The sequence below is a fragment of the Salinivibrio sp. ML323 genome, assembly GCF_001995745.1.
Lineage (GTDB): Bacteria > Pseudomonadota > Gammaproteobacteria > Enterobacterales > Vibrionaceae > Salinivibrio > Salinivibrio kushneri.
The window spans coordinates 1-57,671 of the sequence record NZ_MUES01000008.1 but is presented as its reverse complement, the minus strand read 5'-3'; the positions used below and the strand labels follow the sequence as shown (position 1 = coordinate 57,671).

General features: G+C 49.9%; 55 protein-coding genes, 2 pseudogenes and 1 riboswitch (1 of these 58 running past the window's edge). Of the genes and pseudogenes, 30 read left to right on the top strand and 27 right to left on the bottom strand.

All coding sequences use genetic code 11. The annotated features are described in order from the left end of the window. Window positions 1-64, bottom strand: partial view of a patatin-like phospholipase family protein gene (locus BZG13_RS07785; RefSeq protein WP_069361272.1) — the 5' end (the start) only. 1,211 nt of this gene lie to the left of the window's left edge; the window shows 64 of its 1,275 coding nt (coding positions 1-64); it begins with the start codon at window positions 62-64; its stop codon lies off the left edge, out of view. A gap of 751 nt (window positions 65-815) precedes the next feature. On the opposite strand from BZG13_RS07785, the gene BZG13_RS07780 reads away from it, so the two are divergent. The 5 genes from BZG13_RS07780 (at window position 816) to BZG13_RS07765 (ending at window position 6,100) form a co-directional block, all read left to right on the top strand. Then, the gene (locus BZG13_RS07780) at window positions 816-2,303 is read left to right on the top strand and encodes a sodium-dependent transporter (protein ID WP_077486212.1); all 1,488 of its coding nucleotides are present in this window, start codon (window positions 816-818) and stop codon (window positions 2,301-2,303) included. Then, a complete protein-coding gene (locus tag BZG13_RS15185) occupies window positions 2,300-2,401 on the top strand; it encodes a MetS family NSS transporter small subunit (RefSeq protein ID WP_100297978.1) in 102 nt (33 codons plus the stop codon). Before BZG13_RS07780 ends, BZG13_RS15185 begins: the two co-directional genes overlap by 4 nt. A gap of 276 nt (window positions 2,402-2,677) precedes the next feature. Further along, window positions 2,678-3,397: a response regulator gene (locus tag BZG13_RS07775; protein ID WP_069361274.1), complete on the top strand. Its 720-nt coding sequence runs from the start codon at window positions 2,678-2,680 to the stop codon at window positions 3,395-3,397. Beyond that, complete coding sequence (locus BZG13_RS07770; protein WP_077486211.1) at window positions 3,387-4,835, top strand: ATP-binding protein; 1,449 nt, start codon at window positions 3,387-3,389, stop codon at window positions 4,833-4,835. The genes BZG13_RS07775 and BZG13_RS07770 overlap by 11 nt, the downstream gene beginning before the upstream one ends. Next, complete coding sequence (locus tag BZG13_RS07765) at window positions 4,835-6,100, top strand: ABC transporter substrate-binding protein (RefSeq protein ID WP_241824627.1); 1,266 nt, start codon at window positions 4,835-4,837, stop codon at window positions 6,098-6,100. The genes BZG13_RS07770 and BZG13_RS07765 overlap by 1 nt, the downstream gene beginning before the upstream one ends. 81 nt (window positions 6,101-6,181) lie before the next feature. Here the strand turns inward: BZG13_RS07765 and BZG13_RS07760 are convergent, their stop codons facing one another. After that, window positions 6,182-6,946: a DeoR/GlpR family DNA-binding transcription regulator gene (locus BZG13_RS07760; RefSeq protein WP_077486209.1), complete on the bottom strand. Its 765-nt coding sequence runs from the start codon at window positions 6,944-6,946 to the stop codon at window positions 6,182-6,184. Window positions 6,947-7,007: 61 nt separating this feature from the next. Further along, entirely contained in the window at window positions 7,008-7,742 is a 735-nt protein-coding gene (locus tag BZG13_RS07755) for a glycerophosphodiester phosphodiesterase family protein (protein ID WP_077486208.1), read from the bottom strand. A gap of 279 nt (window positions 7,743-8,021) precedes the next feature. Between BZG13_RS07755 and ugpB the strand changes: the two genes are divergently transcribed. The 7 genes from ugpB (at window position 8,022) to panP (ending at window position 15,665) form a co-directional block, all read left to right on the top strand. Beyond that, window positions 8,022-9,326: a sn-glycerol-3-phosphate ABC transporter substrate-binding protein UgpB gene (ugpB, locus tag BZG13_RS07750; RefSeq protein WP_077486207.1), complete on the top strand. Its 1,305-nt coding sequence runs from the start codon at window positions 8,022-8,024 to the stop codon at window positions 9,324-9,326. 78 nt (window positions 9,327-9,404) lie between these two features. Then, window positions 9,405-10,286, top strand: coding sequence for a sn-glycerol-3-phosphate ABC transporter permease UgpA (ugpA, locus tag BZG13_RS07745; RefSeq protein WP_069361279.1), 882 nt, complete (start codon window positions 9,405-9,407; stop codon window positions 10,284-10,286). Next, window positions 10,286-11,134, top strand: a complete 849-nt coding sequence (gene ugpE, locus BZG13_RS07740) for a sn-glycerol-3-phosphate ABC transporter permease UgpE (protein WP_077486206.1) — start codon at window positions 10,286-10,288, stop codon at window positions 11,132-11,134. Before ugpA ends, ugpE begins: the two co-directional genes overlap by 1 nt. After that, a complete protein-coding gene (locus BZG13_RS07735; protein ID WP_077486205.1) occupies window positions 11,135-12,238 on the top strand; it encodes a sn-glycerol-3-phosphate import ATP-binding protein UgpC in 1,104 nt (367 codons plus the stop codon). 21 nt (window positions 12,239-12,259) lie between these two features. Beyond that, on the top strand, window positions 12,260-13,084 hold the full coding sequence (locus tag BZG13_RS07730; protein WP_077486204.1) for an HAD family hydrolase: 825 nt from the start codon (window positions 12,260-12,262) through the stop codon (window positions 13,082-13,084). A gap of 190 nt (window positions 13,085-13,274) precedes the next feature. Continuing rightward, complete coding sequence (locus BZG13_RS07725; protein ID WP_069361282.1) at window positions 13,275-13,796, top strand: hypothetical protein; 522 nt, start codon at window positions 13,275-13,277, stop codon at window positions 13,794-13,796. Between the two features lie 222 nt (window positions 13,797-14,018). Next, window positions 14,019-15,665, top strand: coding sequence for a pyridoxal-dependent aspartate 1-decarboxylase PanP (gene panP / locus BZG13_RS07720; RefSeq protein WP_077486203.1), 1,647 nt, complete (start codon window positions 14,019-14,021; stop codon window positions 15,663-15,665). 91 nt (window positions 15,666-15,756) lie between these two features. On the opposite strand, the gene BZG13_RS07715 is transcribed toward panP, so the two are convergent. The 5 genes from BZG13_RS07715 to BZG13_RS07695 form a co-directional block, all read right to left on the bottom strand. Then, entirely contained in the window at window positions 15,757-16,200 is a 444-nt protein-coding gene (locus BZG13_RS07715) for a hypothetical protein (RefSeq protein WP_131825394.1), read from the bottom strand. A 141-nt stretch (window positions 16,201-16,341) separates the two neighbouring features. Next, window positions 16,342-16,812 carry a DUF2947 domain-containing protein gene (locus BZG13_RS07710; protein ID WP_077486201.1) on the bottom strand — a complete coding sequence of 157 codons (471 nt, stop codon included), beginning with the start codon at window positions 16,810-16,812 and terminating at the stop codon, window positions 16,342-16,344. A 135-nt stretch (window positions 16,813-16,947) separates the two neighbouring features. Next, complete coding sequence (gene hutZ / locus BZG13_RS07705; RefSeq protein WP_077486200.1) at window positions 16,948-17,517, bottom strand: heme utilization protein HutZ; 570 nt, start codon at window positions 17,515-17,517, stop codon at window positions 16,948-16,950. Window positions 17,518-17,519: 2 nt separating this feature from the next. Then, on the bottom strand, window positions 17,520-18,056 hold the full coding sequence (gene hutX / locus BZG13_RS07700; RefSeq protein ID WP_077486199.1) for a heme utilization cystosolic carrier protein HutX: 537 nt from the start codon (window positions 18,054-18,056) through the stop codon (window positions 17,520-17,522). A 79-nt stretch (window positions 18,057-18,135) separates the two neighbouring features. Beyond that, window positions 18,136-20,199 (bottom strand): TonB-dependent hemoglobin/transferrin/lactoferrin family receptor, encoded by a 2,064-nt coding sequence (locus tag BZG13_RS07695; RefSeq protein ID WP_077486198.1) that lies wholly within the window; start codon window positions 20,197-20,199, stop codon window positions 18,136-18,138. 208 nt (window positions 20,200-20,407) lie between these two features. Between BZG13_RS07695 and BZG13_RS07690 the strand changes: the two genes are divergently transcribed. From BZG13_RS07690 to BZG13_RS07645, 10 genes are all read left to right on the top strand, one after another. Beyond that, a complete protein-coding gene (locus BZG13_RS07690; RefSeq protein WP_241824787.1) occupies window positions 20,408-21,259 on the top strand; it encodes a heme/hemin ABC transporter substrate-binding protein in 852 nt (283 codons plus the stop codon). A gap of 2 nt (window positions 21,260-21,261) precedes the next feature. Further along, window positions 21,262-22,296 carry a FecCD family ABC transporter permease gene (locus BZG13_RS07685; protein WP_077486197.1) on the top strand — a complete coding sequence of 345 codons (1,035 nt, stop codon included), beginning with the start codon at window positions 21,262-21,264 and terminating at the stop codon, window positions 22,294-22,296. Then, a complete protein-coding gene (locus BZG13_RS07680) occupies window positions 22,296-23,072 on the top strand; it encodes a heme ABC transporter ATP-binding protein (RefSeq protein ID WP_158011733.1) in 777 nt (258 codons plus the stop codon). Before BZG13_RS07685 ends, BZG13_RS07680 begins: the two co-directional genes overlap by 1 nt. Before the next feature lie 315 nt (window positions 23,073-23,387). Beyond that, window positions 23,388-24,392 carry a substrate-binding domain-containing protein gene (locus BZG13_RS07675; protein WP_069361290.1) on the top strand — a complete coding sequence of 335 codons (1,005 nt, stop codon included), beginning with the start codon at window positions 23,388-23,390 and terminating at the stop codon, window positions 24,390-24,392. Window positions 24,393-24,569: 177 nt separating this feature from the next. Further along, window positions 24,570-24,671: riboswitch (cyclic di-GMP riboswitch) on the top strand. A 146-nt stretch (window positions 24,672-24,817) separates the two neighbouring features. Beyond that, on the top strand, window positions 24,818-25,411 hold the full coding sequence (locus BZG13_RS07670) for a TfoX/Sxy family DNA transformation protein (RefSeq protein WP_069361291.1): 594 nt from the start codon (window positions 24,818-24,820) through the stop codon (window positions 25,409-25,411). Between the two features lie 280 nt (window positions 25,412-25,691). Next, entirely contained in the window at window positions 25,692-27,827 is a 2,136-nt protein-coding gene (lpdA, locus tag BZG13_RS07665) for a dihydrolipoyl dehydrogenase (RefSeq protein WP_077486195.1), read from the top strand. Between the two features lie 12 nt (window positions 27,828-27,839). Next, a complete protein-coding gene (locus BZG13_RS07660; protein ID WP_077486194.1) occupies window positions 27,840-28,994 on the top strand; it encodes an ABC transporter substrate-binding protein in 1,155 nt (384 codons plus the stop codon). 13 nt (window positions 28,995-29,007) lie between these two features. Then, window positions 29,008-30,717, top strand: coding sequence for an ABC transporter permease (locus BZG13_RS07655; RefSeq protein ID WP_077486193.1), 1,710 nt, complete (start codon window positions 29,008-29,010; stop codon window positions 30,715-30,717). After that, the gene (locus tag BZG13_RS07650; protein WP_077457931.1) at window positions 30,677-31,348 is read left to right on the top strand and encodes an ATP-binding cassette domain-containing protein; all 672 of its coding nucleotides are present in this window, start codon (window positions 30,677-30,679) and stop codon (window positions 31,346-31,348) included. The genes BZG13_RS07655 and BZG13_RS07650 overlap by 41 nt, the downstream gene beginning before the upstream one ends. Further along, complete coding sequence (locus tag BZG13_RS07645; protein WP_077486192.1) at window positions 31,341-31,967, top strand: CDP-alcohol phosphatidyltransferase family protein; 627 nt, start codon at window positions 31,341-31,343, stop codon at window positions 31,965-31,967. The genes BZG13_RS07650 and BZG13_RS07645 overlap by 8 nt, the downstream gene beginning before the upstream one ends. A gap of 1 nt (window position 31,968) precedes the next feature. On the opposite strand, the gene punR is transcribed toward BZG13_RS07645, so the two are convergent. Then, complete coding sequence (punR, locus tag BZG13_RS07640) at window positions 31,969-32,868, bottom strand: DNA-binding transcriptional activator PunR (RefSeq protein WP_077486191.1); 900 nt, start codon at window positions 32,866-32,868, stop codon at window positions 31,969-31,971. A 106-nt stretch (window positions 32,869-32,974) separates the two neighbouring features. On the opposite strand from punR, the gene punC reads away from it, so the two are divergent. After that, window positions 32,975-34,180: a purine nucleoside transporter PunC gene (gene punC, locus BZG13_RS07635; protein WP_077486190.1), complete on the top strand. Its 1,206-nt coding sequence runs from the start codon at window positions 32,975-32,977 to the stop codon at window positions 34,178-34,180. Between the two features lie 157 nt (window positions 34,181-34,337). Here punC and BZG13_RS07630 read toward each other — a convergent pair whose 3' ends face one another. From BZG13_RS07630 to BZG13_RS07620, 3 genes are all read right to left on the bottom strand, one after another. Continuing rightward, a complete protein-coding gene (locus BZG13_RS07630; protein WP_077486189.1) occupies window positions 34,338-34,766 on the bottom strand; it encodes a VOC family protein in 429 nt (142 codons plus the stop codon). 98 nt (window positions 34,767-34,864) lie between these two features. After that, complete coding sequence (locus BZG13_RS07625; RefSeq protein WP_077457959.1) at window positions 34,865-35,158, bottom strand: hypothetical protein; 294 nt, start codon at window positions 35,156-35,158, stop codon at window positions 34,865-34,867. A 24-nt stretch (window positions 35,159-35,182) separates the two neighbouring features. Next, complete coding sequence (locus BZG13_RS07620; RefSeq protein ID WP_077486188.1) at window positions 35,183-35,719, bottom strand: lipocalin family protein; 537 nt, start codon at window positions 35,717-35,719, stop codon at window positions 35,183-35,185. 226 nt (window positions 35,720-35,945) lie between these two features. On the opposite strand from BZG13_RS07620, the gene BZG13_RS07615 reads away from it, so the two are divergent. Beyond that, the gene (locus tag BZG13_RS07615; RefSeq protein WP_077486187.1) at window positions 35,946-36,725 is read left to right on the top strand and encodes a TerC family protein; all 780 of its coding nucleotides are present in this window, start codon (window positions 35,946-35,948) and stop codon (window positions 36,723-36,725) included. On the opposite strand, the gene BZG13_RS07610 is transcribed toward BZG13_RS07615, so the two are convergent. Together BZG13_RS07610 and BZG13_RS07605 are read right to left on the bottom strand one after the other, a co-directional pair. After that, complete coding sequence (locus tag BZG13_RS07610; protein WP_077486186.1) at window positions 36,722-37,048, bottom strand: DUF4144 family protein; 327 nt, start codon at window positions 37,046-37,048, stop codon at window positions 36,722-36,724. The two genes, BZG13_RS07615 and BZG13_RS07610, sit on opposite strands and share 4 nt — an antisense overlap. Beyond that, the gene (locus BZG13_RS07605) at window positions 37,045-37,407 is read right to left on the bottom strand and encodes a DOPA 4,5-dioxygenase family protein (protein ID WP_077486185.1); all 363 of its coding nucleotides are present in this window, start codon (window positions 37,405-37,407) and stop codon (window positions 37,045-37,047) included. The genes BZG13_RS07610 and BZG13_RS07605 overlap by 4 nt, the downstream gene beginning before the upstream one ends. 177 nt (window positions 37,408-37,584) lie before the next feature. Between BZG13_RS07605 and BZG13_RS07600 the strand changes: the two genes are divergently transcribed. Next, window positions 37,585-38,058 (top strand): peroxiredoxin, encoded by a 474-nt coding sequence (locus tag BZG13_RS07600; protein WP_077486184.1) that lies wholly within the window; start codon window positions 37,585-37,587, stop codon window positions 38,056-38,058. A gap of 89 nt (window positions 38,059-38,147) precedes the next feature. On the opposite strand, the gene BZG13_RS07595 is transcribed toward BZG13_RS07600, so the two are convergent. The 4 genes from BZG13_RS07595 to BZG13_RS07580 form a co-directional block, all read right to left on the bottom strand. Next, window positions 38,148-39,782, bottom strand: coding sequence for an acyl-CoA synthetase (locus BZG13_RS07595; RefSeq protein WP_077486183.1), 1,635 nt, complete (start codon window positions 39,780-39,782; stop codon window positions 38,148-38,150). Window positions 39,783-39,928: 146 nt separating this feature from the next. Continuing rightward, the gene (locus BZG13_RS07590) at window positions 39,929-42,028 is read right to left on the bottom strand and encodes a TonB-dependent siderophore receptor (RefSeq protein ID WP_077486182.1); all 2,100 of its coding nucleotides are present in this window, start codon (window positions 42,026-42,028) and stop codon (window positions 39,929-39,931) included. A 247-nt stretch (window positions 42,029-42,275) separates the two neighbouring features. Next, complete coding sequence (locus tag BZG13_RS07585; protein ID WP_077486181.1) at window positions 42,276-42,716, bottom strand: GNAT family N-acetyltransferase; 441 nt, start codon at window positions 42,714-42,716, stop codon at window positions 42,276-42,278. Between the two features lie 12 nt (window positions 42,717-42,728). Further along, window positions 42,729-43,313 (bottom strand): nucleoside deaminase, encoded by a 585-nt coding sequence (locus tag BZG13_RS07580; RefSeq protein ID WP_069361311.1) that lies wholly within the window; start codon window positions 43,311-43,313, stop codon window positions 42,729-42,731. 292 nt (window positions 43,314-43,605) lie between these two features. Between BZG13_RS07580 and BZG13_RS07575 the strand changes: the two genes are divergently transcribed. Then, on the top strand, window positions 43,606-44,640 hold the full coding sequence (locus BZG13_RS07575; protein WP_241824629.1) for an efflux RND transporter periplasmic adaptor subunit: 1,035 nt from the start codon (window positions 43,606-43,608) through the stop codon (window positions 44,638-44,640). A 10-nt stretch (window positions 44,641-44,650) separates the two neighbouring features. Further along, a complete protein-coding gene (locus BZG13_RS07570) occupies window positions 44,651-47,743 on the top strand; it encodes an efflux RND transporter permease subunit (protein ID WP_077486179.1) in 3,093 nt (1,030 codons plus the stop codon). Window positions 47,744-47,824: 81 nt separating this feature from the next. Here BZG13_RS07570 and BZG13_RS07565 read toward each other — a convergent pair whose 3' ends face one another. Beyond that, window positions 47,825-48,718, bottom strand: a complete 894-nt coding sequence (locus BZG13_RS07565; RefSeq protein WP_077486178.1) for a LysR family transcriptional regulator — start codon at window positions 48,716-48,718, stop codon at window positions 47,825-47,827. 90 nt (window positions 48,719-48,808) lie between these two features. Here BZG13_RS07565 and BZG13_RS07560 point away from each other — a divergent pair, with 90 nt between their 5' ends. Continuing rightward, window positions 48,809-49,744 (top strand): DMT family transporter, encoded by a 936-nt coding sequence (locus tag BZG13_RS07560; protein ID WP_077486177.1) that lies wholly within the window; start codon window positions 48,809-48,811, stop codon window positions 49,742-49,744. Between the two features lie 6 nt (window positions 49,745-49,750). Here the strand turns inward: BZG13_RS07560 and BZG13_RS07555 are convergent, their stop codons facing one another. Next, on the bottom strand, window positions 49,751-50,443 hold the full coding sequence (locus BZG13_RS07555; protein ID WP_077486176.1) for a winged helix-turn-helix transcriptional regulator: 693 nt from the start codon (window positions 50,441-50,443) through the stop codon (window positions 49,751-49,753). Between the two features lie 210 nt (window positions 50,444-50,653). Continuing rightward, complete coding sequence (locus BZG13_RS07550; protein WP_077486175.1) at window positions 50,654-51,895, bottom strand: NAD(P)/FAD-dependent oxidoreductase; 1,242 nt, start codon at window positions 51,893-51,895, stop codon at window positions 50,654-50,656. 685 nt (window positions 51,896-52,580) lie between these two features. On the opposite strand from BZG13_RS07550, the gene BZG13_RS07545 reads away from it, so the two are divergent. Continuing rightward, the gene (locus BZG13_RS07545; RefSeq protein WP_077486174.1) at window positions 52,581-53,588 is read left to right on the top strand and encodes an amidoligase family protein; all 1,008 of its coding nucleotides are present in this window, start codon (window positions 52,581-52,583) and stop codon (window positions 53,586-53,588) included. Beyond that, window positions 53,564-54,262, top strand: a complete 699-nt coding sequence (locus BZG13_RS07540; RefSeq protein WP_077486173.1) for a gamma-glutamyl-gamma-aminobutyrate hydrolase family protein — start codon at window positions 53,564-53,566, stop codon at window positions 54,260-54,262. Before BZG13_RS07545 ends, BZG13_RS07540 begins: the two co-directional genes overlap by 25 nt. Before the next feature lie 67 nt (window positions 54,263-54,329). On the opposite strand, the gene BZG13_RS07535 is transcribed toward BZG13_RS07540, so the two are convergent. The 6 genes and pseudogenes from BZG13_RS07535 to BZG13_RS07510 all read right to left on the bottom strand — a co-directional run bounded on the left by BZG13_RS07535 (window position 54,330) and on the right by BZG13_RS07510 (window position 57,595). Next, window positions 54,330-54,803, bottom strand: a complete 474-nt coding sequence (locus BZG13_RS07535; protein ID WP_077486172.1) for a 2TM domain-containing protein — start codon at window positions 54,801-54,803, stop codon at window positions 54,330-54,332. Window positions 54,804-54,949: 146 nt separating this feature from the next. Then, complete coding sequence (locus BZG13_RS07530) at window positions 54,950-55,165, bottom strand: VF530 family DNA-binding protein (RefSeq protein WP_021023695.1); 216 nt, start codon at window positions 55,163-55,165, stop codon at window positions 54,950-54,952. A gap of 209 nt (window positions 55,166-55,374) precedes the next feature. Next, window positions 55,375-55,839 carry an NUDIX hydrolase gene (locus tag BZG13_RS07525; protein ID WP_077486171.1) on the bottom strand — a complete coding sequence of 155 codons (465 nt, stop codon included), beginning with the start codon at window positions 55,837-55,839 and terminating at the stop codon, window positions 55,375-55,377. Next, window positions 55,839-56,363 (bottom strand): annotated as a pseudogene (locus BZG13_RS07520) (GNAT family N-acetyltransferase); the annotation flags it as partial. The gene BZG13_RS07525 and the pseudogene BZG13_RS07520, both read right to left, overlap by 1 nt. A 54-nt stretch (window positions 56,364-56,417) precedes the next feature. Continuing rightward, window positions 56,418-56,927, bottom strand: a pseudogene (locus BZG13_RS07515) (GNAT family N-acetyltransferase); the annotation flags it as partial. Between the two features lie 80 nt (window positions 56,928-57,007). Next, entirely contained in the window at window positions 57,008-57,595 is a 588-nt protein-coding gene (locus BZG13_RS07510; RefSeq protein ID WP_077486170.1) for a GNAT family N-acetyltransferase, read from the bottom strand. Window positions 57,596-57,671: the final 76 nt, after the last annotated feature.

Here is a 57,671-nt window from a genome sequence, read left to right as displayed (position 1 = left end):
CACTAGCGGTCAACGCGTTGTCGGTCAATACCGTGGGCTGCACGGCTTGATTAGTTTCTACCACGTTCGCCCCTTACCATCACACTTAGCGTTATGCTTATGTTTTATTGAATATTTTTAGTTAGCTATAGCTCATAGTCTAACGCGTCGTGTGATACTGTGCTAGCGCTTAGCGCGCCGTGGCATCGTTATCGAGCTAGCGGCCACCTCGGTGATGTTTATGCCAGCACCGCCACGGCGGCAAATGTAAAAATAAGGCCGAGTGCGCAGGCTGTCGTCAGCAATGCATAAGTGAGGGTCGTATTCATGATGTGCTCCTAGATGATCACGCTGCTATAACAAGTGTAAACCATGTTTAGTGTGCGTCTTTGTTGCCTAAAATTCTGCTAATGAGATCATGTTTTTTGGCGCTGTGGCACGGGCTCGATACGTATTCCCGTTGTTTTTTTCATCAATTGGCGACCGACAAAAAATAACCATTAATCACCAGTTATTGACAATTTAGACAGCTCATTTAACTACTTTATCGAAAAAAGACATGATTTATCTCTACCTATATGCACAAATAGCAGGTTAACCCCCATTTTCTTGCTAACTTGTTGGTTTTAAGGCTATTGATTTAGCCTCACGCTGTGCTTAATGTGCAATGACTGCCCGCTTTAGATAAAAAATTCAACATTCGGGCAACAGGAAGTTAAAAATCAATATTGCGGGAATGTGCTATTTCTTTCATATCGACCCAAAAAACGCAGCCTCACAACACTGCATATTTGGATGGACGTAAAGAAAGGCGATTCGCAAAGGAGTAAGTAGATATGAAAAGAGAACAATGGGGCTCACGCGCTGGGTTTATCTTGGCTGCCGTGGGGTCAGCAGTCGGCCTAGGGAATATTTGGCGGTTCCCTTACATGGCCTATGAGAACGGTGGCGGGGCCTTTTTTATTCCATACCTTTTCGCCATGCTCACCGCGGGTATTCCATTTATGATTATGGAATTTGGGCTAGGGAAAAAACTGCGCGGCTCATCGCCCGTGGTCTTTTCCAAGCTCAATACCAAATTTGAATGGCTGGGATGGTTTCAAGTTTTAATCGCGGCCACCATTGGGATTTACTACGTGGCCGTGATTGGCTGGGCCATTTCCTACTTTGGCTTTTCGTTTGGCCAAGATTGGGGCACGGATACCAACGCGTTCTTCTTCTCCGATTACCTAAAACTCGGGGAAAACTCTCCCACCAGCTTGGGTGATTGGCAGTGGCACATCGCGATTCCAATGATCATCGCTTGGGCTATCACCTATGCAGCGGTTTTCCGTGGCGTGAAAGGCGGCATAGAGAAAGCCAGCAAAATCATGATGCCTTTGCTATTTATCATGGTGTTGTTGCTCATTGGCCGCGTGGTAATGCTGCCTGGTGCGCTAGATGGTTTAAACTATCTGTTCTCGCCTGACTTTAGCAAATTGGCCGATGCCAGTGTGTGGTCCGCCGCCTACGGGCAGATCTTCTTCACACTGTCAGTGGGCTTTGCCATCATGCTTGCCTACTCTAGCTATTTGCCAGAAAAGTCTGACGTCAACAATAACGCCTTGATGACGGTGTTGATCAACTGTGGTTTCTCGATTGTCGCCGGCGTGCTGATCTTCTCCATTCTTGGTTATATGGCCGCGGAGCAGAGCAAAGGGATCACCGACGTGGTCAGTGGTGGGGTTGGTCTAGCGTTCGTCACCTTACCCGCGGCGATTAATCTGCTCCCTATCCCTTATATTCTTGGCCCGCTGTTCTTCCTGGCGTTGGTTGTTGCTGGCTTGAGTTCGCACATTTCCATCATCGAAGCCGTCACATCATCCATCATGGACAAACTCAATGTGACTCGCCAAAAAGCGGCGACAGCCGTCTGTGGTGTGGGTTTTGTCGTCTCAATGGCGTTCGCCACTAACGGCGGTTTGTTGCTGCTAGATTTGGTCGATTACTTTGTTAACAACGTTGCACTGCTCACAAGCTGCTTGCTTGAGCTACTCTTGGTCGGCTGGCTGGTTAAACTATCAGACATCCGTCAATATGCTAACCGTATCTCTGAGTTCAGCGTGGGACAGTGGATGGAAATTTGTATCCGCTTTATCAGCCCCATTATGCTGGCGGTGATCTTGGTGAAAAACCTGATTGACACCTTCAACGAAGGCTACGGTGGTTACGCACAATTCGAATTACTGACCCTAGGTTGGGGCTTGGTCGCTGCCATGCTTGTGGTAGGGATTATCGTTAATAGCACCACACCCCCTGCTCGCGATATGGAGACAGACGCATGACAACAGGCGCAATTATCATGATGCTTATCGGCTTTGCCGTCACTTGGGGTGGCGCGGCTTTATGTATTCGTAAAGCCATGCACAGCAATAGCGAATAGCGAATAGCGCGTCACGGTTCATAACACACTGTGATGTCAACCAAAGCCCTCTTCAATGGAGGGCTTTGTCTTTTTCACGCTCTCGCGTCGTCATGCGATGCACTATCTGCCTTTTTATACCTTTACCCCTCCTGGGTGTCTGCTCTGACATCATCACCAATACGGCTATCAACAAGTCGCTGATTATTTACACAAAGTGCGGCTTTGTTTGTAGCATCTCAACGATAAAGCACCGATAATGGGGACACTGACTATAACAACGAGGACAATGGCGATATGGCTTCAGCCAAACGCATCTTAGTGGTCGACGACGATGTCGAAATTCGTGAGCTTCTCCAAGCTTACCTCACCAAAGCGGGTTACGAAGTCATGACCGCGCAAAACGGTCATGAGATGCAAACTAAACTGGCTGTCCAATACCCGGATTTAATTTTACTCGACGTGATGCTTCCAGGGGATGATGGCTTTACCCTGTGCAAAAGTATTCGTAAAGATTCGAGTGTGCCTATCATCATGCTCACCGCCGTGTCAGACGAAACCGATCAAATTGTAGGGTTAGAGTTAGGCGCCGATGACTATATCGCCAAGCCCTTTAGTCCGCGCCAATTGATCGCCCGTATTCGTGCATTACTACGTCGCACCCAGCAATTACAGGAAACGACTTTGTCCCGACCCAAAGCGATTCGGTTCGGCCAGTGGCGTCTTGAGCCTGCCACCCAGCAATTGCATCACGTTGTCACTGGTATGGAAATAGAGTTGTCGGCGTCTGATTATGCCCTGCTGATGTTGTTTATCGACCACCCACACCAATTGCTCGATCGTAATGCGATTAGCCAAGCGACACGAGGCCGCGATGCTCAGGCGCAAGAGCGTGGCATCGATGTACAAGTTAGCCGCTTACGCCAGCGCTTACGTGATACTGGCAAAGCGAACTTGATTAAAACCGTGCGTGGTGCGGGTTATATGTTTGTGGCTGAGATCCAATATGAATCATGACTGGCTAGAAAAGCTGATCCCCCGCTCTTTGCTTTCCAGAACCCTGCTATTGACGCTGCTATCCGTGGTCTTAGCRCAAGGGATCGCGACGTCAATATGGTATACCCAGTCAAAGCGAACCCAGCTAGAGGGGTTAGAATCCGCATCGGCGAGCTTGGCTAACATGTTTGCCTCAACCACCACCTTTTTTCAATCCTTGCCCGTTGCTTACCGGCATGTTGCACTTAACCAGTTAAGGAATATGGGCGGGACACGATTTTTTGTCTCCTTCAACAAAGAAAAAATCGAAATCACGCCCATTGAAGAGACACAGGCGAAAAAGGTAGCGACCCGCACCGTATCGGGCATTCTCCATGAGCAGCTCCCGTCATTGAATACGATTGATGTTGATTTTTCGCGCCCTGAAACCTTACGCGTGCTCAATAACGACATTTTATTGCAAGACTTGCCCAAGTCCTGGGCACATCACACGTTAAGTTTAGAGCCATTAAACCCACCCATTTTGGTGGTACAAATGGAGCTGAAACAAGATGAGTGGATCTATATCGCCGCGTTGTTGCCTGCGCCCTATGTGACGCTCGACGACACCCTGATTACCGCCGATCAAGTGGTCTTTATTGTGGTGATCACTGCGCTATTACTGTTTTTTACTTATATCTTGATTCGCCAGCAAGCTCGACCATTGAAACGACTCGCTAAAGCAGCAAACTTATTTAGCACCGATATCGAGCAGCCACCGCTTAAGGAAGAAGGCGCGGCTGAAATCGCGATTGTGACACGAGCGTTTAACCGTATGCAGCGTCGCTTACAACGCCACCTGCGTGAGCGTGAGACCTTATTCCGCTCCATGTCGCATGATTTAAAAACGCCCATCACCCGCTTACGTTTACGGGCAGAATTAATCGATGACGACGTACAAGCAGCGAAGCTCAATAAAGATTTAGATGATCTTGAAATCATGGTTAAAGGCGCGGTACAAACCGTTAGAGACACCGATATCCATGAAAACATGGCGGCTATTGATGTCATTGATTTCTTGGCGATGATTGTCGAACCACACAATCAAAACCGTATCCGAGTGAGCATTGAAAGTGACGCGGTGCCTCCGTTTACTTGCAAGCCACTCGCCTTTAAACGCTGCTTATCCAATTTAATTGATAATGGTRTGAAATACGGTGATAAAGTGACGATTTACGTCATGGACGCCAAACACACGTTAGATATTACCCTGATTGACGAAGGGCCAGGTATTCCTGAGCAAGCGCTCGACTCAGTGTTTGACCCTTATGTACGCTTACACGATGATAACGACGGTTCCGGGCTTGGTTTGGGGATTGCACGCGATATCATCCACGCGCATGGCGGGGATATGGTGCTTAGTAACCGCAGTGAAGGTGGCCTGCAAGTTGATATCAGTTTTCCGCGGGTAGAAGAATAATGGCACGCTTAAATAGATACCTCTCTCACTGGATCATCAGTGGCATGTTTGCCACCTACAGCCTTGCAGTGTCCGCCAGTGATGTTGAAGTTTTACACTGGTGGACATCTGCCGGTGAAGCCAAAGCCGCCTCTGTCTTGCGAGAAGGTATTGAGCAACGAGGCCATCAATGGCAAGACTTCGCGGTCGGTGGTCGCGCAGGGATAAGCGCGATGAACACCCTGAGGATCCGTGCCATCAGTGGTAACCCGCCCCTTGCGGCACAAATCAAAGGGCCAGAGATCACCGAGTGGGCCCGTTTAGGCTTTTTACGCAACCTCAATGAGATTGCGGAAGCGGAACACTGGGAAGATAAAATCCCTGCCCCACTACGTGATGTCATGCAGTACCAAGGTAACTATGTAGCGGCGCCCATTAATATCCACCGAGTAAATTGGCTATGGATTAACTTACGTGCGTTTGAGGCCGCGGATGCTGATGTCCCGACCGACTTTGATAGCTTTTTTACTGCGGCAGATAAACTTAAACAGGCAGGCTATATTCCCCTTGCCCTAGGCGGCGAGCCATGGCAGGTCGCGACACTTTTCGACAGTTTGGCGCTATCAGTGTTGGGACCGCAAGATTATCAACGAGCCTTTTTAGACTTTGACCGCAAAGCGCTGCTGAGTGACGATGTGGTTAAAGCCTTTACCCTGTTGGCGAAGATGCGCCAATACGTGGATGACTCAGGCCAAGGGCGCAACTGGAGCGACACCACACGCCTACTCATTGATAATCAAGCGGGTATGCAAGTGATGGGTGATTGGGCTAAAGGCGAGTTTTTTGCCGCCAACCAACAAGAAGGCAACGCCTTTACCTGTGTCGCCTTCCCGGGAACAAAAAAAGCCTTTAGTTACAACGTCGACAGCTTTGTGTTTTTCAAACCCAATAACCAAAGTGAGCGACAAAGCCAAACAGACATGGCCTCGTACCTACTCACACCACAGTTCCAGCGTGACTTTAACCGTTACAAAGGCTCGTTGCCTATTCGGTTTGATGTGCCCCTCCCCCAGGGGGACCGGTGTGCACAGCAATCGCGTGATGCGTTTATTTATGCGCAGGAGAATGGCACCTTAAGCCCCAGCATGTCACACGGTCTTTCTACCACACGTTATGTACAAAGCGCGGTGTTCGATGTGATTAATGAGTTCTTCTATAACCCTGAGCAAACGCCGCGTGAAGCCACCGAGGCACTGTATCGCGCGATTTTATCCGCGCAAGCGTGATCCCGCTATGGTTTGTCGCCACACAGGTATAGCCAGCCCTTCTCAACCGGTAATTGGCGCTTGCGTAGGGCTGGGATCGCGCTAGTCACAAGGAATAAAAGCGATATCTGGCGGCAGCGTCGAATAGTTGCTCAGTACATCGTTAGTGAACACATAGTCGAACTGACTTAAGGTTGTCACTTTCACCGGTGCGCTGCGCTGCCACTTTGATCCATCTGCCACCAACCAACGCGCACTCGCCGCGCTAAGCATGGTGTCACTGACATCTGCTTCATCGGGTGAAAACTCACACACCCATCCCTCTTCATTGACCGCCGCACAGCCGATAATGGCSATATCCGGTTGGAAACGAGATAGGAACTGAAGCACTGAGTGGCCAACCATGTCTTGGTCATTGGCGCGCAACTTCCCCCCTGCCAGCCAAATATCAAGGTCAGGGTTCGCCCCCAAAATGTGCGCGATCTGGACGTTATTGGTGATTACGCGAAGGTTGCGTCTTGTTAATAGCTGCTCAGCGATCGCAGAAACCGTGGTACCGATCCCAAGCATCACTGTCGCCCCCTCAGGAATGTGCTCGGCCACGGCCCGTGCAATCGCCGTTTTCACACCACTGTGCCGTTGCAAACGGCGCTGGTAATCGCTATTGACATGCGCAGAGGGCATATTAATGCCACCATGGTGACGTCGAGCTAAGCCCAGCGCACAAAGCTGATTAATATCACGACGAATCGTCTGCGTCGTAACCGAAAACTGCGTGGCCAAATCATCCGTTTCGAGATGCTCTGTTTTTGCTAATTGCGCTAATATTTCGCGCTGACGCCAATTTAACTCTGCCTCTTGTGGCACGTATGCTCCTTGCTGTCAGAAAATGCTCGACCGCTCATCGACCAAGTCGTTTAACCCCGTGTTAGCACGGGTGTGTTAAGTATTTGCCCGGATCGTCGGTGATCATCATATCTACGCCCCAAGCCCATAACGCGTCAACCTCAGCTGGCTCATTAGGGGTATAACACTTCAATACTAAACCTGATTCTTTCACGGATTTCGCTTTGTCTTGCGTGAGGTGGCGATAGTTGCAGTGAATACTAAACGTCGCTAAGTCCCGAAACTCATGCCAATTGTCAGGGATGGTTTCCCATAAAATCGCCCGCGCTAACTCAGGCATTTCATCACGAACAATCGCGAGTGCTTCAAGAGAAAAAGACGAGACTAATACCTTCTCGGTGCTGATAGGGCTTGCCGACAAGCAAGCAAATATCGCGCGGCATAAGGCAGGAATATCGCTATCCGGGTAGGTTTTTATCTCAAGGTTGATATGAAGTGCATCACGGTGCGCTTGGGCTAAAACGGCCGCGAGCGTGGGTACCCTTTCATACCCAAACACGGGTGAAAAATGTCCGCCTGCATCAAGCTGCTGCAAGTCTGCCAAGGCGGTATCTTTTAGCGCCCCTGTCCCATTCGTGCAACGTAACAAAGTGTGGTCATGAAACACCACGGGCACCCCGTCTTGGGTCAATTGCACATCGACCTCCACCCAGCTTAACCCAATCTCTCGCACCTTTGAAATAGACGCTAACGTATTCTCTGGTGCATGAGCGGCGACACCTCGATGCCCGCATAATTGTTGTGGTGCGATTTTCATTTGAACAGTCTCATTTCAATCGGTCATTCGGGTATTGTAGGACAGTGTTCACCGCATTGTCTCGCGTAACTATGACAGTGTTTTTACGAATAAGTGCTTGCGGTTACAGCATTTTCATCATCAAAACACGCTCTATTTAACATTTTTTTCACACAACATGAGACGGCGGTCAAAAGTCATACAATTGTCATCTCCCTTTTCGTTTGGGTTCATATTATGTTCATTTTTGTTCATTAAGTTGCCGAATGAACATTACCCAATCCTCAAAAGGAGTGACGCATGAAAACCCAACGCTTAACCGCGCTTTCTTCGGCCCTGTTGCTGGCCTCTTTTTCTGCCAACGCGACAACCGAAATCGAATGGTGGCACGCAATGGGCGGAAATCTTGGCGAAAAAGTGAATGAAATTGCCGAGAAGTTCAATGCCAGTCAGGATGACTATTCCGTCAAACCCATCTACAAGGGTAACTACACCGAAACCATGACAGGCGCCGTATCGGCATTCCGCGCCAACAAGCAACCTCATATCGTCCAGGTGTTTGAAGTCGGCACCGCGACCATGATGTCAGCAAAAGGAGCGGTTTACCCTGTCTATGAGCTGATGGAAAATGCTAACGTCCCGTTTGACCAATCTGACTACCTCTCTTCTGTCACGGGTTATTATTCAGATGAAGATGGCAATATGCTGTCGATGCCGTTTAATAGCTCAACGCCCGTTCTGTATTACAACAAAGACCTATTTGCTAAAGCTGGCGTTAATCCTCCCAAAACCTGGGAAGAGGTTGAGCAAGTATCTGAGAAACTGCTTGCCAATGGTGCTCAGTGCGGCTTCACGACTGGTTGGCAATCTTGGGTACAAATTGAAAACCTCGGCGCTCGCCACAATGCCCCCATTGCCACCAATGACAATGGCTTTAGCAGTGTCGATAACAAGATGCTGATTAACCAGTCTCCGTTTGTGGATCACATTGCCAAAATGGCGGATTGGCAACAGGCTGGCATTTTTGAATATGGCGGTCGCCGCTCTGACAGTGCTCCGCTGTTCTACAGTGGTGAATGTGCCATGTATATGAACTCGTCAGCGTCTTATGCCGGTGTGCGTGAAAGCGTGAAAGATTTCGAGTTTGGTGTGGCGAAACTCCCTTATTGGGACAAAGCCGTTAAGCAGCCAAGAAATACCATCATCGGTGGCGCAACGCTTTGGGTTCTACAAGGCCACGAGTCAGAAGAGTATAAAGGCGTCGCTCAGTTCTTCTCCTTCTTGTCTCAACCTGAAATCCAAGCCGACTGGCACCAGTTCACCGGTTACTTACCCATCACCCACGACGCCTATGAGCTAAGCAAGAAGCAAGGCTTTTATGCCACAAACCCAGGCACGGACATCGCGATTAAGCAGATGACCGAGGTCGAACCAACGCCTGCTTCGAAAGGGATCCGCTTAGGTAACTTCGTGCAAATCCGTGACGTGATTAACGAAGAGCTTGAGACTGTATGGTCCGGCGATCAATCGGCTCAAGAAGCGCTGGATGAAGCCGTTGAGCGCGCTAATGGCTTGCTTTCAAAGTTTGCGAAAGCCAATCAGTAAACAGTTAATTCCTTCCATAAAAAACCTTGTTGTATGACGGAGCGGTATAAACTGCCGCTCCACTTTTTGAGAAAGCCTATGTCCAATAAACCCACATTTAATCATTGTGCGTTTCCCATTTTACTACTCGCGCCTCAATTGCTGATCACCTTTATCTTTTTTATCTGGCCAGCGGCGCAGGCAGTATGGCAATCCACCTTGTTGGAAGATCCATTCGGTCTCAGTACCGAGTTTGTCGGTGGCGAAAACTTCACTGAGTTGCTGGGAGACGCCAGCTATTATCGCTCTTTTTTGACCACCTTGTTCTTTAGTTTTTCTGTTGCAGGCATCGCACTGCTATCGGCGCTTGTGCTGGCGGTGATGGCCGATCGAGTCATTAAAGGGGCGGCAGGCTATAAAACGCTATTGGTATGGCCCTACGCCGTCGCTCCGGCTGTCGCAGGGGTGCTGTGGTTATTCATGTTCAATCCCACTGTCGGTGTATTGGCCCATGCGCTAAAAGCCATGGGTTTAGACTGGAATCCGTTTATCCATTCTGGCGATGCCATGACCATGGTGATCATTGCCGCCACATGGAAGCAGATTAGCTACAACTTCCTCTTCTTCCTCGCCGGGCTGCAATCCATCCCACGCTCATTGGTGGAAGCGGCAGCCATCGACGGCGCCGGCCCGGTAAAACGCTTTTTTACCATCATTTTCCCATTGCTCTCTCCGACCTCTTTTTTTCTATTGGTCGTGAACTTGGTGTACGCCTTTTTCGAAACCTTTGGGGTGATTCATGCCATGACGCAAGGTGGGCCTGGGCAATCCACCACGACGCTGGTTTATAAAGTGTATGCAGACGGTTTTGTCGGCCTCAATATGGGCTCATCCGCCGCGCAATCCGTGGTGTTGATGATCCTCGTGGGGGCATTAACCGTGATTCAGTTTAAATATGTTGAAAAGAAGGTGGCTTACTAATGGTTGAACGTCGCCCTTGGCTTACTGTGTTCTCGCATTTGGTGTTGATTTTAGGGGTGGCCTCGGTTGCACTCCCTGTGTGGCTAGCGTTAACCGCTGCGACCCATGACAGCAGCGCCTTTGTCAGTGGTGTCACGCCGTTATGGTTTGGTGACAAAGGCTTATCTGTGTTCAAAGAGGTATTAACCGAAGGGACATCCCGTGAGTTAAATATTTCCGTTGCCGGCATGCTGTGGAATTCATTTTTAATGGCGATGGGTATATCGATCGGCAAACTGGCTATTTCTATTTTATCGGCCTATGCGGTGGTGTATTTTCGCTTTCCGGGTCGGATGTTGGCATTTTGGGTGATTTTTATGACCCTGATGCTGCCCGTGGAGGTGCGCATTATGCCTACGTTCCAGGTCATTGCCGACCTGAACATGCTCAACTCGATGTCGGGACTGACCATTCCACTCATCGCCAGTGCTACCGCGACCTTTTTGTTCCGTCAGTTTTTTATGACGGTCCCTGGCGAAATGCTTGAAGCCGCGCGGATTGATGGCGCGGGCCCGTTCAAGTTTTTCAAAGACATCCTGCTCCCTCTCTCGCGTACCAATATCGCCGCGCTGTTTGTGATCACCTTCATATACGGTTGGAACCAGTACCTTTGGCCGATATTGATCACCACGGATGATGAGTATTACACCATTGTGATGAGTATTCAGCGCATGCTGTCGGTCGGCGACGGTGAAGTGGAATGGAATCGCGTAATGGCAACAACCCTAATGGCCATGCTACCACCCGTACTCGTGGTGCTTGGCATGCAAAAACTCTTTGTGAAAGGCTTAGTGGAAACGGAGAAGTAAATGGCAACGGTAACCCTAGAACAGATGGCAAAGACCTACCCCAATGGGTTTAAAGCCATTCACGGCGTCGACTTATCAGTGAAAGATGGCGAAATGATTGTGTTGGTGGGACCCAGCGGCTGTGGCAAATCAACCTTACTGCGCATGATTGCCGGCCTCGAGGCGATTTCCAGCGGCCAATTGGTCATTGACGATAAAAAAGTGAATGATCTTGAGCCCGGCGAGCGCGATATTGCCATGGTGTTTCAAAACTATGCGCTCTATCCACACATGAGTGTATTCGACAATATGGCCTATGGCCTTAAAAACCGCGGCACACCCAAAGCGACCATTCAACAGCTTGTGACCGAGGTTGCGACGATGCTCGAGCTAGAACACCTGCTCGACAGACGGCCTAATCAATTGTCCGGTGGACAGCGACAACGGGTGGCAATGGGCCGTGCGATTGTGCGTCGTCCCAAGGTTTTTCTCTTTGATGAGCCGTTATCCAACCTTGATGCTAAACTACGTGTACAAATGCGTTTAGAAATCAAAAGTTTGCAAAGGAAGCTGAATACCACTGCCGTTTATGTTACCCACGACCAAGTTGAAGCGATGACCCTCGCGGACCGCTTAGTGGTATTGAATGGTGGTAACGTTGAGCAAATTGGTACACCGTTAGACGTTTACGATGCACCGGCTAGCTTGTTTGTCGCCACATTTATTGGCTCTCCAGCGATGAATATTGTCGAGGGTCAAATCGACAGTGATGTCCTATCGATAGGTAAACACGTTTTGGCTGAGTGTCAGGACGTTGATACACAATCCGTGTCCGTCGGATTGCGGCCCGAGCATTTAAAAGTGGTATCGGCCGATCAGGCCAGTTTTACGCTTGCAGTCACCTTGACCGAGTCTTTAGGGGCTGATTTGCTAGTCTATGGTCATATAACCGATACCGATAGCTTCATCACACTGCGTTTAGAGGGGCACAGTAAGGTGGTTGAAGGCGATAAACTTCCCTTGACGATTTCCCCTGACGACCTCCACGTATTTGACAATGAACAAGGGAAACGACTGGCTCTTAATCTGCGTCAGGTTAATCATCGCCATGTGGCGGCTATTTAATTAACGAGGATCGCGACACCTATGCCGAATCAGTGTTTGCCCATCTCGTCAATGCATGATCACGCCACACGCTGGCGTGACGTGCAATGGCTATTTACCGACGTGGATGACACCTTGACATGGCAAGGTGAGCTGCCCTGGCAAACACTGAAGGCGATGGCCGATCTCCGTGAAGCCGGCATTCACGTTGTCCCTGTTACTGGCGCGTGCGCCGGCTGGGGCGATCACATGATTAACGCGTGGCCCGTTGATACGGTGATCAGCGAAAACGGTGGGGTGATCCTATGGCAAGAAAACGGTCAGCGCTTCACGAAAATCAATCAAGCCGCCCGCCAACAACAAGCCGCCCTCGTCGACTGGGTAAACCGCTTACTTCAGCTCTATCCAGATCGCGCACTTGCGGCGGATCAGCCTTATCGCCTTTGTGAAGTAGCGGTTGATATTGGCCAGCATACGTCACGTGCATCCACCGATGAGATCAATGCATTGCTCGCCGAGTTTCATGGACAGGGTATTAATGCAACAGCCAGCTCGATTCACATTAATGCTTGGTTCGGTACCCATAGTAAGCGACGCGCAGCGCAAGCATGGTTAGAGCGTTACAATGTCACCGGTAGGCAGGCTCAGCAACGCGCGGCGTTTATTGGCGATTCACCGAACGACAGTGACATGTTTGCCCACTTTCCTCTGAGCGTCGGCGTTGCGAATATTGCTCCTCACCTTCCAGCATTGACCACCGCGCCAACTTGGATCACGGATGCGCCGGGAGGGTTTGGTTTTGCCGAATTTACCCGCCACTGGCTGTCGGTATTGTCGAACCAGCAAGGCATGTCACGCGCTAACTGAGCGTGATATCACAGCTTTTCTGCTACAGGGCTTTTTATATCAATGTGTTATTTAACTTTGTCACTGGCTCGTTCTACAATATCTGCGTTTTATCATTCACAAAGATGCCCAAACCTCATTGTTTGCGCCCCGCACACGGTTAGTGCGTATAATCTTAAAGCGCAAACACGATAACGATTAGGATAATGTTATGAAACGCTATGCCCTTGCACTGGTCGCGGCACTATTGCCGATAATGTCAAACGCTGCCCCTATCAAAAATGCAGACTGTTATTCGGCCAAATATCATGATTATGTGGATGCATCGATCAATTGGTACCAAGCGCTGGTCGATATGACAGTTAAAAAAGATCCGACACTGGATGAGGTCGCCGCGTGGTTCTTGAAAGGCCGAAAAAATCACTTCAATCTCAATGCACAAGCTTTTGATTATTATCTAGAAAATGACAGTGCCAAGCTCAATTTGGAAGCGCCGGTGGAGTCTTGGCTAAAACTAAGCCAAGAAGACGTAAAAACGCTCGCGCAAAGCTCATTGCCACCCTCGACGCTGGCTGAAAAAGTGTTTAACTTTCGCCAAGGCGAAGCCATGGACGGAAACTATACCCTTCGCAGTGCACTGGCTGATCTGCTAAGCCATCCAAAAGAGATTGACAAGGCGCTCAATCAATATAATGACCAAATGAACAGTATTAACCAACGTCAGTGTCAGTAAACACGCTCTCATTTAAGAGCCAGCAATCGCTGGCTCCTCTTATCAACTCTACTCTCTATCGCGTGCGCTGTTTCAGCTGTCATCCTTCAGTAAAAAAAGCCTGATGCTCTGGCTTTTTTTTGCTATGTTGAGGCCTAATTTCAGTCAGTGATCGTGACCCTAGTCTCAATGCGCTTGAGAGGGTCACTATTTGGACAGCCAAGCAGATATAAGAAGAACGTCATGGCAACACACAATAAAGCCGCGGACGCCACACCGGAAACCTTGCACCGGATTTTTACTGTCCCCGAAGCCCCAGATTCAACGCTCAGCCAAATTGAGCAAGCGATCTCTCAGAATCTAAACCGGTTTTTACAAAACCATATAACTGCCACCGAGCGATCGCTCGCTGATATTGAGCGCGATTTTAGCGACCCGGCCATCCCTGAAGATCCCAGTTTTGTCTCTGATCATACGCAGTTTCTGCTCGAGAAACTCGTTGCTCAATCAGTACATACCGCTTCACCGCGATTTATCGGCCACATGACCTCTGCACTGCCCTATTTTTTGATGCCACTGTCTAAAATCATGATTGGCCTCAACCAAAATACGGTCAAAATTGAAACCTCTAAAGCGTTTACACCGCTTGAGCGGCAAGTGCTTGGCATGTTGCATAACCTGATTTATCAGCAAGACGACGCCTTCTATCAGAGTTGGATGCACAGCGCCAACCATTCACTCGGTGCTTTTTGCTCAGGTGGCACAGTGGCGAATATCACCGCTTTATGGGTCGCGCGAAATAACGTCCTCAAGCCTGACGGAGAGTTTCCTGGCATCAACAAGGCTGGCTTGTTTGGCGCGATGCGCCACTACGGCTATCGCGACCTCGCTATTTTGGTGTCAGAGCGTGGTCATTATTCACTGGGTAAGGCGGCTGATGTGCTGGGTATTGGTCGCGACCAACTGATCTCGGTGCCTGCGGATAGCCAAAATCGCATATGTATTGATGCACTTGAAGACACCATTTCGCAACTGAATCGAGACAAAATTAAGCCGGTCGCCATCGTGGGTGTCGCGGGCACCACAGAAACCGGCAGTATCGACCCACTCAACGCATTGGCGGATATTGCGGAGCGTGAGGGCATTCACTTCCACGTTGACGCCGCGTGGGGCGGCGCGACGTTAATGTCGAATAACCAGCGACATAAACTGAGTGGGATTGAACGTGCTGATTCGGTGACCATTGACGCCCATAAACAGCTTTATGTCCCTATGGGCGCGGGGATGGTGCTGTTTAAAGATCCGTCCGTGGTCGCATCCATCGAGCACCACGCCGAGTATATTCTCCGTAAAGGAGCAAAAGATCTGGGCAGTCACACACTCGAGGGCTCTCGCAGTGGCATGGCAATGTTGGTGTTTGCTTGTATGAACATTATCTCTCGCCGCGGTTATGAGTTGTTGATTGATCAAAGTATCGATAAAGCAGCTGCGTTTGCCAAGATGATTAGCCAACACCCGGATTTTGAGCTTATCTCAGAGCCAGAGCTTTGTTTATTGACCTATCGGTTTGTTCCCGCTCGTGTGCAAGCGGCCCTTGCGGTGGCTAATGAAGAGCAAGTCGATTTGATTCATAACTTGCTCAATGATCTGACTAAATTTGTGCAAAAACGCCAGCGTGAATCAGGTCAAACCTTTGTCTCCCGCACGCGCCTCACCCCAGAACAATGGCAACGACGCACCACCACGGTTTTCCGTGTCGTGCTGGCCAATCCGCTCACTACCACGGATATTTTGCAAGAAGTGTTGGCGGAACAGGGGGAAATCGCCAAAGAAAGCGAGTTTGCCTACCCACGCCTGATGACCCTGGCAGAGAGTATTCTCAAAGCCTAAGTATCAGTGCGTTTCGAACAATAAAAAGGCAGCCAGGTTACGGTGGCTGCCTTTTTAATTTGATTAACCACGATTCAATGTCATATTCGCGCTATTTTAGCGGTCCTGTTTTGGGTGAGTCGGTCGATTGCAGGCAATGAGTTTGACTCAATACAGCCTCGCGTTGATGTTCAATATCAATTTGGGCTTGGCGCCATTGCATCTGCACCTGAGAGGCCGTCATTGTCCGTCCCGGCTCTGAAAACAAAAAGCGCTGCAAGGTATGATCAAACTCAGCGCTGTTCTCTTGTTCGCTGTAGACAATGCCCATTAGCTCAAACGCACGCATTTTCTCTCGCGCCGTACCAATCACGGTATAACGCTGCGCCGTATCAAGTGTTTTATTATAGCGGCAATGGACAAGATCTTGTTGCGCGCCGCGCAGTGCTTCGTTGAGGCCAATGGTGCTGTAATTGCGCCATAAGTCCGACATTTTTGGCAGTGAGCAACCGACCAACAACATCGATAAGCACACCGCTGCCATTATCCTAATCATCGCTTCTTCCTACGCTCAGCACCAAATACCACTCTTCTCTCTAAGGCTACTTACCAAGAGGTTTGTGCCATAAAACCATGTCTACTGTGACAATGACGTCTTGCTATCACTTATAACGGCACCACCACTGATAACTTAAGGTCAGTCACGCTTGCCAATTACCACTTCCCCTGATTGCTCAAACATCGCAACCTCTTTACGACGACGACCAATCAAGATGGGTTTGTCATCATAGAATAGAAAGTTTTTCCAATACTGTTTAAACACCCCCCAGTGCGTTTCGACGATATTGTGTTTGTCATAACAAAAGTAGACCGTGATGTTGTCTTCCCATGGAAAGTGAGCGAGAAACTCATCAGGAAGGTCACCGTCATCATCCCAGGCTTGTTGCCAAACCAGCCGCTGGGTCCAAACACTTTGGTGGGTTGGCCAATCTTGCTTGCCAAAATGATCCGGGGTTGGGCTGTCTTTACTGATAAATTCTTGCCACAACTGCGCCGCGCGCGTCTCTGTCATGGGTCTAATCTCGGCAAGATCGCTTTCCGCAATCGGTAATGATTGATGGGTAAAGATCCACTTGCGCTTATAGTCAGATAAAGGGATATAGTTCATGGTGTTGTTCGTTATCACATTGGCATAAGGTGCCACTTTACCATATTCAATGATCGGTTGTTACTGACCCGCACGCAGACAAAAACGGCAATGCGCAAGGCATTGCCGTGAATGGTGAAATAGAGATCGCAACGGTTAGCTGTTGACCGCTACCTCGTCAGTCGATTGGATGTCTTGATCACTGCCGACTTTGCGGTGTCCTTGGTCAAGGTGCACCATATCAACCAAATCATCGTTACCTACTTGGAACGCTTGACCAAATCCTTTGACGTATAAACCATTGTCCGGTACCAAACGGAACAAACGAAAATCTTCTAACCCACTTAGACTTTCAATGATATCGCCAAAACGGGCTTTCAACGCATCAATACCGGCTTGCCAAGCATCGGTATTACGTTCCACCATTTCAGCTCGTGCGTCAAAGCTAAGACGTTGCCGGGCAAAAATCTGTTTCGCGCTCCCTTCATCTTCGATCATCATCAACGACAGGTTGGGGTTTTCTTGCAGATTGCGTGCGTGACGGGCAATTTCACTAATGAGGATATAAAAGCCATCTTCACGCTGAATAAAGGGCGCATAACTGACATTGGGTTTACCTTGTGCGTCTACGGTCGCCAATTGTAACGTCCGGCAGTTTTCACGAAATTCTTTAATTTCAGGGCCAAGGCGGTTTTGTAGCCGTTCTTGTTTCGTCGCTTGATCCATAATTATTGCTCCAGGTCTGTTTGTGGTGAGGTCGCTAACTGCGTTTTTAGCTGATTAAAGGCATCAATCTGATGGTCGAGAAGCTGACGTTTTTCGTCACGCCCGAGATAAATCTTAAAAATCGAATCGCCTTGTTCGGTAAAAAAGCCGATGTAATGGGTTGCCTTGCCGCGAAAGGGCTTGCTGACAAAAGCAATGCCCGCCATGCGCTCTAACTTTAGGTGCCCATGCATCTCGCCGGGTTTACCCATCAAGTTGTAATAGCCGTAAGCGATTTTCCCTTTGGGAAACGGCGCTTTTACTTCAAAGATCGAGCCGCCGGAATGCACAATCGCCGTGACCGGGCCACCCCATTCGGCCACCTGCATGAGCACGGTTTCAGCATGTTGCCCATCGACCCAAGTTTGATAATCTGCGGGCATGGCGCGTACCACTTCTCCCTCACTCACACCTAGCGTTGCTGCCATATCGGCAGGCAGCATCGAGGCATTTTCGTTCAGTAGCGCGCTGACCTGTTCCGTTAACGTAGTGGTTGTCATTGATCACTCCCAGCCTATTTTTATTGTGATAGGTTTTATCAGTGTGGGCAGGCGTTCACCTGCCCTTTTCACCGTCTACTTAAAATTGGTAACGAACGTTAAATTTAATATCACGCCCAGGAGAGGCTACTTGCGCCCAGGCTCGGGTATACTGTTCGTCGGTTAAGTTATCGATCGCGAGATCGAACTTCACGCCATCCCAGGCGCCATTAGGGCTATAGCTTGCATACACATCCCACAAGGTGTAGCCGTCATAGTGATCTTGCACACCGCGCTCACTGGTATCGGTTTGATCCTGTTCAGCGTAGTGCGAGACCCGCCCACCAAGGGTGACTGGTAAGGTCGCCAATGCATAATGCGTTTCAGCAACCCATTTATGCGCTGGGATGTTATTAATATACGTGCCTGTACTTTTGTCTTTTCCTTCGGTTTGGCTATAGCTCAAGTCGCTGGTAAAACCACCGAGTTGGTGATGAAGGCTTAGCTCGATGCCTTCGAGTTTAGCTTCAGGCAAGTTAGTCTTGACGGTAGTACCATCACGTTCCGTACCTGATGTGCCGTCTTTAGTTGATTGTTCGATAAAATTATCGACATCGTTTCGAAATACGCGCACATCGACATAACCTTGATCTACATACGTATTTGGCACAAACGTATAGGTCATGCTTAGCTCTTTATTGGCACTTTCTTCCGGCTTCAGATCTGGGTTGGGCACAAACTGGTTCATGGCGAAATGAGTACCAGTGGCATACATTTCTTCTAAGCTCGGTGCCCGGAACGCCTCACGATAACTAGCGGTGAGTGCCAGCTGCTCAGTGGCCTGCCAAGTTAATGCGGTGGAAGGCGACCACGCCGTATCATCATGGTCACCAATCGTCGAGCCGGGTCGCTTATCTTTCGCGTCATAGGCGTCAAAGCGGACTCCCGCTTGCCAGTGCCATGCTTGTCCCAACGGTACATCAACTTGAGAAAATACGCCGACGCTTTGTGCTTCTGCATCTTGGTCATCTGGGCGACCAAACATCGAGCCACTGGCGTCTCGTACTGTCTCAAAGTTGTCTTGATAAGCATCCAACCCAGTGGTGAGCGTGAGGTTTTCAAGATTTGAGCGGTTGGACAAAGATAAGCCCAGCGTTTGCATCTGGTTGTTGTCATACTCAACCTTCTCAACGCGATGCTCATTGACCTCGGTATCATTCCAATACAGACGCGCATCCAAATCTACCCACGACTGACTTGGGTTGTAGTTATAGGCGACTGACAAGCTTTGATCATCCACTTGACGATACGTGCGAGGCGACTTTCTTGAGGTCGCTAACTCCGAAGGGTTATATGGCACCATGGCATCACGCTTGCCTTGACGCGCAGTCAACGTCCATTGATGGTCTAAAGACGGCGTGAATGTCACTTTCGCAAACCCGCCTTTTTCTCTCTCGGCTGAATAAGACAAGGTTTTACCATTGCCTAATTGATTATCATCACTATCGTTGTAGTAACTTTGCACCAGCCAATCAACCGTCTCTGTGCGACCAAATACCGCGCCGCTGGTGCGTGAGGCATTATCGTTACTATGGAAACCTTGTTTAAGGTAACCACCTAAATCCTGACCACCGGAAAGAAAATCACTGGCTGATTTTGTCTTTTGAGCAAACACGCCCCCCAAGGCACCGGATCCCCACAAGGTACTGGAAGGGCCACGGGCCACTTCGACAGAACGAAGTAACTCAGGATCCATAAATAAGCTCGAGCGATGACCCACAGAAAAGTTCTGACGTGCACCATCAATAAGCTGCACCACGCGACCGTTTTCACTACTTAATCCACGAATAGTCACAGATTGCGCCACATCGCGCCCACCACCTAGCACAGACACATTAGGTAAGTGACGGATTAAATCAGTGACATTACTGCCCTGACGTTTTTCAATCTCGTCGAGTGAAACCGTATTGACTGCCACGGCGCCATTCGCTTTTTGCGCGTCCATACGGCTGGCATACACAGATACCGTCTCTGTTTGCGTACTACTTTGCTCGTCAGTCGCGGCCATTACTGATGAAGTGAAGCTTAATGTACCAAGTGCCAGCCCAATCGCGAGGTTTAAATGGCTGGGGCGCGGTATCAAAATATCCTTTTTCAATGTCATGTCAGTGCTCTCTAGTTTAACTACAAATGAGAATCATCATTATTTTTGCAAGATTGTATTGATCGAGAACACCAATGTAAACGATAATTGATCTTAATTAGGTATGTAACTAATAATTACAATTGTGCAGTAACACCTATAGTACTGTCAAAACAGGACGTTACTGCTAAGTCATTAAACACTGATAAAGCAAAGATAAGGATTTAACATGGTCGCCGCAGCAAGAGTGATAGCTCTAATCAGTCTTTTCGCATCGCTTAGTATTCATGCTTCACCACGTATCATCAGCGCGGGGGCGAGTGTGACTGACTTGCTCATTGAGCTTGGCGCGCAATCACAGATTGTTGGTATTGATGCCACCAGCCAATTACAAGAGAAGGACATGCCGAGCGTGGGCTATCATCGCCAACTCGCGGCGGAAGGGGTGCTTTCGCTATCCCCCGATCTTTTAATTGGTTCAGAAGAAATGGGCCCAGCACCTGTGTTATCAACACTCCGTGATGCCGGCGTCAAGGTAGTGAGGTTATCGAGCACCCCGACGGTTGCTGCCCTCAAGCAACGCATTCATACCCTGGCGGAGTTAACGGCGACACAAGCGAATGCCGAACCATTGATCAACGCCATGGACGCTCAATTAGCCAAGCTAGAAACCCGAGCGTCTGCGTCAGCACTAAACACATCCACACTCAACGGTCTGTTTCTCTTGGTTCATCWGGGGCGGCCTGCCAGTGTCGCCGGCGCTGATACCACCCCAAATACCTTGATTGACTTACTCGGTGCCACAAACCCTGCGGCTGAATCCGTCACCAGCTATAAGCCGCTTTCACCCGAAGCGCTACTGGGCTTTAACCCGGACTTTATTTTGGTTATGCAACGCTCACTCGATCAGCTTGGTGGTATGCAAGGCCTAGCAGACGCCGTCCCGTTGCTATCAAACACGCGAGCGTATAAAAACAATCGCATCATCGCTGTGGATGGTCGCGTGTTAGTGGGGGGATTGAGTCTTAATACGCTTAAGGAAGCCCTTCGTATTCAAACGGCGTTAACCGGAAACCAATAGTAATGCACGCTTACTTTCGTGAAACCCATCAGCGCCTATTCCCTGCGCTCATCTCAGTTTTGTTCGTTGTCGCGGTAATGTCGATAGCCGTGGGACAGTGGCAGCTCGGATGGCTCGTCAGTTTACAAAGCCTGAGCCCTTGGCAAAGTGATGTCGCACCGCATATCTTGACCATCGTGCAACAAGTCCGCTTACCACGCACCTTATTGTGTTTGTTCGTTGGCGCACTTCTGGCAGTATCTGGCGCATTAATGCAAGGGCTATTTCGTAATCCGCTTGCGGATCCGGGGATCATTGGGGTCTCTGGAGGGGCATCGTTAGGCGGCGCGTTAGGATTGCTACTTTTATCCTGGGGCAGCCTCAACGTCGGTTTTACCCTCTCGGTGCCGCTGTTTGCCTTTTTGGGTGCGCTGGTCGCCACCTTGTTTGTTTATCGTATTGGCACAACATCGATGGGAACATCGGTTACCGTGATGTTATTAGCCGGTATTGCCATTAGTGCCTTGTCGGGTGCGGCGCTCGGGTTAATCAATTACGTTGCTGATAACCAAACATTGCGTGATATCGCCTTGTGGTCAATGGGGTCGCTCACTGGCGCATCGTGGGGACTCATAGCGTTAACGGGCGTTGCAGCCGTTACCCTCACGCTTTTTGCCTATCGCTGCGCTCCGCATATCAACGCCTTATTACTTGGCGAGAACGAAGCTGCGTATCTTGGCATCAATGTTCATCGCCTAAAGCGCTTATTGATCATTGCAACAGCCGCTGGGATGGGCGTGTCGGTCAGTGCCGCAGGATTAATTGGCTTTATTGGCTTGGTTGTACCGCATATTGGCCGCCTATTGGCTGGGCCAGATCATCGCACCCTGATCCCTTTATCGGCGATATTGGGCGCCCTTTTATTGACGCTTGCTGATATTATCGCACGAATCATCGTTGCGCCGGCAGAGCTGCCAGTGGGGATCATCACCGCACTTATGGGGGCACCCTTCTTTTTATGGCTTTTGATCCAACAACGACAAGCAGTGGTGCATTAATGTCTGATATTGCCCTTAATGTTCGTGATTTAAGTTACTCGCTTAACGGACGCCAACTACTTAATCGCATCAATGTTTCCTTTGCTGCAGGCCAATTACATGTGTTGCTCGGGCCAAATGGCGCGGGGAAAAGCACTTTGCTCAAACAAGTGATGAGTGACAGCCATCCATCAGGCCAGGTTGATTTTTGGGCGACGCCCAAAGCCAGATGGCACGGTGAACACTTTGCTAAACAGGTCGCCTTTCTCCCCCAAAGTAGTGGCTTAACCTTTGCGTTTACCGTCAAAGAAGTGGTTCAAATGGGGGCTACGCCGTTACAAGCGAGTCAGGCGCAAGTTGCCGCGCTGGCCGATGAACAGTTACAGCAGTGGGATATCTCCCACCTTGCCAACCGGCCATACCCTATTTTGTCAGGCGGTGAAAAACAGCGAGTCCATATGGCGCGCATTGCTTTGCAGTTGGTCCAAACCGATCCTACGCGGGCCATCATGCTACTCGACGAACCTACATCGGCGCTCGATATTACCCATCAGCATTACACGCTACAACGCTGTCGGTCGCTTGCCGATCAAGGGATGACGGTGATCTTGGTGCTGCATGATCTCAATCTTGCCAGTCGCTACGCGGATCGCCTGTATTTTCTCAAACAAGGAGAGATGGTCTTAACGGGGACCCCTTGGCAGTGTTTTGACAGTGAACAGGTCTCGACGATTTATCAGTATCCGCTTACGGTCATTGAACACCCAGAGCATGCCTGCCCATTGATCGTGACCTAGTGCCTGATTTATTGCTATCAAGGTGGGAGCTTGCCAGCGTCGCCATGAGACTTTTGCATTGATAACCACCTAGCTGGGTCACAAAACCGTCTGTTGATGATCGTTCGCTCATCAGACCAATTGCGACTGAGCAGCAACCTAAGTAAACTGAGACCGCAACCGATTAACTATGAGAATGGATGAAATCGGATTCGTTACCTTCGCAACCGTCTAATGAGCCGGGATTGTGAAAGACATCGCCGCTGCGTTACAGCGGCGTTTTTCTGTAAGGTCGCGAGTAACGATCCCAAGGCTTCACAATATAGAAGAATTAAGATGGCAACGATTAAAGATGTCGCGCGTCTCGCGGGCGTTTCGACCACGACGGTTTCACACGTTATCAATAAGACCCGCTTTGTCGCCGAAAAGACCACCGAAAAGGTGTGGCAAGCGGTTGATGATCTAAACTATGCGCCAAGTGCGGTGGCGCGCAGCTTAAAATGCAATACGACGCGCACGCTTGGCATGTTGGTGACCAAATCGACTAACCCCTTTTTCGCTGAACTGGTTCACGGTGTAGAAGACTACTGCTATGAGCAAGGTTATACCCTGATCTTATGTAATACCGAGGGTAACTTAGAAAAACAGCGTGACTATTTGCGCATGTTGTCAGAAAAACGCGTCGACGGCTTGATTGTGGTGTGCTCGGATCTTAACGAAGACCTCATGCTGCTATTGGAAAAAAAGCGTGACCTGCCCATGGTGGTTATGGACTGGGGGAGTCATCATATCAACACCGACCGCATCGAAGATAACGCTGAATTAGGCGGCTATCTGGCCACCAAACACTTTATTGACAATGGCCATACCCAAATTGGCTGCATTTCCGGTCAAATGGATAAAAATACCTGTAAACAACGACTAGCAGGGTTTTACCGCGCACTGAATGAAGCCAATATAACCGCGAACCCTGACTGGATTGTAGAGGCTGACTTCGAGGCAGACCAGGCCAAAGTCGCTGCACAACAGTTCATTGATATGACCCACCGCCCCACGGGCGTGTTTTGCTTCAACGATATCATGGCGCTTGCGGCAATTAGCACCTTTAACCAAGCTGGGTTGCAGGTACCTGAGGATATGTCTGTCATCGGTTATGACAATATTGATCTCACCGAGTATTACTCACCACCACTCACTACCGTGCACCAACCTAAACGGCGGCTCGGTAAAACCGCCGTTAAACTCTTGCTCGCACGCATTAACGATAATGATACGCAACAGCAAGTATTTGAAATGGATCTCGAGCTCATTAGTCGTGAATCAGTAAAAACGATAAATTAGTGTTTTATAGAAGTTTTTTAAGCCGCCAATGCCTTTGGGTATGGTGGCTTTTTTAGTCTTTCGAGCCAAAAAGAGCCTTTACTTTAACTTATCWATTACAACTTTTTTGAACCAAAATCACATTTTGTATGGTTAGTGAGGGCGACATCACTGTCTAAGTATTATATGCTTATCCCTGTTTGAACAAGGCAAACCATGGCGAAAGCATGGGACGCAAAGCCACCGGCCTACGGACACTGATCAATCGTTTCAGTCAGTCACGGTAGCGGGGTTGCCAGCATCGTCGTTATAAAGCTGAAGATGGTGTCAATGCAATATGAAGTAYCATTATTGATATTTTGATAACTTATTGACAATCCTGCCTGTTTGCCTTGTTACACTGACACATTATTTTTAGGCATTTGCATTCATCGAGATTGTTATTAATGGATAAACCAGCTTTAAAAGACGCGATGCGTTTATTTGCCGATTTTGGCAATATCAAATCCCGATCCATGTTCGGCGGATTTGGCTTATTTTGCGAAGACACCATGTTCGCCCTTGTCGTCAACAACACCCTTCATCTACGCGCCGGCAAAGAAAACGAAACCTTACTTAAGAAGCAGGGACTTACCCCTTACGTTTATAAAAAGCGTGGTTTCCCGGTGGTGACCAAGTACTTTGCCATTCCTGATGCTTGGTGGGACGATCACCAAAAACTCATCAATGAAGCTAAAAGTGCACTCGATGTCGCTATTCGCGATCGTTCGCTGAAAACCGAAACCAGTCCGTCGCGATTAAAAGACCTCCCTAACCTCCGGTTAGCAACAGAAAGAATGCTGAAAAAGGCAGGGATTGACACCCCCGAAACGCTGCAAAAACATGGCGCAGTCAACGCATACAAAGCCTTGGTATCTGCGCACGATAAAGACCTGAGCTTGGAGCTATTATGGTCACTAGAGGGCGCAATTACTGGCAAACACTGGTCAGTTGTCCCTCCTCAACGCCGCCAAGAATTATTACAACATCTAGAAAAATAACCTCTCACAGTCTCCCTTGTATAACGCTCTAATCTTTTCTGTGAGCAATGTTCGCGTTCAACACCGCCTCTCGGCGGTGTCGCCTCGCTTTTCGCTCAAAAAAGCATCAACCACACGTTTTTCACACTCTATTTGAAAGTCTCTCGCGATCGGACAGGTCTGATCCTAGGTACGATTAAGAGCACAGTTTCTTAATGCAACCAAAAAAATCAGCCAGTTAATTAGTCTAAAGCACCTAATGTTATATCTGGGCCCTATTTGCTACCTGACGAGACATAGTATGCCAGTAAAAAAAATCCTGCTTGGTTTAGTGATTGTTGCGCTTATTACCCTGTGGTTTAGTTTTGATCTCAGCCAATGGTTGACGCTTGAAAACGCCAAAGCACAACAAGCGGCATTAAACGATTACATTATCGAAAACGCGACCACCGCAAGTCTGGTGTTTTTTGTCGGCTATGTGGTGATGACAGCATTGTCGCTACCGGGAGCGGCAGTGGCGAGCTTATTGGGCGCAGCACTGTTTGGCTTTTGGTGGGCATTGGTGTTGGTCTCCTTTGCCAGCTCGATTGGCGCCACCCTTGCCTTCTTGGTGAGTCGCTTTATGTTGCGCGACTGGGTCCAAGCCAAATTTGGCATTAAGCTCGATACCATTAATCGTGGTATCGAGAAAGACGGCAGCTTGTATCTGTTAACCCTGCGCCTGATCCCGATTTTCCCGTTTTTTCTGATTAACCTAGTGATGGGGCTAACGTCACTCAAAACCCGCACCTTCTATTGGGTCAGTCAACTCGGGATGTTGCCGGGGACAGCTGTGTACGTGAATGCAGGGACTCAACTCGCCCAAATCGACACACTTGGCGACGTGGTGTCACCCTCGGTGCTTGGCTCTCTCGCATTACTGGGTATCTTCCCACTGCTGGCAAAGTGGGTTATGGCGTGGATCACGCGTCGTAAACGCTATCAAGGTTGGCGCAAACCCCATCAGTTTGATCGCAATATGGTGGTAATTGGTGCCGGCGCAGGTGGACTGGTATCGAGTTATATCGCGGCAGTGGTGAAAGCAAAAGTCACGCTAGTTGAAAAAGGTTCGATGGGAGGTGATTGCCTAAACACCGGGTGTGTCCCCTCTAAAGCGCTGATACGCGCAGCAAAAACCATGCGAGAAATTGGCAAGGCTAAGGCGTTTGGCATTCATACCCAAGCTACAGCGGTTGATTTTCCGGCGGTCATGGCGCGGGTTAAGCAAGTCATTACCCACATTGAGCCCCACGATTCGGTCGAGCGTTACACCAAGCTCGGCGTAGAGTGCGTGCAAGGCGAAGCACACATTGTCTCGCCATGGGAAGTCGAGGTAAATGGCGAACGCCTCACTACCCGCAACATCGTGGTTGCCACAGGCGCACGCCCCATGCTGCCCCCCATTCCTGGTTTGGCAGAGGTCACGCATTACACCTCGGATACGATTTGGTCTCTGACTGAGCTGCCACCACGGTTATTGGTTTTAGGCGGTGGCCCCATTGGCGCGGAATTGGCGCAAAGCTTTTCATGCTTAGGCAGTCAAGTGACGCTCGCGGAAATGGCCGACCAACTTCTCAGCCGCGAAGATAAAGATGCCGCCCAATTGGTTGAACAGGCGTTAGAACGTGACGGCGTCACGGTTTTAACACAGCACAAAGTCAAAGCATTTGAACACAGTGATAATGAGCAAATCGCCTTACTCGATGGGCCTGACGGTGAGAAAACCGTCGCATTTGATGCGGTGCTGGTCGCGTTAGGGCGCAGTGCCAACACCAAAGGATTTGGTCTCGAAAAGCTCGATATTCCAGTGACCGAGCGTGGCACTATTCAAGTCAACGAGTATCTGCAAACCGCCTATCCCAATATTTATGCGGTGGGTGACGTAGCGGGGCCGTTTCAGCTCACCCACGCCAGTGCCCACCAAGCGTGGTATGCCGCCGTGAATGCACTATTCGGTCAATTCAAACGCTTCCGAGCCGATTATTCAGTGATGCCGGCGGCGACTTACACCTCGCCAGAAGTCGCGCGCGTAGGTATCAATGAAAAAGAAGCCAAAGCCAATCAGCAAGAAGTGGAAGTGACCTATTACGGCATTGATGATCTGGATCGCGCGATTGCTGATGGCAATGATCACGGTTTTATTAAGGTGCTGACACCGAAAGGAAAAGATACCATTCTGGGAGTGACTATTGTTGGCAAGCATGCGGGCGACTTGCTCGCGGAGTTTACTCTCGCCATGCGGCACGGGTTAGGACTAAATAAAATTTTGGGCACCGTCCATCCATATCCCACCATGAGTGAAGCGGTGAAGTATACCGCTGGAATGTGGAAACAAGCCCATGCGCCCGAGAAGTTGCTTAACTGGGTCGAAAAATATCATCGTTGGATGCGTCACTAATTGAAAAGGAAGATGACAATGAAACACTGGATAGCGGCGTTAACATTGGCAATTGCGAGTACTGCCAGTTTTACTGCCTCTGCAAGCGCGGAAAACAACAGTTGGGAAAGTATTGAGCAACAAGCCAAAGGCCAAACCGTTTACTTTAACGCATGGGGCGGCAATCAAGAGATCAATGCTTACCTGCGCTGGGCAAGTCGCGAGTTACAACGCGATTATGGTGTCACCCTGAAACATGTCAAAGTGGCGGATATCGCTGAAACCGTCAATCGCCTGCTTGCCGAGAAGACCGCGGGTAAGGATAGCGGCGGCAGCGTCGATATGGTTTGGATTAATGGCGAAAACTTCAAATCAATGAAAGAAAATGATTTGCTGTACGGCCCTTTTGTTAGCAGGCTGCCCAACTGGCAAATTGTCGATAAAAGCTTACCGGTTGAAGAGGACTTCACGGAACCAACAGACGGCCTCGAAGCGCCTTGGGGAGTGGGACAGCTGGTATTTATCCACGATAAGCGCACACTTGCCAACCCGCCTCGCTCGTTTGCTGAATTACTGAGTCTCGCGCAAGCGAACCCAGGTCGAGTGAGTTACCCAAAACCGCCGCAGTTCCATGGCACCAGCTTTTTGAAAGCGGCGCTGCTTGAGCTGACAGATTCGCCCGAAGCCCTTTACCTGCCCGTTGATGAGGTGGACTTTGACGCCGTGACCGCGCCATTATGGCGCTATCTGGACCAATTACATCAAGTGGCCTGGCGCGAAGGCTCACAATTTCCTTCAAGCAGTGCTGAAACCCTACAACTGCTAGACGACGGCGAGCTTCTCGTGGCGATAGCGTTTAACCCCAATGCGGCAAAAGCGGCAGTCGCATCTGGAAAGCTCGCCCCATCAGCGCGTGCGTTTGCCTTTGACCAAGGTGCGCTATCTAACATTCACTTTATGGCGATCCCATACAACGCCAATGCCAAAGCCGGCGCCATGGTCGCTATCAACTTCTTGATGAGCGAAAAGGCACAGCTGCGTAAAGCCGACACCCAAGTATGGGGCGATCCACCGGTCGTTAAATTTTCCGACACCTCCGAGGTCAGTCGCTTTAATACCCAGCCCGAGCCACACCCGAGCTGGCAAACCGCGCTTGAGACTGCGTGGCTGAAACGCTACGGCCAATAGAAACGAGGCTGATATGGCACGTTTGCTGTTTGCCATTACCCTGACGGTATGCTGCCTACCCTTGTTGCCAGGGGTCGGCGGCTTGCTCGCGAGTGCCTTTGCGTTCTTGCCCACCCTGGGGCTGACAGAGGCCAATTTTAGCGGCTGGCACCAAGTCATGGCATGGCCGGGGCTTTGGCAATCGATTGAGCTGACGCTCATCTCGGGGTTAGGCAGTAGCCTGCTCGCGGTGGCATTTAGCTTTATGATTTTACAAGCCGCTTGGCACACGCCCATTTGGCAAAAGATCAGTACGCGCTTGCCTGCGCTACTGGCATTGCCACACGTCGCCTTTGCGATTGGCCTGGTTTTACTGCTTTCCCCCTCGGGTTGGCTGTTTCGCCTGTTAAGTCCCCTTCTCGGTGAGAAACCTGTAACTTGGGCGTTAGTACAAGATCCTTATGTTATCGGGCTCACCTTGGCGCTAACGCTAAAAGAGACACCATTTTTATTATTGATGAGCCTGTCAGTGCTACGGCAAATTGATGTCTCTCGACTAACCATGGTATCAACCAGCCTCGGGTATAACCGCACCGCAACCTGGATAAAAGTCATTCTTCCGCTTTGGCTGGCCAAAATGCGTTTCCCGATTTTTGCCGTCATCGCCTACAGTCTGTCGGTGGTTGATGTGGCGATGATCCTCGGGCCCAATACGCCGCCCACTTATGCGGTATTGGTATGGCAGTGGTTCAATGACCCTGATTTGGCGTTATTGCCCAGAGCCTCAGCTGGGGCATTGTTGTTATTTGCCCTATGTGGCCTAGCGTTATTGCTATTCCGCTTTTTGGCGTGGCTTGGCTGCCAATGTCTCAATCGCTGGCAATACACGGGCCGCCGCCACGCATGGCTGCCTGGCAAGTTACTCTGGTGGCCAGTGTTTATCACTCCCCTTGCGATTATACCTGTGTTGCTGGTGTGGTCATTCGCGCTGCGTTGGTCATTTCCCGATTGGCTGCCCAGTCGATATAGCTTACGGTTTTGGGAACAAGAACTGAGCTATGTGTGGTCATTGGTGGGAAACAGCATTGTTCTGGCGGTGATCAGCGCCAGTGTCGCCTTGCTGTTTGCTATTGGGTGTCTGGAGCGCTCGGTCAATCAGCGACGCTCGGTGCCGAGAGCCGTCATCGCCATTCCATTATTGGTTCCGCAACTCTCTATCTTGTTCGGTATTCAGGTGGCGGTGTACAGCCTCCCCGGCCAATGGCACGTGCCGGCAACCCTTTGGGCTCACATTTTTTTCGCGTTTCCTTATGTGTATCTCGCGCTCGATGGGCCGTGGCAGCAATTTGATATGCGGCTCATGCAAACCGCCAGGAGCCTCGGTGTCAGTGCAACACTGGCATGGTGGCGGATTAAACTGCCGCTGCTTTTGCCTGCGATCATCTTGGCGTGGGCGGTCGGCGCGAGTGTCAGTTTGGCGCAATATCTGCCTACACAGTTGTTGGGCGCGGGACGCATTAATACGCTCACTACCGAGGCAGTTAGCTTATCGAGCGGCCTCGATCGCCGTATTAGTGGTCTGTATGGACTGATGCAAGCGATGCTTCCCCTTATTGTTTTCGCCTTAGCCACCGTGCTTAGCCGTATTGCGGAGCGCCGCCTTTTACCCACATCAACACCGACTTATTCAGGAGCGAAACACCATGACACTGTGTGTCAATCAACTCACCATAAACGCGCCTGAGCAATGCTTGGTGCGTGATTTATCATTCTCGGTCGCCCCGGGAGAAATACTCACCGTAATGGGTCCCAGTGGCTGCGGAAAATCGAGCCTGCTGAGCGTATTGGCAGGACACATTCAACCGCCCATGCATTACAGCGGCCAACTAACCTTAAATGGTGAACCCTTTGATCACTTGCCGCCGGAGCAGCGCCGTATCGGGATTTTGTTTCAAGATGATTTGCTCTTTCCGCATCTCAACGTCTGGCAAAACTTGGCCTTTGCGCTGCCTTCATCGATGAGCAAAGCGCAAAAACGTGATCAGGCCATCGCAACATTAGGGTCTGTCAATTTAGCGGAGTTTGCCGATTATGCCCCCAGCCAGCTCTCCGGCGGGCAGCGCGCGCGGATCAGTGTGTTGCGTGCATTACTCGCCGCGCCCGATGCTATCTTGCTTGATGAACCCTTTAGTAAGCTGGATAAGCCGCTACGACGGGATTTTCGGGCTTTTGTGTTTGAGCAAATCGCGCAGCGCAACATCCCCGCGCTGATTGTGACGCATGATGCCGAGGATATTGCGCACCAGAGCCGCTGTTTAAATTGGCCTAAACGCCCAGCTAGCTCAGTACTGCAAGAGGAAATGCAAAATGCTTGATCGCTATGCCATCACGATAATCCGCTGGCCATTGAAGCAGGCAGCGGTGCAGCTTACAAAATGGAGGGTAAAACCCGATACCGTCACGCTCTCAGGCTTTTTGATTGGCTTGCTGGCGGTGCCCGCTCTGGCGCTACAAGTGTATTGGCTGGCGCTTGTGTTCATTATCATTAACCGACTGTTCGATGGCCTTGATGGCGCGCTCGCCCGCGAGCAAGGACTCACGGACGCAGGGGGCTTTTTAGATATCACCCTCGATTTTATCTTCTACGCTGCCATTCCCTTTGGTTTTGCGCTGGCTGATCCCGCTAGTAACGCCATCGCCGCCAGCTTTCTGCTGTTTTGCTTTATGGGTACAGGCGCAAGCTTTTTAGCGTTTGCGATTATGGCGAGCAAACACCAGATTGATAACCCGGTGTACGCCAATAAGTCGATGTATTACATCGGCGGGATCACCGAAGGCACGGAAACCATCGCCAGCTTTGTGTTGATGTGTCTTTTCCCTACATACATGGCATGGATTGCCGGCGTTTTTGGCGCAGCCTGTTTAATGACGGCAGCAACACGGGTTTGGGCGGGGTATCAAACCTTGCGTACGCTCGATGCGCCGTCCTCCTAGCTTATAACCACTGGTGTTGCAGTTGCTCTTTATCGCCCAAGTAGTCGAGCAGCCAGCGCACCGGTGGTGACTCTTTATCCGAGCGCCATGCAATACAGCACGGACTGCTTAATAACGGCTCTTCAAGGGCAAGCTCCACCAACTCTCCTCGCGCAATCGCGTCTTCTGCCATGTGTGAAGGCATCACACCAATCCCCAGCCCGGCCTTAAAACATTGCATGGCACTGTGCCAATTGGGGACGGTAAGACGGCGCTGATTATCCAATAGCCAGGTAGTACGACGCGGCAAACGGCGCGAAGTATCTTCCAAACATATCGCCGGATACGGCGCGAGCTGATCATTAGCCAGTGGCTGGGCACACTGTACGAGTGGATGCGACGGACTCACCACAAATCGCCAACGCAGGGTGCCCATTTCTCGATAGCGAAACGCGCCGCTCACTGGCACAGCAGCTGTAGCACCAATGGCAATATCGGCTCTATCATCCGCCAGCGCATCCCACACACCATTGAATACTTCCATGGTCAGTAACAGCTCGACATCAGGAAACGCATCATAAAAGTCACGTACCAAGGTATTGACGCTAYCCTCTCTTACGACGTTATCCAGTGCCAATGCGACACTTTGCGTCCAACCATTAGCAACACGTTGGGTTTGCTGGCGAATGGCTTCCATATTCTTAATCATCTCACGTGACTGGGAGACAAAGTACTCGCCCGCGGCGGTCAACCGAACCTGACGATGAAGCCGCTCAAACAGGGTGACGGCCAGCTTGTCTTCAATCTGTCGTACCGTGTAGCTCACCGCACTCGGTACCTTGTGCAATTCGTCAGCCGCCGCAGAGAAACTTCCTCGCCGTGCAACCACGTCAATCACTTGAAAATCTTGGTAAGAAAACATTCACATCAAATATTTTGAAAGCAGTATTCAAATCATAGCGTTTCACAGTATTAATTGTTAGGCATAAACTACTCTTTACATTAATCTTTATATCAAGAGATAAAAAATGAACAAAAATGTGCCATTTATCACGCTGTTTTGGCTAGCAGGGCTCAGTATGCTCGGCTTCTTAGCCACCGACATGTATCTTCCCGCCTTTGAAGCCATRCAAATCGATTTTGCGACCTCGTCGGCCAATATCGGTTTAACCTTGAGCATCTTTTTGCTTGGCATGGCCTGTGGTCAGCTCATTTATGGTCCCCTCTCCGACCGCATTGGCCGTAAGCCTGCGCTGTTAATTGGCTTAAGCCTCTATAGCATTGCGACCGTGGTATGTCTGTTTGCAGATAATATTTATCTGTTACTCGGTGCGCGCCTTGTTCAAGCGTTGGGCGCGTGCAGCGCAATTGTGATTTGGCAAGCCGTGGTCATTGATCGCTATGAGGGAAAACTGGGGCAGAAAGTGTTCGCCACTATCATGCCTTTAGTTGCCTTGTCTCCAGCTCTCGCACCATTATTAGGTGCCTATTTACTCCAGCATTTTGATTGGCGCAGTATTTTTGTGGTTTTATTCGCACTAGGTATTATTTTTGTTGCACTGACCCTTCGTGAGGAAGAAAGCTTAACTAGCCCAGCACAAGATACTAAAATTATTGATAAACTTAAGGGTGACTACCAGCAAGTTTTTAAATCAAAAAAGTTCATCGGAAATATGCTTATCTTTGCCGGTTGCTCGGCCGCTTTCTTTGCCTATTTGACTGGATCGCCGTTTATCATGTCAGCGATGGGCTATACCGAAGCAGACATTGGCCTAAGCTACATCCCACAAACGATCGCGTTTGTTGTCGGCGGGTATGCCTGTCGTTATGCACTGAATAAACTCAAAGATCACAGCATCCTTCCTTGGTTACTGAAACTGTTTGTCGCCAGTGTGGTGGTAATCTTTTTAATTAGCTGGCGCACTGATGTCACTAATATTTGGGTAATCTTGGGGCCATTCTGCTTTTTGGCAGCGGCCAATGGTGCCATTTATCCACTCGTGGTAAACCGAGCCTTAGAAGATTTTAAATCATGTAGCGCGACAGCGGCGGGGCTGCTGAACTTCTTGCAAATGATGATCTGCTTCTTGGCGAGCGCCGTGGTGTCTGCGTTTGCGGCCTCGGGCTTGATCGCCGTCACCACCGTCATGCTGTCCACCTGTGCGGTGGTGATAATTGGCTTTGGCTTGGTCTGGCATGCAAACCGTCAAGCGCAAACGCTAGCAGCCGCGTAATGCAGCTGGCTGTAGAGACTCAAAAGGCGTCTTTCGGGACGCCTTTTTTATCGAACCAACTTTCACTCACACAAATAGGCAACAAGCTCACCTTTGCCAATGGGAAGTACACTCACATCAAGTTCAGGCTGTTGCTAACGCAATAAATCCACGGCCATTAATCCAATACAAGGCTGCCACTATCATCAAACTGCCAACAATCGCCATAAGCGACTTCCCAAAGATAGTTATCCGGATCGGCAAAGTAGCCGCTGTAGCCTCCCCAAAATACGTCTTGTGCAGGTTTAACAATACGACCGCCACACCGCTCTGCCAGCGCCAGTACCTCGTCGACCTCTTCTTTGGAGCGCGTGTTATGCGCCAATGTGATACCACCAAACCCTGTCTCGTTAACGGTGAGTCCGGGTTTGATATCATCGGCTAACGAGTCTGCGGGATATAACGCTAATCGTGTACCTGCGGTACTAAAAAACACGATGCCTTCTTCAGGGTGGCTGTGCGTTGGAAAGCCCAATTGGCGATAAAATTCATAAGAGTGAGAAAGATCCGCAACCCCCAATGTGATGATACTAATTCTTGCTTCCATACCAGTGCTCCTTCGCTTAATCGGTAGGGGCATTGAGTCGCTTTGATATCACACTGTAGCGTGTCAGCCATAAGGTAAGTGTGCGAGTAATCACAGCCTTACAGTGTCGCTAACTCAACATGTCGATTGATGTTTTTGAGTGTGATACCAACAGCAGCAAGGCGACTTTGTATATCATTTAGAGCGACTTGGTAGTCATCACTTCGTTCAAAGCTGGCTAGCGTCTGTCGGTCTTTAAACATCAGCCGCACGATTAAGCTTTGTGGAAAACGCTGATAATTCACCTCATGCGTCAGCCATTCAAATCCCTCCACTTTTTCCATTGTCAATTCACAGACATCTGTCAGCGCTTCTCGAACCGCCTTGTCATATTTCTTATCTGTCTTTCGCATGATGCGTCTCTTCTACTGCTCGATTTATTTGTTTTTGGGGTCCGTGCGGGTGTGATCGACAAAAATCAGCGCTTCAGTGGCAAAACCTCGCTGTTTCGCTTCTGCAATAAATTTATTTTTTACTGACTCCGACACGCTCGGTGTGCGCGATAACAACCACAGGTAATCGTGGTCAGGCCCCGAGATAAAGGCATATTGGTAGTTATCATCCAAATCAAACACCACATATGATCCATAGAAAGGCCCAAAGAACGAAACCTTCAGGTACGCCGTCTTATCATTTTCAACGAAGTACGCCTTACCCTCTGCTTCTTGCCATTTGCCCTCTTCGCGGCTAAAGCCTCGGTTTATCACTTTAACGCCACCGTCTTCACGCAACGAGTAAGTTGCCGTCACATCGGATAAGCCGCGCTCAAACGAGTGATCCAGTCGCGCTACTTCATACCAAGTACCTAAATAGCGGTTAATCTCAAAGTTTGTTACGGGTGTAACCTGTTTTGGCATGCCTAAACACCCAGTTAACATTAAGGATAATAACCCAATCACCCAGCCTCTTTTCATCCTTATTCCCTCTTTAAATCCAACATGATGAGTCTTACTCAGTAACAGGTTTGATCGTTTACATGCTTTGTCAATTTTTGGTCAACTCGCTATTTCTCTGCTTGCCAAGGTGTCAAGACGGTGCTTATATAAGCACTCTTTAGTCACAGAGGTAATCACAATCCATGGACAGCGACCGATGTCGTGTTATGCCCTTCCCCGCTTCCTTTAATCAGGAGGCCATCGTATGTTAACACTCTTTTTGGAACCCGAAACCTGGGTGGTCTTCTTTACCCTTCTAACCCTTGAAGTGGTATTGGGTGTTGATAACTTAGTCTTTATCTCCGTACTGTGTGAACGTCTCCCTAAAGAGAAACGCCGCTTTGCGCGCACCTTGGGTATTGGTCTGGCCGTGATTAGCCGGATTGGCTTATTGCTTTCCATCGCTTGGGTTATGTCGTTGACTTCGCCCCTGTTTACGATTGGTATGGAACCGGTTACCGGTAAAGACCTTATCATGCTGTTTGGTGGTGGCTTTTTGCTGCTAAAAAGTGCCAAAGAGCTGTGGGCATGGTTGGGTCATGGCGAGCCCGTGAGCCATTCGACACAAGTGCGCACCGGTATGGCAGTGATTTTGCTGCAAATCGTTGCGGTAGATGCGGTATTCTCGATGGACTCAGTGATCACTGCGGTCGGTCTCACCCAAGATGTGCCTGTGATGGTCGCCGCCATTATTACCGCCGCCATCATTATGATAATTGCGGCAGAGCCCGTGAATAATCTGGTCAGCCGTTACCCTGGGTTTAAAACCTTAGCCTTGTTGTTCTTGGTGTTACTAGGCTTGCTGCTGATGGCCGAAGGTGCTGGCATTCATATCAACAAAGGCTACGTATATGTTGCGATGGCATTTGGTTTGATACTTGAGCTCTGCCACATTCGATTGCGTAACAAGCAGCGCTTGAACATCAAGCGTATTCGTCCGCACTCTTCGTTGAAAGTGTCACGTCGGATTGCTGACAGCCGTTAATTCCCAGAGACCGTCGCCACACTGTTGATGGCGGCGGCCCTATCTTTAAACTGGATTTTTCCCACACAACACTGCCCTTGCTGCGCATAATGCGCTTGAATACGCGCCACAAGCTGCTCAAGTGGCATGATTTCCCCACTTGGCTGCCAGTGCTGCCCCCCATTTTCGCTCAACCAACAAATGCCTTCGCTATCTACCAACCGATCGTCTTCAGTGATCACATTGTCGCTCAGCGCCTCAAGCGACGCCGAGTCTGACGCAAACGAGAGTTCATCATCGCCGTGCCAAATCAGCAGTGCTGGGTATGCAAGAAAAGCATTCATTGCTTGGGCTTAAATATGGCCAGATTGAGTTCAACAGACGGGCCCATCCAACCCACGTGAGCCGTATGGTCAATGTAGTCATCGCCCGTCACGCCATGCAAAAACACGGTTAAATCACCGCGATGCGCCTCAAGCCATGCCATCACCTCGTCAAACTCAGCCTTATCAAAGGCGATTTGGAAGCTCCATCTTGGGTGTGGGCCAACACACCTACGATGAAAGCGGCCAAGGTCGATGGGCAGTGATGATGCGGCGGCAGCCTGATAGATAGCATCCGCCTGCGCTTCGGTGTCAGCCTCGTAGTAGACATGGGCATGGTAAGCCTGGTGGCGGTTTGGAAAGTCAATGATTCGAGACATTTAGATTCTTCTACAAATCGATATGAATGATAAGAGTTTACGATAAACCAACACATATAAAAAGCGCCTTTCTACAAGGAGCTCGACTGGGTAACCCTTCGTCAGTCTGAGTATATAAGCATACCGCGTCCATGCTAAGCTTGAGCTAAACGCAAAGACAATGACCAAGGAGTCATCATGATTCAGCAAGGACAATCTCTACCGAGCGCCACCCTCAGTGAACTCACCGCTGAGGGCATGCAAACCCACGACATCCCTGCCCTTTTCGCCAACAAGAAGGTTGTGCTGTTCGCGGTGCCGGGGGCCTTTACCCCGACCTGTTCAGAGTCGCACTTACCGGGTTTTGTGGTGAAAGCGGATGAGATTAAAGCAAAAGGCGTCGATATGATTGCCTGCGTATCGGTTAACGATGCCTTTGTGATGCAGGCTTGGGGCGAGGCACAAAATGCCAATCAGATTCATATGCTGGCCGACGGTGATGCGAGCTTTACCAAGGCGCTAGGACTAGAAATGGATTCAGGGAAGTTTGGCGGTGTTCGCTCACAGCGCTATGCCATGATCATTGAAAATGGCACCGTCACCCAGCTTAATGTTGAGCCGCCGAAAAGCTTTGACGTTTCCAGTGCTGAAGCCGTACTCAAGCAGCTATAGGTTTGCCAGATGTTAGGCGATAACTCGCCCAACTGACGGCCTGAAGGTAATTTAGTAAGCGGTGACGGGATGACGCCACCGCTTTTTTATTACACTGACTTTTCACTCACGTTACGACGCAGTACATATTTTTGCACTTTCCCTGTCGACGTTTTTGGGAGTGTTGTAAAGATCACTTTTTTAGGCGCTTTAAAGTGCGCCATTTGCTCACGACAGAAAGCAATAATGTCTGCTTCAGTTACGACTGATGCTTCGGTCGTTTTGACAAACGCACAGGGAACCTCACCCCATTTTTCATCGGGCATCGCTATCACCGCGACTTCGTCAATCTCGGGGTGACGATACAAGACATCTTCAATTTCAATGCTGGAAATATTCTCTCCACCACTAATAATGATATCTTTCAATCTATCTTTGATTTCGATGTAATTATCGGCATGCCACACCGCTAAATCGCCCGTTCTAAACCAGCCGTTACTCATGGCATCTTCGGTCGCGCTGGGGTTCTTTAAGTAGCCTTTCATAACGATGTTACCGCGGACAAAAATCTCACCGAGTGTGCCACCATCTTTTGCAACCGGTTTAAACGTCACCGGATCGGCGACCATCAGATCCCCTTGCATCGGCGCGCGTACGCCTTGGCGCGCTTTCATCCGCGCTTTTTCTTGTTGGGAGAGGTGATCCCAATGATGCTGCCAATCACACACCACGCAAGGACCGTAGGTTTCGGTGAGCCCATAAACATGGGTCACAGCAATGCCCATCGCTTCCATGCCCTCAATCACAGAGGCAGGTGGCGCGGCACCTGCGGTCATGACCTTGATGGTATGCTTAATGCCAGATTTTAACGCCGGATCAGCACTGTTGATCATATTAAGGACAATGGGCGCACCGCAGAAATGAGTGACTTTATGGGTTTTTATCGCATCAAAGATAGGCTCGGCCCGCACATGCCGTAGGCTGACACTCACCCCCGCCGTTGCGGCCACCGTCCATGGGAAACACCAACCATTACAGTGGAACATGGGTAGCGTCCAAAGATACACTGGATGGGAATCCATGTTCCAAGACAGCACATTACTCACGGCATTCAGATGGGCGCCACGGTGATGATACACCACCCCTTTGGGATTGCCCGTGGTGCCCGATGTATAATTAAGAGAAATGGCCTGCCATTCATCGTCTGGCAATGCGTACTGATAATCACCATCCCCTTTTGCTAAAAACGTCTCGTAGGTAGTTTCACTGATGCATTCGCCATACGGATACAAGGGATCATCAATCGCAATCACTAACGGACGGTGTTTAATCATCTTTAACGCCCGCTTAGCCACTTCCGTCATTTCCTTGTCGACGATAAACACTTTGCTTTCCGCGTGTTCGAGGATAAAGGCGACGGTTTCCGCTTCTAACCGGGTATTAATGGTATTGAGTACGGCACCTGTCATCGGCACACTAAAATGCAACTCAAAGACTTCAGGCAGGTTGGGAGCCATCACCGATACCGTATCACCCAGCCCAATGCCGGCTTGAGTCAATGCCGAGGCAAATTGACGACAACGCTGATCGACTTGCTGCCAACTCCAACATAAATGGCCATGAACGCTGGCCGGATAATCTGGATAGACGCTGGCGGCCCGCTCAAGAAAAGAAAGCGGGCTCAGTGTTTGATAATTGGCTGGACTTTTGTCCAAGCCAAGATCGTAGATATTATTAGATGACATAACGCACTCCTTGCTGACTGTGTCTAGATAACTAGATCACGTTAGCATGTCATCGAGCATGCGCTATTCAACTTAAGTCGATATGGCGGCGATAACGCAAAAAGGCCCAGCGATGCTGAGCCTTGGTGATTAATGTTCCGTTTAAGTTAAAAGTGCAGTGACGCGCCGAGGACGACTTTGCGCTCTTCGCCCAGCGTGGTTTTATTTTGGACACCACCGGCGAGATAGCTCTCGTTGAAGAGGTTTTTCACATTCACCGTGAGTTTTAGATCAGATCGTTCACTGGTTTGTACCGTGTGGCCGACACCTGCATTCACTGTGGTGTAACCTGGTTTATGATAGGTATTTTTAGTATCGCCATAACGATCACCGACGTAACGCGCACCCACGTTCACATAGGTTTGGTTATCGACATCATAGCGAGACCAAATACTGGCGCCCCACTCGGGTGTATCGGCAGGCTGTTTACCGTCATGCTGAGGGTCAAACGGATCTTCGGTCCGTGCATGCAAATACGTTGCGGAGCTATGCAGTGACCAGCTATCGGTCACCTGGCCGGCAAGGCTGACTTCAACCCCTTTATGCGTTTGTTTACCTAATTGTGTGGTGCGTGCGTTATAATCGTCTGATCCGGTGATCGCTTCTTTAACCACCTTATTTTCTTGCTCAATTTGGAACACGGCCGCGCTAAACAAAGCTTGGTCGTTTAGCAACGTTTGCTTGTAACCGAGCTCGTACAACTTACCTTTTACCGGATCCAGCGCCATGCCGTCATTGATATCGTTATTACTATCAACCGGGTTTTTCGGCTCAAAGCTCTCGGAATAAGTGACGTACAGGGTTTGTTCGGGGATTGGGTGATACATCACCGCCGCTTTCGGTAGCAGGTTATAGTAAGTATCGGTTTCGTTTTCTTCGCGATCGTAGCGAAGCCCTGCAAGCACTTGCCATTGTGGATTCAATGTCATTAAGTCTTGCGCGTAAAAGCCAATTGAATCGGTGGGCTGACCGCCACTCAGTTTCTCGCTTCCATTATTATGGATCTCAGAAATACTAGGCTCTCGATAAGCACCCCCAATTTGAGCGATTAAAGGCGCATAATAGTACTTGTGTACCATAGAATCATTTCGCAGACCATTCATGCCAATTAATACTTGGTGATTGATTTGGTTAGCGTCAAATTTACCTGTGATATCCGCGTAGGCCGTATCGARCACCCAATTGTCGTGACGGTCCATGGCAAAGTATTTGAACGATTGGGTATTGGCGTTGTAGGTTTCACGCTTTCCAAACCCTTCATGATAGTGGCGCTTGTAATCTTGGCGATTGTAGCCGGCTTTGACTTTCCAATCCGGCGTTAATTGGCTGACAATATCGATTCCGTAGTTCTCGACATCAATGTCCATGAACGACCAAGGTGCTTCCCAGATAAATTGGCTACCCAGTTGCGGTTGACCATTGATRATGTTGGCGCCGTTATCGCTATTACTGTCATCAATCACACGATCATAATGAAGAGAAAGCTGGGTATCGGGCGTGATGTCGTAATCTAGCATCAAGCCTGCAATTTGGCGGTCGAGCTCAGGTTCACTGCCATCTAAATAGCGACGTGATGAGCCCTCGCTTTGTTTCGATAGCACCATCCGACCACGTAAGGTGCCGCTCTCGTTGAGAGAACCCGACGCATCGGCGACGGTGTGTTGATAATCGTTAGTACCGACTTTCTGACTGATTGACGCTTGGAACGCAGCTGTTGGTCGTTTGGTGACCATATTCACCAGACCGCCCGGTGCGGACTTGCCATAGAGCAAACCTGCTGGCCCTTTTAACACCTCAACGCGTTCCATCAGCTCAACAGGATGGCGATAATAAGACCATTGCTGCTGGCCATTACGCAGGTAGCCTGTTCCGGTATCAAGTTCAAAACCGCGAAGCGAGAAAATCTCACGATTACGGTCCGTACCGCCCACACCAATGCTGGCGTCATTCACCAACACATCCCCTAACGTGGTCGCGTTTTGCTCTTGAATCAGCGTTTGATCCATCACAGCCACTTGGCCCGCTGTTTCTAGTTGGCTGACATCCATTCGCATCGCCGTTTCGTTGCTATTAGCCTTAAAACGTGCCTGATGGCCTTCAACCACATAGACTTCATCAACGGGTTCTGTCGGGTTGGTTGCAGCTGCACTGGTAAGGGGTGACAGCGCGACAGCCACAAAAACGGCAAGGGGGTGTTTCTTCAACATGAGACTTCCTGTAGCTAACGATTATTTGAACTTACTGGAACATAAACAACAATCAGTCTCATTTCCATTTGTTTTTATCGATACGCAACTGTTTGCGCTTTTTTTCGTCAAGGTTGTATGGGTTGTGTTAAAAATGTTAAAGGTTTCATCGGGTTATTGATAGGCCACCGTTTCGTTACTTAGCGGACATTAGATAATTGTTTATCAACGTGACCCAATCTATCGACATACTCAAGCGCCTTGTTGTTCATTCGGACGTTGCGCTTAAAGACAACGAAAGCGTGAGAACCGCATCTCGGCTGCGCCCTGTCTCCACAAAACCCAGCGCTTGGTACAATGAAACGGCTGGGTTTTCTGCAAAGACACGCAACGCTAACTGCGCATAGCCAGACGTTTGCGCATAAGCCATCGCCCAAGTGATGGCCTCGCGGCCGATCCCTTGCCGCTGCTTACTCGGCTCAATCTGCAAATCACGGATAAAAAGCGTTGCACCGTCTGCCTTCAAGCGAATCACGCCACAACGCTTTCGCTCATGGCGAATTTCATAGTTATCAAATATTCGCCAACTTTCCATAAACCGCTGGGGATCCCAAGCGATATTCCTCGCCTCGTAGTAAAGGGCCATATTCTCTTGGGTCAGCTTTTGACTGTACTTCGCATCCGTTGTCGGACAAATCGCAACATCCATGTCGTTTTCCTCTCATTCACGCTTGGCTAAACGTGCCTTGACGGCACTTACACCTTGCCAATCTTCTAGCTCTTGTTCGGGGTACTCGGATCGAAATTGCTGATACAACGCAATGCCCTGGGGATCTTCCAGCACATCAACCGTCACCCCTTTTTCTTGCAGCATCGTCTCGTTACCGCTCGCACTGGTGACATCCCCTACCACCACTCGAGAGAAACCGCGCATGGTAATCAATGTCGCGCACACATCGCATGGGCTTAAACTGGTAAACAAGGTTGTTTGGCTGAAGTCGATTCGCCCGGCATCACGTATCGCAGCCGTTTCACCATGGTTGTAGGGGTGATTGTCTTGCACCAAGGTGTTATGTCCTTTGCCCACAATTTGACGTGTTTCATTGTCAATAATCACCGCGCCGATGGGGCATCCTCCTTCATCCGCGCTTTTTTGGGCTAACAACACCGCAATGCGCATCAAATCGGCATCGGTCAGTTTTTGGCTGAAGCTGTTATCCACCAGCACCGGCAAACTGCGCGTTGGCATATGCGCCATGGCACGTAGCGCGGCTTCGTCCACCGTACTGTTTGCATTTAATAGCATCCACTCTCTCCTTATTTTATCTGACAGATAACGTTAAGCTGCGTCATACCACAAGATCATCAATTTACTCGCAATTAATGAACCAAACAGTGATAAGGTTTGTATTGGTCAGTTTGATATTTGTTATTGGTTTAATCGACCTTTTGCGCCTTCGTCTGTACTTGTTAGCCAAGGGTGGTGATAGCAACTCTGTTCAGGGATTTTTATGATAAAACGTTTGATTATTATGTTAGTCGCATGTGGGCTCGTTTTTGGGGGAATTTTTGCCTACAAAGCAGTAGGCAATCATTTTATGAACCAATTCTTTGACAACATGCCTGCCCCTACGGTCACCGTGACGGCCACCACAGTCTCAACCCATCCTTGGCGAGAACAACAAACCACCATTGGTAGTTTTGCGGCCATTAATGACACCCAGCTCACTACCGAGGCAAGCGGCATCGTCAACAATATCTTGTTCGATAACGCGACGTCGGTGAAAAAAGGACAACTGCTCCTCACGCTAGATGCCAGCGTTGATGAAGCAGAATTACGTCGGCTCGAGTCCGTGGCAGAGCTAGCCCAACTTGAGTTAAGACGCTATCAACGGCTGTTTAAAGACAAAAACATTTCTGAATCCGAGCTAAAGCGCAAAGAAAGCGAAGCCAAACAAGCGATTGCCGCTGTCGACAGCCAAAAAGCGCGCATTGAGCAAAAGTCATTAACCGCGCCTTTCGACGGCATCATTGGGATCAGAGACGTCAGTCTTGGCCAATTAATGTCCCCGGGGACAGCGGTTGCGACACTCACGTCAGTGACCCCGATTCACCTAAACTTTACCCTGCCCGAGCAGCAGCTCAGCACGCTGAAAAATGGCCAAACCGTTTCTGCCACGATTAGCGCGCGGCCCGACGAGGTCTTTACCGGCACAGTGACTGCGATTTCGCCGGTTGTGACGCCGTCGAGTCGCAGTGTTGATATTCAAGCCACCTTTGACAACCCAGATGCCGTTTTACGGTCAGGTATGTTCGCACGCGTGAGCCTTGATCAAGGTGAAGAAACGCAAAATGTCTTGCTGGCACCACAAAGCGCGATTCAATTTAATCCGTATGGCAACGCAGTCTTCGTGATCCAAGAGCAAGACGATGCATTGACGGTACAACAGCGCTTTGTGCAAACGGGCGCGCGCCGCGGTGACATGATTGTGATTAAAGACGGCCTTCAACCCGGTGACCGTATCGTTACCTCCGGCCTCCTCAAGCTCCGTAACGGCAGCAACATCAAGATCAGTGACAATGAGCGTGTTCAGCCGAGCGAAGATCTTGATCCCAACGTTGTGAATCAATAGGAGCGATTCGATGCGATTTACCGACGTCTTTATCAAGAAACCCGTCTTGGCCTCCGTAGTGAGCCTATTCATTATCTTGCTCGGCTTACGCGCCATCACCGACATGAATGTGCGTCAATTCCCCGAGATCAAAAATGCAGTGGTCAGTGTCTCTACCACTTATATCGGTGCAGATGCCGACCTGATTCAAGGCTTTATCACCACGCCGCTGGAGCGTGAAATCGCTGCCTCAGAAGGGATTGATTACTTAGTCTCGACTTCAACTGCCGGTGTGAGCACCATCGAGGCCTATTTACGCCTTGATTACGACCCGAATGAAGCACTCACGCAGATTGCCGCACAGGTGAATAAGGTGCGCTCTGAGCTGCCTGATGATGCCCGTGAGCCCGTCGTTACCCTGCAGGTGGGGGAAACAGTCGCGGCTATGTACCTCGCGTTCTACTCTGACGTCCTCACTGACAATCAAATTACCGATTACTTGGTCCGGGTGGTCGAGCCACAGCTGTCGACGATTCCCGGTGTGCAGCGTGCTGATGTGTTAGGTGCCAGTAGCTTTGCGATGCGGATCTGGCTCGACTCGGTCAAAATGGCCGCTTACGATCTCACAGGCACGGATGTGATTGCCGCCCTGCGCAGCAATAATGTGCTGGCTACGTTGGGGCGAACCAAAGGGCAAGACGTAGCGATTGATTTAAACGCCGCCACCGACATTCATGACGTTCAACAGTTTGAAGATTTGGTGATCAGCAGTGATGACCAATCTGTTGTGCGATTGAGTGATGTGGCGACCGTTGAGCTCGGCGCCGAAAGTTACCAAACGTCGGTGAACTTTAACGGGCTTGATGCCACCTTTATCGGCATCGAAGTCTCGCCAGATGCCAACGCGCTGGATGTGATTGAGGCGGTAAATCAGGTGTGGGATGCCGACATTACCACCCAATTGCCTCAAGGGTTATCGGCGTATATCGCCTATGATTCAACCGAGTATATTGATAACGCCATTGATGAAGTGGTGATATCGATTATTCTCGCCTTAGCCATCGTGGTGTTTGTCATCTATGGCTTTTTGGGGTCGTTACGCTCAGTGATTATTCCTGCGGTCGCGATCCCCGTATCGCTCATCGGCACCTTCTTTTTAATGTGGCTGCTAGGGTTTTCCATCAACCTACTGACACTGCTTGCCATGGTGCTTGCAATCGGTGTGGTGGTCGATGATGCGATTATCATGCTTGAAAACGTGCACCGCCATATCGAAGAAGGCAAAAGCCGAACACAAGCTGCGCTTGAGGGCGCGCGCGAACTGGCGTGGCCGATTATCACCATGTCGACCACCTTGGTCGCGGTATTCCTGCCCATCGGCTTTGTTGGAGGCTTAACCGGGGTACTGTTTGTTGAATTTGCCTTTACCCTCGCCGCATCGGTGATCTTATCCGGCGTGGTGGCGCTTACGCTATCGCCCATGATGTGCGCCTATGTGCTCAAGCCCTATCAGGCGGACAAAGCGACCCAAGAGCGCTCACTTGAGCACTGGCTGGATAAGCAGTTTGACCGATTGCATCATCGCTACCAACGCACACTTCATAGCTTGTTGAATACCAATGCGGTGATCCTCACGTTTGGCGCGATTGTTTTAGTGTCTTGCTATTTCTTGTTTATCACCAGTCCCTCTGAGCTTGAGCCCGCTGAAGACCAAGGGTTTGTGTTCTCCATCCTCGAAGCCGACAGCCAAACCACGCTGGATGCGTTGTCTGCCAGTACTGACGAATTAAACCGACTGATTGACGATGTACCAGAAATCGACAACGTCTTTATTATCAATGGCTCTGGCGGCACCAATAACGCAATCGCGGGCATTGTACTTGCGCCATGGGATGAGCGAGAGCGTAGTACTCAAGCGATCTTGGAAAACGAGATTCAACCCTTTATGGACAGCCAACCGAGCTTAAGCAGCTTTGCCTTGGTGCCCCCTTCACTGCCGTCTCCGGGCGGCGGCACGCCGGTTGAATTTATTATCGGTTCAACACAACCCTTTGAAGCCATTAATGAGGTGGCGAACAATATCGTGGGCAAAGCAATGCAAACGGGGCGGTTTATCTTCGTCGATACCGATCTGAGCATTGACCGCCCCAAACAAACGGTCAACATCGACCGTGAAAAAGCGGCTTTGATGGGCGTGAGCATGCAACAGCTTGCCGCGGATATGGGCTCACTGTTATCTGGGGCAGATGCGGGACGCTTTTCACTGGAAAATCGCTCATATCGCGTGATCCCGCAAGTGGCGCGGAGTGAACGTCTCACGCCAGAACAACTGCGCCAGTTTTATACCCGCAACCAAGACGGTGAATTGGTTCAGCTATCAACGTTAGTGACCTTAGAAGAAAGTGTGCAACCTCAAGCGTTACGCGGTTTTCAGCAGCTGAATGCGGTGAAAATTTCCGGTGTGCCCCGCCCTGGCGTGCCTTTGGGGGAAGCCCTGGGTGTGCTCGAAGAGATTGCGGCGACAGAATTGCCAGCAGGCTTCAGTGTCGATTATGCCGGACAGTCACGCCAGTTTATGAGCGAGGGCCAGCAACTGGTCGTGACCTTCTTCTTTGCTTTAATCGTGATTTTCTTGATCTTGGCGGCGCAGTTTGAGTCGTTTAAAAACGCGATCATTATTTTGGTCACCGTGCCAATGAGTGTCTGTGGCGCGCTGATATTTATCAGCCTCGGCTTTACCACCTTGAACATTTACACCCAAGTCGGCTTGCTTACCCTCGTTGGCCTGATTGCCAAACACGGGATACTGATCGTCGAGTTCGCCAATCAGCTCCAACAAGAAGGACGGAGCAAACGTGAGGCGATTGAAGAAGCGACCGCCATCCGTTTACGCCCTATCTTGATGACAACGGCGGCGACGGTGCTCGCCATGATCCCGCTCTTGATTGCCTCTGGAGCCGGTGCAGGCGCTCGTTTTGCTATGGGGCTGGTGATTGCCAGTGGGATGACATTGGGCACCTTGTTTACCCTGTTCGTGGTGCCTGCCATGTATCTGTTCTTAGCCAAAACCATCACGCCGGCATCCACCGAGTTATCGCCAGCGCACACGCATCATAGCGATTAATCGAAAAATAGTACCCATTGGGGCCACTGAAACGTGGCCCCTTTTGCATCGGGCAACAGCCTTTTTATGTCCGATTACGCTCTAAGAGGACATAAAACGTGCGAGGACAAATTCCACCAGCAATCGGACGCGCAAAGGCACCTGTTCTCGGTCTCGATAGAGCAAAAATAGCGTGCGCGCTCGACTGCACCATTGCGGCAACACGCGCTGTAATTCGCCCTGCTCTATCAAAGGTAACGCGGAATAATCAGGAATATAGCCGATACCAAATCCAGCTTGCACGGCATGGGTTAACATTTGAATTTCATCCACTTCTGCACGTATGCCGGTGGTGGCTTGATAATCAAACGCCTCTCCCGTTTGATGGTGTGTAAGTTCCCAAACCGTCATCGGATGGCAAATCACCACCGGCTGACCACTCAGATCATTGGGTGAGCGCACATTGTGATAGTCACTGTCAGGGCTAGCACACAAAATGAAATGAATATCGGTGAGCGGCCGCGCAATCCAATTTTCTACCACTGGATTCCCGACTCGAAACACCACATCCATGCCTTCCGCTTCAATATCTATCAAGCTATTGGAAAAGTTAAGATCCAGTTGAATCTCCGGATACTCACGCATAAAGTCGAAAAAGACGCGGCGTAAAAACTGCTTACCGGCATTGATCGGTGCGCTAATACGAATTTTGCCTTGGGGGTGATATTTCTCGCCCACTAAATCATCATTGAGTGCCTGCAACTCATCGAACAGTCCTGCGGCACGAGCAAAGTAGCGATGGCCAATTTGGGTCAGAGAAATACGATGTGCATCGCGATTGAGTAAACGCAGAGCAAGATCCTGCTCAAGCTGGCGAATACGACGGCTGAGGGTCGATTGCGGCATGGCAAGCTGCTGCGCCGCGGCTTTAAAACTCCCCAATCGCGCCACGGTACAAAAACAGCGCAAATCGTCTAACGAATAGCTAGGTTTCATATTTGGAATCTACCGTTCTGATATTGTCGGTTTATTCATATTTTGAAACTTATACACTAGCGCCCATCACTCAACAAGTCAGGTCTTGCTATGACAACTACTACTTCACTGTGGAAAGCCGTTGCCCTTCTCATTTTATGTGCCTTTTTTTGGGGCAGCACTTTCCCAATTGGTAAAGATGCGCTGAATGAAGTGAATGCGCTCACCTTGGTCTTTTGGCGATTTGGGATCGCGACCATTTGTCTGGCTCTGTATCTCAAAGCAACCCGAACCAAGATCCCCCATCTCAGCGCCAAGCAATGGCTATGGGCAACCACCGTCAGCGCCGTGGGGATAGGCGGCCTTAACCTCTGTTTGTTCACTGGGCTCGAGTATACCCAAGCGACCAATGGGTCATTAATCATGGCGCTCAGCCCGTTGGTGACCTCACTCATCGCCTGCATCGCGATTCGTGCGTTGCCGCGTAAAGGCCAAGTTTTCAGCTTGGTGGTGAGCTTATCGGGCGTGCTCATGGTGATTACCAATGGTCAATGGCAGATGCTCAGCCAATTAAACTTTAACCAAGGCGATCAGATGATTTTCACTGGCATGTTTGCATGGAGTGCGTACACCTTCTTCAGCCAAGGCATTGGCCGCTGGATGCCGGTGATCCCCTACACGTTTTTGGGCATGCTTAGTGGCGCGACTGTGATTGGTATCATGTGTGCTCTTACACCAAACGTGCATCCATTTGGCGAAGTTTGGGCTGCAAGTCCGCTGGCCGTCTCCGAACTCCTGTATATCGGTGTGCTGGGTACTGTCGCTGGTTACTTACTCTGGCTCAACGGCGTGCGCCATCTAGGTTCAGCCAATGCGGCACTCTTTTTTAACTTTGTGCCTGTGTTCGCGGTACTCACCGCGTTTTTGATGGGACAAGCCGTGAGCCAGCTTCAGGTGGTGGGCATTATCATTGTGATCGCAGGACTGTTATTACCACGCCTCCCCCACCCTGGACGCTGGCGACTTGCGCTGTCACGCTCAGCTTAAACGCCATTAAATAAAGCAATAGCCTTTGCCGTGGTCGGTTTGCAAGCGCTCAGGCGGCAGTCCAGCGTCAGCGAGTTTTTTCCGAACACGGCTTAAATGCATATCGAGGCTGCGATCATCAGGCGTAAACGTTTTTTTAAGCACCTGACGATAAAGGAGTGACTTACTCAACGTAGTATCTTTATGCTGCGCAAGAAGCCACAAGAGTTCGAATTGTATGGGTGTTAATTTGACCGCTTGGTCATCCACTCTGACTTGGTGTGTGTCTTGGTGCATCCAGAGATTATCAACTTGCAGCTGGCCTGATGACTCTTTGATCACCACCATGGCATGGCGGCGATGCATCGCAATCGCGGTGCGCAGCATACACTCATCAATATCAATAGGGACAGATAGCACATCTTCCGCCCCGGCATTCAGCGCGGCCACGCGATCAGCCGCCGCTTGACTTGCCATTAAAGCAATAAACGGGCACTGCTCGCTCAACCAGCGCAAGGTTGTCATTTGCGCCTCTCCCTCTGGCACCCAGCTAATCAATTGCACAGCATCCCAATCGGGCATTGGATCATCAGGGCCAATCACAGTCACATCGCAGCCGTGATCTCGCAGCCGAGCTTCGAGTAGCGCGATAAATGACTGATCTTCTGGGCCGCGCACGACAATGGCGGGCTTAGTTTTGGAGAAAAACGCCTGGTGCATCAGTGGTCCTATCTAAACGTTCACGTCACATCAATGGCTGAACCCTATTTATCGTCATTGTCACTCAAAAAAGGATTCGCCAAGCTATTCATTGTCTTACAGTATTAGCCTGTAAAGCAAACGGGTTTACGTCGACTTCAGCGTTTTCGATCCCTCATGGCGTGGGAATGATGACAAACTCAGCAGCCGACCACTAAAAGCGATCGACCACTAAAAGCGATCGACACGATACGGATGCATATCAATATCCGTGTGTTCCTCATCTATCATTTGTCCCAACAATTTTCCGGTCACAGGGCCCAAGGTAAAACCTTGATGACCATGACCGCATGCCAACCACAATCCCTTTTGGTCGGGCGCTGGGCCGATCATGGGCTTCATATCGGGCAGGCAAGGACGCCCACCTTTCCAGGGCGCCGCATCCACACGATCACCCAGTGGATAAAGCGAACGGGCGACCTGTTCAGCGGCATTAAGTTGGCGTTCATTCACTGGCGCATCCAATGCTGTCAATTCTGCCCCTGTGGTTAATCGCACGCCCGCGCGCATCGGTGCGAGCAAATAACCCACTTCGGCGTCCATAATCCAATGATTGAGCGGGGTGTTAGCGTCAGCTTGATAATGCATGTGATAGCCACGTTTGGTGAACAAAGGTACCTCTATGCCTTGCTGACGCAACCAGTAAGATGACCACGGTCCCATCGCCATTACAACCCGATCCGAGCGAAGACGCGCGTGATCTGTTTCGATGACCCAATGTCCGTCTTCCTGCTTGAGTGCTTGCAAATTGGCGCGCTTTATCTCGCCGCCTTTGGCGATGACATCGTCGGCGTAGGCTTGAACCAAGGCGCCTGGGTCGGTCACTGTCCAAGGTTGTTTCCAGTGGATCGCGCCCGCCAGCGAAGCCGTTAAACTTGGCTCCATCGCCGCGATCTGTGCTGCGTTTAGCATCTCATAGTCAACGCCATAGTTGACACTGTCTGACGCGGCACGCGTACACTCTTCGTCTAAAGCTTTTTGGGTGCGGAATAATTTTAGGTAACCCTCTTTGCGGATCAATGACCCTGCTTGAGCAGACGTAATCATCTCCTCGTGAGTCTCTAAAGATTGCATAATTAACGCCGCGTACTCTGGCACCAGTTTTTTATATTTACTCTCACTGGAGTAGTGCCAGTATTGCAACAGTGGATGCGCAGCGCGGATCACACTGGTGGGACGGTAGCGGATATCGACCGAACGATTGGGTAACACGCGCAACAAGGTGGCAAGATCGCGGGGAAAGGCATAAGGTCTCACCGCCTCGCGCTGAATAATCCCAGCATTGCCAAATGAGGTCTCTTGCCCTGGCGCAACCCTATCAATAACAGTAACCTCGTACCCGCGCTTTAAAAGATGCCACGCCACCGACACGCCCACCATGCCTGCACCTAATACCACCACATTTTTGGCCATTTTTTCACTCCCTGAACACGCCAAGTCATTTATTGTCACTGCGAAATTTATCCGCGTAATTCCATGCTTTTACACATAACCAATAACGACATCAATCATACACTGATGAGTTTTCCGGCGCGCTCTCAGTCCATGAACGATGTCGGCTTAGTCTCTGATTACCATGCGACGTTTTTACGCTGGGTTGACGTACAAACCGGATAGCTCAAAGATTTCGACAGCTTTATTGAACGCTTCTACCGCAGTTATCATCCACTATATAATGGAAATATTCCTRTTATACATCCCCAGCCGGTCGGTATTGCGGTCACCAGCGGCCAGGACTGGGGACACAACGTGGTGGTATCAACGCAAGGAAGAGGAGAGCAATACGGGGAAGCTTCTCTACCCTTTGAGCAGTTTTTATCTCGACTATATTTGTACCATGATGACACAATTCAGGTCGGTATAAAGCGCCCACTGCCCAGCGACGCTCTCAATGAAATCAAGCGTATAGCAGTTGAGAGTTGGGCTAAAGATCGAATAGATAAAGCCCAAATGCCGTTATGAATGACTAAGCATCAACCTGTTCCGTGTCCTCAGCGTCCCTGAACAGGTGTTGATTATTTATCCTCTTAGGCCTTTAAGTGTTACAGGTTTATCCCCACCTATTCCCTATCATCGATAAAAATGAGGCTAAAAAACCATGGATGCGCCACATTCACCACTTAAAACACCGCCTCAGATCACCAACGCTGAGGGAAATACGCGCCGCGTAGGCGTTGAGATAGAGCTCAGTGGCCTAGAGCTGGATACCATCACCCAACTAGTGGCTGATTTTTTCTCTCTGAGCGTTAAACGTGGTGGTCGATATGACCGCCGCTTAAACGGGGACAAAGCCGGGGATTGGGTCATCGAGCTCGACTATGCCAAGCTCAAACGGTTAGGGCAAAGCGATCGTAGCGAAAACACAGTCACCAATCGACTGGATCAATCGGCTGAAGACTTATTGGCATGGGCGGCAAAAGCCTTTGTTCCCGTAGAAATCGTCGGCCCGCCTCTCCCTCTTGACCGCCTACAAGAGGTGGACCAACTCATTTTGCATCTACGCCAGCAAGGCGCCGAAGGGACCGAAGACAGCCCGGTTTATGCGTTTGGCATGCAGCTCAATCCAGAGCTGCCTGATTTAACCGCTAAGACGATTTGTGCGCACTTAAAAGCATTTTTATGTTTGTATGACTGGCTTTTAAAACGCGCCGATATTGATCTCTCGCGGCGCTTGACCAACTATGTCGACCCTTTCCCGAAAGCGTATGTCGAGCGCGTACTGGCTGATGATTACTGGCCGGATCTGAATATCCTGATCGATGACTACCTTGCCGACAATCCCACACGAAATCGTGCATTAGACATGTTGCCCTTATTCACTCACCTTGATGCTGAGAAAGTGAATAAAGTCATCAATGATGGGCTCACACAGGCGCGGCCCACATTTCATTATCGGTTGCCGGACAGCAAAGTCAGTCGGACTGATTGGGGCATTCACGAAGCATGGAACGATTGGGTGGAAGTGGAAAAACTCGCCGCCGACCCTGCGCGACTCAAGGCGTGTTGCAAGGCCTATTTGGGGTATATCAATGACCCATTGGCACGTATCGTGAATAACTGGGCGGAAAAGGTGCACAATGTATGGATAAACCCGTCATCGCAATAACCGGCCCCAACAAAGGCGCAAGGCTGCCACGTTTTTTTGTTGCCGCGGCCGTCAAACTCTATGGTGGCAAGCCGTTACAACTACACCCCGGTACCGCGCTGGACCCAGACGCCTATCATGGCGTAGTGATTACCGGCGGGCACGATGTCGAGCCTGTGCTGTACGCCGCCGAGCCCGAAGTGAAACCCAACTACGATCCCGAACGTGATGAACTAGAGAGCGCAGTAATCAAAAGCGCGTTAACCAGTCAAAAGCCGCTTTTGGGCATTTGCCGTGGTGCGCAACTTCTCAACATTTGCTTAGGCGGCACCTTGCACCAAAGCTTACGCGAACAGCGCAAGAAAACCTCTCATCGCTGGACAATATTACCGATGAAAACCTTGTGTATATTGCGTGATGTTAACGGCCATATCCAGCAACGGTTGGGGCAAGGCAGACGCAAAATAAACAGCCTGCACAACCAAGCAATTAACGCGTTAGGCGAGGATTTAACGGTAAGCGCACGTGATTTAGATGGTATTGTACAAGCCATTGAATCACCCAACCGCCCCTATACACTGGGCGTACAGTGGCATCCGGAATTTTTGCTTTATCTTGGCTGTCAGCGTGCGCTGTTTAAGGGATTAGTTGAGCATGCAACGCGCTTCCAGCAGCGACAAGCGGCCTCTCAGTAAACATGTCTGTTAGTTGGTGAGAAACAAAAACGCCGAGGCACATTCGCTCGGCGTTATCGGGCAGAGGTTAACGCTTTGACCGCGCGTTCAGTCGCTTCTCTATCTGACGTTTTTCCCACTTATCACCAAAGAGATCGACAATGCCCAGAGCACTGACACCGTGGCTGACCACGGCAATCCCCCATCCCAATGCGACCCACCAAGCCCAGTAATAGTCTGGAGTGGTTAGCCAGTTGATAATAAACAAAATCGCTAGCACGACCACATAGCGCGTCAAATGAGAATAAAACCCGCCGAGGGCGCGGACGCGCTTGGTAATCGCTCTTTCCTCTGGACTCATTGAAGTATCTGCCTGCATGTCTGTCTCCTTTTGCAAATCAGTAATGTCGATATCAAACACAGCAGCCAACGATTTCAGCGACTCCAATCCGGGTTTGTGGCCGCGCTCGATACGTTGAATCGTTCGAACACTGAGCCCACTAAATTGTGCTAATTGGTCTTGCGACCACCCTTTTTGAACTCTGAGTGCTTTCACGTTCATCCTTGCTCCTTTGTGCTCTTCCCTATCGACACTATGCAAAATGGGGGCGACATTACCACGACAGCGCCCCGACACCTTAACGACAGTTATTTAAAATCAATCATTTACCATGAACCCGCTTGATAACCAATCCGTGTATTTTATCCTTAGCAAAAGGTATCAATATACAAGGCTTCGACCTTATCTCGCGCCCACTGCGTTTTGCGCAAAAATTTAAGCGATGATTTAATAGATGGGTCATTATGAAAGCAATTCACACGAATACGCTGATAAAGACCGGACCAGCTATAGTGTTCTACCAGTCGCGTTAAAATGGTTTGTAAGCTAAGTCCGTGAAGTGGGTTATTCGGTTGTTCTTGCATACTCGTTCTCACGTTTTGGTTGGGCGCACAACGTACACGACTAGCCTCGCTAGCCAATAAAAGCGCTACTTTACGTGACGATGAAAAAAAGGCGAGATCAACACCGGTAGCGCGCCAGCTTATAATCAAGGTTTAGCTGGCACCTAGGAAACCGTGTCATTATGCAATATGATGCCATCTTGAGTAAAAAAGCGTTCCATGCTCATCATTCATTCCTGACGGTTAGGTAAGTTGACGCGATATAACGGGTTGATGGGCCGGTCAACAAAATAAGCCCACACATGGTCGTATACCGCATGCTGATTTGGATACGGCGCCAAGGCTTTTGCTTCATCGAGTGAGCACCAGCGAAACTCGGTGTGTTCATCATTAAGCGTGATGGCTTGGTTATCATCACACATCACCACAAACACAGGGATAAGCTCGATCACATTCACTGACGCTTCGTAAAACTGCTCCAAAAACTGCGCGTTATACAAGTCAGCCACCGTAATCTGGGTCTCTTCGCTAAACTCACGGACGATGGCGTCCACTCCGGTCTCACCCGCTTCAATCGAGCCCGCAACATGGCACCAGAAGCCACCTTTCACTCGCTTCATCAGCAGCATTTTTATTTCTCCCTCAATACGAGAGAGCGCCACGCCAGAAACCACAGAGGTATTCACTGGGATCATCATTTCTCCTCGGCTTCACATGCCGCCACTTTGGCGTATACCACAGTACTAGAAATCGTGCCGCTAGGTAGGATACGGTCGTTGGTAAGCATCGCTTCTTGATGATACCCACAACGCTCGGCTACCGCGCGGCTGCGGGTGTTTTCGTAGGCGGTTTTGATTTCGACACGCTTGGCATTAAGGTCATTAAACGCGTACTGCTCTAGCGTTCGCACCGCTTCACTCGTATAGCCAAGGCCTTCTTTGGAGCTCCGCAGCCAATAGCCTATTTCAAAATAAGGAATCGCGATATTACGGATCATTAGACTGATCACACCCACCAGTTGCCCCGTCGATTTTTCAAAAATCGAGTAGCGTAGCTCATTAATAAACATGTCGAAGTCGTCAATCGCTTGTTGGGTGTTTTCAATCGAGCTCGATTCGGTCAACGCGTGCGGCAGCCAATCCATAAAAGGCGCAAGGGTGTGCTGGCTTTCCAACACGGCTTCTAAAATGAAAGGCTGATGGGTCATATTGGGCGCCACCAGCAAGAGACGGTCACTGTCCAGTTGGTCCACGCGCGGGAAACATCCATTAATGTCCACCCAGTACCGCGCCAATGGTTCATTGAACACTTCACCATTGATGATGTTTTCCAACGTGCCGCCATTAGCTTCAATTACTTTGCGCGATGCCATATTGCCTTCATTCGCGGTAATTAGAGCGCGAGTGATCCCCAGCTCTCTCGCCTTGGGCAGTGCTAAGGCTAACATTTGCTTGCCACATCCGCGCCCACGATATGATGGCGCAATGTCGTAGCCAATGTGTCCAGCTTCTTGGGTTAGAAATGGCGTATTGATGTGATGACGGATCCGAATCGCGCCAATGATTTGTTGCTCAGCATCAAGCAGCCAGAAATGACTACACGGCACATATCCTTTATAAAGGTTTTTACCCAATGACTCATCCGTTAACCGCGTCACGTAAGTGGGGAAATCGTCTTTCCCCGACCGATAGTAATCGGCATTGTCGGGGTCAAACTGAACAAAATCATCATAAAAGCGTGTAAAGGCTGCTTGATAATTGAATGCGGGGACGACTAATTCCATGTGCTTGTTCCAAGTCCTATAATAGAACTAGGCTATCTCATTGATATTGAGAAATAAACATCCTTGTCTCTCGTGTTGTTTTAGTTCAGCGCCTTGACCATGGTGGTGGCGCCTGAAAAGCCGACTAACCATTTTAGGTGAGGAAAACGCTCTTCTTTGGTAGCGACAAAGCCCTTGGCTTGATAAAGCTTGCGGGCTCTGGGGTTGCTATTAATGACATCTAATCGAACGCTTTCAAAGCCATGCGCTTGGGCACAATCCATAATAGCATCCAACAATTGGGAGCCAATCCCCTGCCCGCGCACAGCGCTATCAACAGCAATGCCATCCATCACCAATTCATTGGGTGCCGCTTTACGCTCAAACAGCGCCAATATCGCGCAGGCCCAAGCTCCTTTGATGACCCCCAAACTATCGATCAACTGTTTCGCGTCCATGCCCTGTGTCAGTGCGCCGGTTTGAGTTTGAAACCCAGCCAACCCCACCACCTTGCCGTTTTGCATAGCGGCAAACGAAAAGTTTGGGACAAAACACTGAGACAATACCGCTACGCGCGCTGCCTGATTAGGGATTGCCCGTGCGAACTTCATCCCAAACGCCTGCTCATACAACTCAGCGACGTTTTGTGCTTGCTCAAGCGGCCATCCCTGCCGGATCGCTATCTCCATTGGCTCCCCTCAGTCTTCTTCAATAAAAACACCCACACATTTATCTTGACGTAAAGATTTTTAATAACTATCTTTA

Coding starts and splice junctions, on each gene's coding strand:
- BZG13_RS07560 (WP_077486177.1), top strand. CDS start 48,809: ATGACAACTACTACTTCACTGTGGAAAGCCGTTGCCCTTCTCATTTTA.
- BZG13_RS07510 (WP_077486170.1), bottom strand. CDS start 57,595: ATGGAGATAGCGATCCGGCAGGGATGGCCGCTTGAGCAAGCACAAAAC.
- BZG13_RS07775 (WP_069361274.1), top strand. CDS start 2,678: ATGGCTTCAGCCAAACGCATCTTAGTGGTCGACGACGATGTCGAAATT.
- BZG13_RS07555 (WP_077486176.1), bottom strand. CDS start 50,443: ATGCACCAGGCGTTTTTCTCCAAAACTAAGCCCGCCATTGTCGTGCGC.
- BZG13_RS07670 (WP_069361291.1), top strand. CDS start 24,818: ATGGATAAACCAGCTTTAAAAGACGCGATGCGTTTATTTGCCGATTTT.
- BZG13_RS07545 (WP_077486174.1), top strand. CDS start 52,581: ATGGATGCGCCACATTCACCACTTAAAACACCGCCTCAGATCACCAAC.
- BZG13_RS07540 (WP_077486173.1), top strand. CDS start 53,564: ATGGATAAACCCGTCATCGCAATAACCGGCCCCAACAAAGGCGCAAGG.
- BZG13_RS07695 (WP_077486198.1), bottom strand. CDS start 20,199: ATGACATTGAAAAAGGATATTTTGATACCGCGCCCCAGCCATTTAAAC.
- BZG13_RS07585 (WP_077486181.1), bottom strand. CDS start 42,716: ATGGATGTTGCGATTTGTCCGACAACGGATGCGAAGTACAGTCAAAAG.
- BZG13_RS07595 (WP_077486183.1), bottom strand. CDS start 39,782: ATGTCATCTAATAATATCTACGATCTTGGCTTGGACAAAAGTCCAGCC.
- BZG13_RS07610 (WP_077486186.1), bottom strand. CDS start 37,048: ATGAATGCTTTTCTTGCATACCCAGCACTGCTGATTTGGCACGGCGAT.
- BZG13_RS07630 (WP_077486189.1), bottom strand. CDS start 34,766: ATGGAAGCAAGAATTAGTATCATCACATTGGGGGTTGCGGATCTTTCT.
- BZG13_RS07730 (WP_077486204.1), top strand. CDS start 12,260: ATGCCGAATCAGTGTTTGCCCATCTCGTCAATGCATGATCACGCCACA.
- BZG13_RS07535 (WP_077486172.1), bottom strand. CDS start 54,803: ATGAACGTGAAAGCACTCAGAGTTCAAAAAGGGTGGTCGCAAGACCAA.
- BZG13_RS07655 (WP_077486193.1), top strand. CDS start 29,008: ATGGCACGTTTGCTGTTTGCCATTACCCTGACGGTATGCTGCCTACCC.
- BZG13_RS07575 (WP_241824629.1), top strand. CDS start 43,606: ATGAACCAATTCTTTGACAACATGCCTGCCCCTACGGTCACCGTGACG.
- BZG13_RS07675 (WP_069361290.1), top strand. CDS start 23,388: ATGGCAACGATTAAAGATGTCGCGCGTCTCGCGGGCGTTTCGACCACG.
- BZG13_RS07615 (WP_077486187.1), top strand. CDS start 35,946: ATGTTAACACTCTTTTTGGAACCCGAAACCTGGGTGGTCTTCTTTACC.
- hutX (WP_077486199.1), bottom strand. CDS start 18,056: ATGACAACCACTACGTTAACGGAACAGGTCAGCGCGCTACTGAACGAA.
- BZG13_RS07735 (WP_077486205.1), top strand. CDS start 11,135: ATGGCAACGGTAACCCTAGAACAGATGGCAAAGACCTACCCCAATGGG.
- BZG13_RS07650 (WP_077457931.1), top strand. CDS start 30,677: ATGACACTGTGTGTCAATCAACTCACCATAAACGCGCCTGAGCAATGC.
- BZG13_RS07570 (WP_077486179.1), top strand. CDS start 44,651: ATGCGATTTACCGACGTCTTTATCAAGAAACCCGTCTTGGCCTCCGTA.
- ugpB (WP_077486207.1), top strand. CDS start 8,022: ATGAAAACCCAACGCTTAACCGCGCTTTCTTCGGCCCTGTTGCTGGCC.
- BZG13_RS07625 (WP_077457959.1), bottom strand. CDS start 35,158: ATGCGAAAGACAGATAAGAAATATGACAAGGCGGTTCGAGAAGCGCTG.
- BZG13_RS07645 (WP_077486192.1), top strand. CDS start 31,341: ATGCTTGATCGCTATGCCATCACGATAATCCGCTGGCCATTGAAGCAG.
- ugpA (WP_069361279.1), top strand. CDS start 9,405: ATGTCCAATAAACCCACATTTAATCATTGTGCGTTTCCCATTTTACTA.
- ugpE (WP_077486206.1), top strand. CDS start 10,286: ATGGTTGAACGTCGCCCTTGGCTTACTGTGTTCTCGCATTTGGTGTTG.
- BZG13_RS07725 (WP_069361282.1), top strand. CDS start 13,275: ATGAAACGCTATGCCCTTGCACTGGTCGCGGCACTATTGCCGATAATG.
- panP (WP_077486203.1), top strand. CDS start 14,019: ATGGCAACACACAATAAAGCCGCGGACGCCACACCGGAAACCTTGCAC.
- BZG13_RS07715 (WP_131825394.1), bottom strand. CDS start 16,200: ATGATTAGGATAATGGCAGCGGTGTGCTTATCGATGTTGTTGGTCGGT.
- BZG13_RS07620 (WP_077486188.1), bottom strand. CDS start 35,719: ATGAAAAGAGGCTGGGTGATTGGGTTATTATCCTTAATGTTAACTGGG.
- BZG13_RS07530 (WP_021023695.1), bottom strand. CDS start 55,165: ATGCAAGAACAACCGAATAACCCACTTCACGGACTTAGCTTACAAACC.
- BZG13_RS07680 (WP_158011733.1), top strand. CDS start 22,296: ATGTCTGATATTGCCCTTAATGTTCGTGATTTAAGTTACTCGCTTAAC.
- BZG13_RS07550 (WP_077486175.1), bottom strand. CDS start 51,895: ATGGCCAAAAATGTGGTGGTATTAGGTGCAGGCATGGTGGGCGTGTCG.
- BZG13_RS07565 (WP_077486178.1), bottom strand. CDS start 48,718: ATGAAACCTAGCTATTCGTTAGACGATTTGCGCTGTTTTTGTACCGTG.
- hutZ (WP_077486200.1), bottom strand. CDS start 17,517: ATGGATCAAGCGACGAAACAAGAACGGCTACAAAACCGCCTTGGCCCT.
- BZG13_RS07660 (WP_077486194.1), top strand. CDS start 27,840: ATGACAATGAAACACTGGATAGCGGCGTTAACATTGGCAATTGCGAGT.
- BZG13_RS07710 (WP_077486201.1), bottom strand. CDS start 16,812: ATGAACTATATCCCTTTATCTGACTATAAGCGCAAGTGGATCTTTACC.
- BZG13_RS07685 (WP_077486197.1), top strand. CDS start 21,262: ATGCACGCTTACTTTCGTGAAACCCATCAGCGCCTATTCCCTGCGCTC.
- BZG13_RS15185 (WP_100297978.1), top strand. CDS start 2,300: ATGACAACAGGCGCAATTATCATGATGCTTATCGGCTTTGCCGTCACT.
- BZG13_RS07755 (WP_077486208.1), bottom strand. CDS start 7,742: ATGAAAATCGCACCACAACAATTATGCGGGCATCGAGGTGTCGCCGCT.
- lpdA (WP_077486195.1), top strand. CDS start 25,692: ATGCCAGTAAAAAAAATCCTGCTTGGTTTAGTGATTGTTGCGCTTATT.
- BZG13_RS07600 (WP_077486184.1), top strand. CDS start 37,585: ATGATTCAGCAAGGACAATCTCTACCGAGCGCCACCCTCAGTGAACTC.
- BZG13_RS07580 (WP_069361311.1), bottom strand. CDS start 43,313: ATGCTATTAAATGCAAACAGTACGGTGGACGAAGCCGCGCTACGTGCC.
- BZG13_RS07765 (WP_241824627.1), top strand. CDS start 4,835: ATGGCACGCTTAAATAGATACCTCTCTCACTGGATCATCAGTGGCATG.
- BZG13_RS07525 (WP_077486171.1), bottom strand. CDS start 55,839: ATGATCCCAGTGAATACCTCTGTGGTTTCTGGCGTGGCGCTCTCTCGT.
- BZG13_RS07780 (WP_077486212.1), top strand. CDS start 816: ATGAAAAGAGAACAATGGGGCTCACGCGCTGGGTTTATCTTGGCTGCC.
- BZG13_RS07605 (WP_077486185.1), bottom strand. CDS start 37,407: ATGTCTCGAATCATTGACTTTCCAAACCGCCACCAGGCTTACCATGCC.